The sequence below is a fragment of the Halobacillus sp. A5 genome, assembly GCF_024189315.1.
Taxonomy (GTDB): domain Bacteria; phylum Bacillota; class Bacilli; order Bacillales; family Halobacillaceae; genus Halobacillus_A.
Genome location: NZ_JAIZEO010000003.1, coordinates 57,672 through 114,666, shown reverse-complemented (window position 1 = coordinate 114,666; position 56,995 = coordinate 57,672). Strand labels below are relative to the sequence as shown.

66 protein-coding genes, 3 pseudogenes and 1 other annotated feature (1 of these 70 running past the window's edge) are annotated in these 56,995 nt (G+C 39.8%); of the genes and pseudogenes, 21 read left to right on the top strand and 48 right to left on the bottom strand.

Going from position 1 to position 56,995, the window contains the following annotated elements; genetic code table 11:
- Positions 1–404: 404 nt before the first annotated feature.
- The 3 genes from LF822_RS12415 (at position 405) to LF822_RS12405 (ending at position 2,956) form a co-directional block, all read left to right on the top strand.
- Complete coding sequence (locus LF822_RS12415; protein ID WP_253924389.1) at positions 405–599, top strand: hypothetical protein; 195 nt, start codon at positions 405–407, stop codon at positions 597–599.
- A 203-nt stretch (positions 600–802) separates the two neighbouring features.
- A complete protein-coding gene (locus LF822_RS12410; protein ID WP_253924388.1) occupies positions 803–1,270 on the top strand; it encodes a poly-gamma-glutamate hydrolase family protein in 468 nt (155 codons plus the stop codon).
- Between the two features lie 135 nt (positions 1,271–1,405).
- Positions 1,406–2,956 (top strand): alkaline phosphatase family protein, encoded by a 1,551-nt coding sequence (locus LF822_RS12405; protein WP_253924387.1) that lies wholly within the window; start codon positions 1,406–1,408, stop codon positions 2,954–2,956.
- A gap of 95 nt (positions 2,957–3,051) precedes the next feature.
- On the opposite strand, the gene LF822_RS12400 is transcribed toward LF822_RS12405, so the two are convergent.
- Positions 3,052–3,432: a hypothetical protein gene (locus LF822_RS12400; protein WP_253924386.1), complete on the bottom strand. Its 381-nt coding sequence runs from the start codon at positions 3,430–3,432 to the stop codon at positions 3,052–3,054.
- Positions 3,433–3,614: 182 nt separating this feature from the next.
- On the opposite strand from LF822_RS12400, the gene LF822_RS12395 reads away from it, so the two are divergent.
- The gene (locus LF822_RS12395) at positions 3,615–3,824 is read left to right on the top strand and encodes a KTSC domain-containing protein (protein ID WP_253924385.1); all 210 of its coding nucleotides are present in this window, start codon (positions 3,615–3,617) and stop codon (positions 3,822–3,824) included.
- A gap of 228 nt (positions 3,825–4,052) precedes the next feature.
- Positions 4,053–4,205: an aspartyl-phosphate phosphatase Spo0E family protein gene (locus tag LF822_RS12390; protein ID WP_253924384.1), complete on the top strand. Its 153-nt coding sequence runs from the start codon at positions 4,053–4,055 to the stop codon at positions 4,203–4,205.
- A gap of 134 nt (positions 4,206–4,339) precedes the next feature.
- Here LF822_RS12390 and LF822_RS12385 read toward each other — a convergent pair whose 3' ends face one another.
- A complete protein-coding gene (locus LF822_RS12385) occupies positions 4,340–5,167 on the bottom strand; it encodes an STAS domain-containing protein (protein ID WP_253924383.1) in 828 nt (275 codons plus the stop codon).
- A gap of 317 nt (positions 5,168–5,484) precedes the next feature.
- On the opposite strand from LF822_RS12385, the gene LF822_RS12380 reads away from it, so the two are divergent.
- Entirely contained in the window at positions 5,485–6,099 is a 615-nt protein-coding gene (locus LF822_RS12380) for a hypothetical protein (protein WP_253924382.1), read from the top strand.
- A gap of 160 nt (positions 6,100–6,259) precedes the next feature.
- Here LF822_RS12380 and LF822_RS12375 read toward each other — a convergent pair whose 3' ends face one another.
- From LF822_RS12375 to LF822_RS12320, 12 genes are all read right to left on the bottom strand, one after another.
- The gene (locus LF822_RS12375; protein ID WP_253924381.1) at positions 6,260–6,817 is read right to left on the bottom strand and encodes a DUF4256 domain-containing protein; all 558 of its coding nucleotides are present in this window, start codon (positions 6,815–6,817) and stop codon (positions 6,260–6,262) included.
- A 57-nt stretch (positions 6,818–6,874) separates the two neighbouring features.
- Positions 6,875–7,405, bottom strand: coding sequence for a hypothetical protein (locus tag LF822_RS12370; protein WP_253924380.1), 531 nt, complete (start codon positions 7,403–7,405; stop codon positions 6,875–6,877).
- 170 nt (positions 7,406–7,575) lie between these two features.
- Positions 7,576–7,971 carry a VOC family protein gene (locus tag LF822_RS12365; RefSeq protein ID WP_253924379.1) on the bottom strand — a complete coding sequence of 132 codons (396 nt, stop codon included), beginning with the start codon at positions 7,969–7,971 and terminating at the stop codon, positions 7,576–7,578.
- A 180-nt stretch (positions 7,972–8,151) separates the two neighbouring features.
- A complete protein-coding gene (locus LF822_RS12360; RefSeq protein ID WP_253924378.1) occupies positions 8,152–8,535 on the bottom strand; it encodes a VOC family protein in 384 nt (127 codons plus the stop codon).
- 72 nt (positions 8,536–8,607) lie between these two features.
- A complete protein-coding gene (locus LF822_RS12355; RefSeq protein ID WP_253924377.1) occupies positions 8,608–8,886 on the bottom strand; it encodes an ArsR/SmtB family transcription factor in 279 nt (92 codons plus the stop codon).
- A 166-nt stretch (positions 8,887–9,052) separates the two neighbouring features.
- Positions 9,053–9,610 (bottom strand): dihydrofolate reductase family protein, encoded by a 558-nt coding sequence (locus tag LF822_RS12350; RefSeq protein ID WP_253924376.1) that lies wholly within the window; start codon positions 9,608–9,610, stop codon positions 9,053–9,055.
- Positions 9,611–9,636: 26 nt separating this feature from the next.
- The gene (locus LF822_RS12345) at positions 9,637–10,374 is read right to left on the bottom strand and encodes a LysE family translocator (protein WP_253924375.1); all 738 of its coding nucleotides are present in this window, start codon (positions 10,372–10,374) and stop codon (positions 9,637–9,639) included.
- A 205-nt stretch (positions 10,375–10,579) separates the two neighbouring features.
- Entirely contained in the window at positions 10,580–11,341 is a 762-nt protein-coding gene (locus LF822_RS12340; RefSeq protein ID WP_253924374.1) for a class I SAM-dependent methyltransferase, read from the bottom strand.
- Between the two features lie 230 nt (positions 11,342–11,571).
- Positions 11,572–12,057, bottom strand: a complete 486-nt coding sequence (locus tag LF822_RS12335; protein ID WP_253924373.1) for an SRPBCC family protein — start codon at positions 12,055–12,057, stop codon at positions 11,572–11,574.
- A gap of 314 nt (positions 12,058–12,371) precedes the next feature.
- Entirely contained in the window at positions 12,372–12,662 is a 291-nt protein-coding gene (locus LF822_RS12330; RefSeq protein ID WP_253924372.1) for an RNA polymerase alpha subunit C-terminal domain-containing protein, read from the bottom strand.
- A 56-nt stretch (positions 12,663–12,718) separates the two neighbouring features.
- Positions 12,719–13,048 carry an ArsR/SmtB family transcription factor gene (locus tag LF822_RS12325; RefSeq protein ID WP_253924371.1) on the bottom strand — a complete coding sequence of 110 codons (330 nt, stop codon included), beginning with the start codon at positions 13,046–13,048 and terminating at the stop codon, positions 12,719–12,721.
- Position 13,049: 1 nt separating this feature from the next.
- Positions 13,050–13,481, bottom strand: a complete 432-nt coding sequence (locus LF822_RS12320; protein WP_253924370.1) for an SRPBCC domain-containing protein — start codon at positions 13,479–13,481, stop codon at positions 13,050–13,052.
- A gap of 312 nt (positions 13,482–13,793) precedes the next feature.
- Between LF822_RS12320 and LF822_RS12315 the strand changes: the two genes are divergently transcribed.
- Positions 13,794–15,536 (top strand): ABC transporter ATP-binding protein, encoded by a 1,743-nt coding sequence (locus LF822_RS12315; RefSeq protein ID WP_253924369.1) that lies wholly within the window; start codon positions 13,794–13,796, stop codon positions 15,534–15,536.
- A 97-nt stretch (positions 15,537–15,633) separates the two neighbouring features.
- Here the strand turns inward: LF822_RS12315 and LF822_RS12310 are convergent, their stop codons facing one another.
- Positions 15,634–15,870 (bottom strand): DUF3953 domain-containing protein, encoded by a 237-nt coding sequence (locus LF822_RS12310; protein WP_253924368.1) that lies wholly within the window; start codon positions 15,868–15,870, stop codon positions 15,634–15,636.
- 390 nt (positions 15,871–16,260) lie between these two features.
- Here LF822_RS12310 and LF822_RS12305 point away from each other — a divergent pair, with 390 nt between their 5' ends.
- The 3 genes and pseudogenes from LF822_RS12305 (at position 16,261) to LF822_RS12295 (ending at position 18,126) form a co-directional block, all read left to right on the top strand.
- Positions 16,261–16,476 carry a hypothetical protein gene (locus LF822_RS12305; protein WP_253924367.1) on the top strand — a complete coding sequence of 72 codons (216 nt, stop codon included), beginning with the start codon at positions 16,261–16,263 and terminating at the stop codon, positions 16,474–16,476.
- Between the two features lie 287 nt (positions 16,477–16,763).
- Entirely contained in the window at positions 16,764–16,904 is a 141-nt protein-coding gene (locus LF822_RS12300) for a hypothetical protein (protein ID WP_253924366.1), read from the top strand.
- A gap of 554 nt (positions 16,905–17,458) precedes the next feature.
- Positions 17,459–18,126: pseudogene (locus LF822_RS12295) on the top strand (Type 1 glutamine amidotransferase-like domain-containing protein).
- A 401-nt stretch (positions 18,127–18,527) separates the two neighbouring features.
- Here the strand turns inward: LF822_RS12295 and LF822_RS12290 are convergent.
- From LF822_RS12290 to LF822_RS12260, 7 genes are all read right to left on the bottom strand, one after another.
- The gene (locus LF822_RS12290; RefSeq protein ID WP_253924365.1) at positions 18,528–19,196 is read right to left on the bottom strand and encodes a DNA alkylation repair protein; all 669 of its coding nucleotides are present in this window, start codon (positions 19,194–19,196) and stop codon (positions 18,528–18,530) included.
- Positions 19,197–19,677: 481 nt separating this feature from the next.
- On the bottom strand, positions 19,678–20,130 hold the full coding sequence (locus LF822_RS12285) for a hypothetical protein (protein ID WP_253924364.1): 453 nt from the start codon (positions 20,128–20,130) through the stop codon (positions 19,678–19,680).
- Positions 20,131–20,604: 474 nt separating this feature from the next.
- Entirely contained in the window at positions 20,605–21,174 is a 570-nt protein-coding gene (locus LF822_RS12280; protein WP_253924363.1) for a dienelactone hydrolase family protein, read from the bottom strand.
- Between the two features lie 263 nt (positions 21,175–21,437).
- A complete protein-coding gene (locus LF822_RS12275) occupies positions 21,438–21,779 on the bottom strand; it encodes a hypothetical protein (RefSeq protein ID WP_253924362.1) in 342 nt (113 codons plus the stop codon).
- A gap of 145 nt (positions 21,780–21,924) precedes the next feature.
- Positions 21,925–22,302, bottom strand: coding sequence for a hypothetical protein (locus tag LF822_RS12270; protein WP_253924361.1), 378 nt, complete (start codon positions 22,300–22,302; stop codon positions 21,925–21,927).
- A 160-nt stretch (positions 22,303–22,462) separates the two neighbouring features.
- Positions 22,463–22,696, bottom strand: coding sequence for a hypothetical protein (locus tag LF822_RS12265; RefSeq protein WP_253924360.1), 234 nt, complete (start codon positions 22,694–22,696; stop codon positions 22,463–22,465).
- Between the two features lie 224 nt (positions 22,697–22,920).
- On the bottom strand, positions 22,921–23,103 hold the full coding sequence (locus LF822_RS12260; protein WP_253924359.1) for a PspC domain-containing protein: 183 nt from the start codon (positions 23,101–23,103) through the stop codon (positions 22,921–22,923).
- A 404-nt stretch (positions 23,104–23,507) separates the two neighbouring features.
- Between LF822_RS12260 and LF822_RS12255 the strand changes: the two genes are divergently transcribed.
- Complete coding sequence (locus LF822_RS12255; RefSeq protein WP_253924358.1) at positions 23,508–24,020, top strand: DUF6143 family protein; 513 nt, start codon at positions 23,508–23,510, stop codon at positions 24,018–24,020.
- Between the two features lie 94 nt (positions 24,021–24,114).
- Here LF822_RS12255 and LF822_RS12250 read toward each other — a convergent pair whose 3' ends face one another.
- Together LF822_RS12250 and LF822_RS12245 are read right to left on the bottom strand one after the other, a co-directional pair.
- Complete coding sequence (locus LF822_RS12250; RefSeq protein WP_253924357.1) at positions 24,115–24,570, bottom strand: GNAT family N-acetyltransferase; 456 nt, start codon at positions 24,568–24,570, stop codon at positions 24,115–24,117.
- Positions 24,571–24,681: 111 nt separating this feature from the next.
- Positions 24,682–25,383 carry a class I SAM-dependent methyltransferase gene (locus tag LF822_RS12245; protein ID WP_253924356.1) on the bottom strand — a complete coding sequence of 234 codons (702 nt, stop codon included), beginning with the start codon at positions 25,381–25,383 and terminating at the stop codon, positions 24,682–24,684.
- A gap of 56 nt (positions 25,384–25,439) precedes the next feature.
- Positions 25,440–25,658 (bottom strand) — a binding site (T-box leader).
- A 539-nt stretch (positions 25,659–26,197) separates the two neighbouring features.
- On the opposite strand from LF822_RS12245, the gene LF822_RS23110 reads away from it, so the two are divergent.
- On the top strand, positions 26,198–26,461 hold the full coding sequence (locus LF822_RS23110; RefSeq protein WP_371925906.1) for a hypothetical protein: 264 nt from the start codon (positions 26,198–26,200) through the stop codon (positions 26,459–26,461).
- Between the two features lie 29 nt (positions 26,462–26,490).
- A pseudogene (locus LF822_RS12240) lies at positions 26,491–27,051 on the top strand (IS110 family RNA-guided transposase); the annotation flags it as partial.
- Positions 27,052–27,241: 190 nt separating this feature from the next.
- Here LF822_RS12240 and LF822_RS12235 read toward each other — a convergent pair.
- The 12 genes and pseudogenes from LF822_RS12235 to LF822_RS12180 all read right to left on the bottom strand — a co-directional run bounded on the left by LF822_RS12235 (position 27,242) and on the right by LF822_RS12180 (position 37,608).
- On the bottom strand, positions 27,242–27,988 hold the full coding sequence (locus LF822_RS12235; RefSeq protein WP_253924355.1) for a metallophosphoesterase family protein: 747 nt from the start codon (positions 27,986–27,988) through the stop codon (positions 27,242–27,244).
- Positions 27,989–28,230: 242 nt separating this feature from the next.
- Complete coding sequence (locus LF822_RS12230) at positions 28,231–28,764, bottom strand: DinB family protein (protein ID WP_253924354.1); 534 nt, start codon at positions 28,762–28,764, stop codon at positions 28,231–28,233.
- Positions 28,765–28,947: 183 nt separating this feature from the next.
- The gene (gene ltrA, locus LF822_RS12225) at positions 28,948–30,762 is read right to left on the bottom strand and encodes a group II intron reverse transcriptase/maturase (protein WP_253924353.1); all 1,815 of its coding nucleotides are present in this window, start codon (positions 30,760–30,762) and stop codon (positions 28,948–28,950) included.
- Between the two features lie 1,211 nt (positions 30,763–31,973).
- Positions 31,974–32,447 (bottom strand): GNAT family N-acetyltransferase, encoded by a 474-nt coding sequence (locus LF822_RS12220; protein WP_371925919.1) that lies wholly within the window; start codon positions 32,445–32,447, stop codon positions 31,974–31,976.
- 232 nt (positions 32,448–32,679) lie between these two features.
- Entirely contained in the window at positions 32,680–33,057 is a 378-nt protein-coding gene (locus LF822_RS12215; protein WP_253924351.1) for a hypothetical protein, read from the bottom strand.
- A gap of 132 nt (positions 33,058–33,189) precedes the next feature.
- Positions 33,190–33,450: a hypothetical protein gene (locus tag LF822_RS12210; protein ID WP_253924350.1), complete on the bottom strand. Its 261-nt coding sequence runs from the start codon at positions 33,448–33,450 to the stop codon at positions 33,190–33,192.
- 293 nt (positions 33,451–33,743) lie between these two features.
- Positions 33,744–34,409 carry a Type 1 glutamine amidotransferase-like domain-containing protein gene (locus LF822_RS12205; protein WP_253924349.1) on the bottom strand — a complete coding sequence of 222 codons (666 nt, stop codon included), beginning with the start codon at positions 34,407–34,409 and terminating at the stop codon, positions 33,744–33,746.
- A gap of 145 nt (positions 34,410–34,554) precedes the next feature.
- The gene (locus LF822_RS12200) at positions 34,555–35,022 is read right to left on the bottom strand and encodes a GNAT family N-acetyltransferase (protein WP_253924348.1); all 468 of its coding nucleotides are present in this window, start codon (positions 35,020–35,022) and stop codon (positions 34,555–34,557) included.
- Positions 35,023–35,358: 336 nt separating this feature from the next.
- The gene (locus tag LF822_RS12195; protein WP_253924347.1) at positions 35,359–35,928 is read right to left on the bottom strand and encodes a DJ-1/PfpI family protein; all 570 of its coding nucleotides are present in this window, start codon (positions 35,926–35,928) and stop codon (positions 35,359–35,361) included.
- A 264-nt stretch (positions 35,929–36,192) separates the two neighbouring features.
- A pseudogene (locus LF822_RS12190) lies at positions 36,193–36,999 on the bottom strand (phosphotransferase).
- A 117-nt stretch (positions 37,000–37,116) separates the two neighbouring features.
- The gene (locus tag LF822_RS12185; RefSeq protein ID WP_253924346.1) at positions 37,117–37,419 is read right to left on the bottom strand and encodes a DinB family protein; all 303 of its coding nucleotides are present in this window, start codon (positions 37,417–37,419) and stop codon (positions 37,117–37,119) included.
- A gap of 42 nt (positions 37,420–37,461) precedes the next feature.
- Positions 37,462–37,608, bottom strand: coding sequence for a hypothetical protein (locus LF822_RS12180; protein WP_253924345.1), 147 nt, complete (start codon positions 37,606–37,608; stop codon positions 37,462–37,464).
- 430 nt (positions 37,609–38,038) lie between these two features.
- Between LF822_RS12180 and arr the strand changes: the two genes are divergently transcribed.
- Entirely contained in the window at positions 38,039–38,455 is a 417-nt protein-coding gene (gene arr / locus LF822_RS12175; protein ID WP_253924344.1) for an NAD(+)--rifampin ADP-ribosyltransferase, read from the top strand.
- Positions 38,456–38,718: 263 nt separating this feature from the next.
- Positions 38,719–38,886, top strand: coding sequence for a hypothetical protein (locus tag LF822_RS12170; protein ID WP_253924343.1), 168 nt, complete (start codon positions 38,719–38,721; stop codon positions 38,884–38,886).
- 363 nt (positions 38,887–39,249) lie between these two features.
- Here LF822_RS12170 and LF822_RS12165 read toward each other — a convergent pair whose 3' ends face one another.
- Positions 39,250–40,083: an STAS domain-containing protein gene (locus LF822_RS12165; RefSeq protein ID WP_253924342.1), complete on the bottom strand. Its 834-nt coding sequence runs from the start codon at positions 40,081–40,083 to the stop codon at positions 39,250–39,252.
- A 421-nt stretch (positions 40,084–40,504) separates the two neighbouring features.
- The gene (locus tag LF822_RS12160; RefSeq protein WP_253924341.1) at positions 40,505–41,305 is read right to left on the bottom strand and encodes a DUF2935 domain-containing protein; all 801 of its coding nucleotides are present in this window, start codon (positions 41,303–41,305) and stop codon (positions 40,505–40,507) included.
- 139 nt (positions 41,306–41,444) lie between these two features.
- Between LF822_RS12160 and LF822_RS12155 the strand changes: the two genes are divergently transcribed.
- Positions 41,445–42,638, top strand: a complete 1,194-nt coding sequence (locus LF822_RS12155) for a cation:proton antiporter (RefSeq protein WP_371925905.1) — start codon at positions 41,445–41,447, stop codon at positions 42,636–42,638.
- Positions 42,639–42,945: 307 nt separating this feature from the next.
- Here LF822_RS12155 and LF822_RS12150 read toward each other — a convergent pair whose 3' ends face one another.
- From LF822_RS12150 to LF822_RS12120, 7 genes are all read right to left on the bottom strand, one after another.
- Complete coding sequence (locus tag LF822_RS12150; protein ID WP_253924339.1) at positions 42,946–43,134, bottom strand: hypothetical protein; 189 nt, start codon at positions 43,132–43,134, stop codon at positions 42,946–42,948.
- Between the two features lie 529 nt (positions 43,135–43,663).
- Positions 43,664–43,828, bottom strand: a complete 165-nt coding sequence (locus tag LF822_RS12145) for a hypothetical protein (protein WP_253924338.1) — start codon at positions 43,826–43,828, stop codon at positions 43,664–43,666.
- A 240-nt stretch (positions 43,829–44,068) separates the two neighbouring features.
- A complete protein-coding gene (locus LF822_RS12140; RefSeq protein WP_253924337.1) occupies positions 44,069–45,100 on the bottom strand; it encodes a serine hydrolase domain-containing protein in 1,032 nt (343 codons plus the stop codon).
- A 15-nt stretch (positions 45,101–45,115) separates the two neighbouring features.
- Entirely contained in the window at positions 45,116–45,565 is a 450-nt protein-coding gene (locus LF822_RS12135; protein ID WP_253924336.1) for an SgcJ/EcaC family oxidoreductase, read from the bottom strand.
- 123 nt (positions 45,566–45,688) lie between these two features.
- On the bottom strand, positions 45,689–45,898 hold the full coding sequence (locus LF822_RS12130) for a hypothetical protein (protein WP_253924335.1): 210 nt from the start codon (positions 45,896–45,898) through the stop codon (positions 45,689–45,691).
- 37 nt (positions 45,899–45,935) lie between these two features.
- Positions 45,936–46,184, bottom strand: a complete 249-nt coding sequence (locus LF822_RS12125) for a hypothetical protein (RefSeq protein ID WP_253924334.1) — start codon at positions 46,182–46,184, stop codon at positions 45,936–45,938.
- Positions 46,185–46,517: 333 nt separating this feature from the next.
- Entirely contained in the window at positions 46,518–47,483 is a 966-nt protein-coding gene (locus LF822_RS12120) for a helix-turn-helix transcriptional regulator (RefSeq protein ID WP_253924333.1), read from the bottom strand.
- Between the two features lie 86 nt (positions 47,484–47,569).
- Between LF822_RS12120 and LF822_RS12115 the strand changes: the two genes are divergently transcribed.
- The 5 genes from LF822_RS12115 to LF822_RS12095 all read left to right on the top strand — a co-directional run bounded on the left by LF822_RS12115 (position 47,570) and on the right by LF822_RS12095 (position 53,751).
- A complete protein-coding gene (locus LF822_RS12115; protein WP_253924332.1) occupies positions 47,570–48,439 on the top strand; it encodes an SDR family oxidoreductase in 870 nt (289 codons plus the stop codon).
- 436 nt (positions 48,440–48,875) lie between these two features.
- Positions 48,876–49,535 (top strand): GntR family transcriptional regulator, encoded by a 660-nt coding sequence (locus LF822_RS12110; protein ID WP_253924331.1) that lies wholly within the window; start codon positions 48,876–48,878, stop codon positions 49,533–49,535.
- A gap of 19 nt (positions 49,536–49,554) precedes the next feature.
- Complete coding sequence (gabT, locus tag LF822_RS12105) at positions 49,555–50,913, top strand: 4-aminobutyrate--2-oxoglutarate transaminase (protein WP_253924330.1); 1,359 nt, start codon at positions 49,555–49,557, stop codon at positions 50,911–50,913.
- A 13-nt stretch (positions 50,914–50,926) separates the two neighbouring features.
- The gene (locus LF822_RS12100) at positions 50,927–52,318 is read left to right on the top strand and encodes an APC family permease (protein WP_253924329.1); all 1,392 of its coding nucleotides are present in this window, start codon (positions 50,927–50,929) and stop codon (positions 52,316–52,318) included.
- A 17-nt stretch (positions 52,319–52,335) separates the two neighbouring features.
- Positions 52,336–53,751 (top strand): NAD-dependent succinate-semialdehyde dehydrogenase, encoded by a 1,416-nt coding sequence (locus LF822_RS12095; protein ID WP_253924328.1) that lies wholly within the window; start codon positions 52,336–52,338, stop codon positions 53,749–53,751.
- Between the two features lie 155 nt (positions 53,752–53,906).
- Here LF822_RS12095 and LF822_RS12090 read toward each other — a convergent pair whose 3' ends face one another.
- The 3 genes in view from LF822_RS12090 to LF822_RS12080 are tightly spaced (at most 12 nt apart) and all read right to left on the bottom strand, a layout consistent with a single transcriptional unit that may run on beyond the window.
- Positions 53,907–54,368, bottom strand: a complete 462-nt coding sequence (locus LF822_RS12090) for a RidA family protein (RefSeq protein ID WP_253924327.1) — start codon at positions 54,366–54,368, stop codon at positions 53,907–53,909.
- A gap of 7 nt (positions 54,369–54,375) precedes the next feature.
- Positions 54,376–55,989 carry an N-acyl-D-amino-acid deacylase family protein gene (locus LF822_RS12085; protein WP_253924326.1) on the bottom strand — a complete coding sequence of 538 codons (1,614 nt, stop codon included), beginning with the start codon at positions 55,987–55,989 and terminating at the stop codon, positions 54,376–54,378.
- A gap of 12 nt (positions 55,990–56,001) precedes the next feature.
- Positions 56,002–56,995, bottom strand: the 3' portion of a protein-coding gene (locus tag LF822_RS12080) for an alanine racemase (protein ID WP_253924325.1). Its footprint extends 92 nt past the window's final position; only the last 994 of its 1,086 coding nucleotides appear in the window; its start codon lies off the right edge, out of view — the gene reads right to left on this strand; its stop codon occupies positions 56,002–56,004.

The following is a 56,995-nucleotide window of genomic DNA, read 5'->3' as shown; positions in this document are numbered from 1 at the left end:
TTAAATCTGGTAGAACCCTTCCCCTTCTAGTTATTAAAATGATTACAAAGGCACGATAAATTTCATTTTCTCTAACAGCTTACTATGTCCATAAACTATTGTTATCCTTAAAAGTTCCTCTAAATAAACCAATTTGAACCATTTGAAAACCCTTCCTTTGCACTTATCAAGAGTGTTTTCAGTAAAAGTAATGTAGACTATCGATATGCTGAGGAAGGTTTGAGACCTTTGGCTTGTAAATACGGCTTTTCCTCCCATTCCACATACACAATCCTACGCTCAATCCATCAAACTTTTTTTACTAAGAATTTTCAATAATACGAATAGCTGCAGTATTGGAATATTGTCTATTATAATGAACAAATTCAGTGTTTTAAAATGTCTTTATTAAAGAAGGGATATTTTTGAGAAAAAATCATTTAGATCACCGAGAACGAGTGTGCGCGATATGTAAAAAGAAGAAAACGGTTCATCATTTCATAGGGAGAGGGCAGGATTATTTAAATTGTCAGTCCTGCCGCGCATTCAAGAAAAAGAAACGGGATAAAGCCAGGGAACAGTTTTTAAAAGAAGGAAGAATTCACGTGGACCGCTTATGAGGCGTCCCAGCTTTTCCTCAGAAAGGGGTTGTCATAATGAAACTAATAATAATGGTAATGGCTTTAATTGTGGCGGCCATATGGTTTCAAAATGATTGAAGCAGTGATCATATCAACTCGACAGAAGATGACTGCTCGGGAGACCGCTTCTGCTCTTATGAAGAATTGAAAGAAGAATATGAAGAAGGAAAGGATTATGAAATGTGGCTGGGTTCTCTTATCCTTTTTACGCATTCAAAGGAAGGTTGAGCTCCGATAATTTCAGCAACTTACATATTACGTCCACTCATTTCGATGAGCCGCAGGCCCTCGAGATGGTCGCCCGCGCCGATCATCACATTGCCTTTCACGGGGCGGACGGCAAGGAGCCGGAGACGATGATCGGCGGGTTGAACGTAGAGTTGAGGGACATGGTGAGGCGGCACTTAGAGGATAATGGGTTTACCGTCGCAGATCCTCCTGAACACATTGACGGTGACCATCCCGACAACTATGTCAACCGAACGAAGAATGAGCAAGGTGTGCAACTCGAGATTACGAGAGCGCAGAGAGAAGCTTTTTTTAAAAACGGTGACATCACCTACTCCTCCCGCACCGACTCGTCCAATGAAACAGAAGAGTTCAAAGCATATGTAAAAGCCATCCAGGCAGCGATAAAAGAATATGAATAAGCAACCGTCCTTCGTATAATTACAAATAAACAGGAAAAAATAATCGTGTTGGCTCGTCTCGCCAAAAAATTCATTCTGCCAGGGTTCTTGACCTGGCTGTTTTACTTTAAAGCAGTTAAAGGAGTCAGAGATTTCATGGAATTTTTTCTGTTGATTTTACTTGCGATCGTTTTATTTTCTGTTTATTGGTATATAAGACATAAGCGCAGTACTTCCCCACCCTCTTCACATCCGAACTCTGGCCAGGTGATCGTAATGGTTGTCGACTCTTTGATGGATCAACCATTACGAAAGGCAGTAAAAGAAGATCATGTACCCGCATTAAAATTTTTCATGGATAAGGGCCATTATTTTCCTGAGGTGGTCAGTGCGTATCCAACGATGTCCATGACGATCGATACTACTTTATTAACAGGTACCTACCCGGATGAGCACAGCATTCCCGGGCTGGTCTGGTATGATGAAAAAAATCACCACCTGATCAGCTACGGAAGCGCACGCAAAGAGATTATGATGCTGGGAGTCAGGAACGTATTAGAGAGTGCAATATATGATTTAAATAACAAGCACATCAGCTCAAAGGTCTCAACCATCCACGAAGATCTGTCGCAAATGAACCACAAATCTGCCTCCATCAATGCACTCGTTTACAGGGGGAGCGAAACAAAGCAGCTTAGGAGTCCTAAATACATCACTCTCTTTAATTTCCTGCCGCCTGTGATAAAAACAAAAGGAACTTCATTTTTTTCTTACGGAGCATTAGCCAGGATGAACCCATACAACCGCTACAAGCATGTTTGGCAGTTTTCCGGGTTTAACGATAAATTTAGTGTGGCTGAACTCCTCTATTTAATAAAAAACAATACTCTGCCCAAGTTTACAATTGCTTATTTACCAAGCAATGACAAAAAGGTTCACAAAAAAGGACCGATGACTACAGCAGGAATAAAGAAATTCGATCTTGAGCTGCAAAAAGTTCTAAATGCGTACCAATCATGGGATGAAGCCTTACAAAATAACACGTGGGTAATAATGGGAGACAGCGGGCAGGCGCCAATAGGAAAACAGAAGGACAACCTAATACACTTGCCTTCTCTATTGAGCACTTATAAAATACCTAAATTGTCCACATATGTGGAAACTGATGCTCAAATTGTTCTTGCGCTGAATGAACGCATGGCATATGTCTACGTGCTGGATAAGAATATCCAGTTAAGCTCCGTAGCTGATCAGCTTAAGACGGATGAACGAATTGGGTTTGCCGCCTGGCGTGATGGTGAAGACATTAAAGCAGTCTGCAGCGAAAGAGAAGAGAGCTTAACTTTTCGTAGAGGGGGAAAATACAAGGATAAGTATGGTCAAGCCTGGGATTGGCATGGGGTGCCTGAAGTCTTAGATGTGACCGTTGAAGACAAACATATTGAGTTTGGAAAGTACCCGGATGCTTTCGCACGATTAACGGGATCGCTTTATTCCCATAAAGGTCGTTTTATAATTGTAGATGCAAACCCCGGATTTGAGTTCGCCGTAGAAGGAAGTCCCACGCATAAAGGCGGCGCCTCTCACGGATCCCTGCATGAACAAGATTCACTGATCCCCATGATCGTAACCGGAACAGATTCGCTTCCTGAATCTATGAGGATAGTGGACTTAAAAAAATGGTTTATGCAATTACTTAACGAGTAAGAGGAACTTCCGTTTGGAGTCCATTTGTCTGTAATCATATAAATAAGGAGCTGCCATGAGATGGAGCTCCTTTTTCATCGGCATCAAAGTCACCTTTAATAATAGGGATACGGATAATATGGCTGAGGGTAATAAGGATAGTAAGGATACGGGTAGGGAGCCGCATAAGGTAACAGCGCCAGACCCGCTAAAGAGGCAAACGGAAAAGCTCGGCGCCGAAACCGTCGAAACCTTCTTCTCGGCCGTCCATATCCATCATAAAATTGACGGCTGTCTCCTTCTTCCTCACCTTCCTGCTCCATCACATCTTCACCAACTAATACGCGGACTCGATCCGCATCCACTTCCTCTATAATCCCATCCAGCGTACGGCCATCTTTCATAGCAAGAGTTACATGATAATACTTGTATTTTTTACATTGATCCTGCAAATTCCTGGTGGCTTCCATTGAATCTCCATAGTTCTCTTCATTCATTTCCCACTCACTCCTTTCAAATAAAATGGTATTCATTTAAAAGGAGAAAATTACAGTAATTTTATGACCCAGGCATTCTTGAGCACGGCAAACCAAATACGATGTTCTAACCTCCAAATCTCCTGCATATTGTCAGAAGTGAAGTGTAATTTTCCACGTTTAGGAATAGGAGGTGCCTAGTCATGAATATGATTCCTGTGAAATCGTCTCATTTAAAAGCCGTGGCTTATAATCCCGAGACATGCAAACTAGTGATTCGATTTAAGAATAGCCTGTATGAGTATTCAGGTGTGCCTGACTTCGTTTATGAAGAGCTTCTCTCAGCGGAGTCTATCGATCGCTACCATCATTACTCCATTCAATATTCATACCCCTCTAAACAAATTGAGTAAAGGATAATACTACGGTTACTGTAGAAGTAATCGTAGTTTTTTTACATTAAGCCTGACAGATACATATCACCCATAATATCGTCTTACTTATTAAAAATTCTCACGATGCTGTGATGAATATATTTTAAAATTAGACGTATATACCTAACTTTCAACAATATTCTGGTTTATCCCTCCGATTTAAGTTATGCTATTGTAAACGCCTACATACGTTAAGGTGGTGCAGGATTGAAGGAAGAAGAAACATTAGAACAGCAAATTGAGAAGCTTCGAGAGAAAATGTATAACGCTTACTGTGATAATAAGGAATACAAGGAAATCTTAAGGATTTCGCAGGAATTAGACAAGCTTTTAAATAAGCTTATACACAAGTCTAAATAGATCCGATAACTCCAGACCCAGGCTGATCTCAAATGCTCTTCATTAAAAACGCTGAACTCTTTAATACATAAGAGCTTCAGCGTTTTTTCATCCTGGCGAACGGGTTTCTTCATTATAATGACAAAGCGCTCCAGCTACTCTCCTAAATGAGGCGAGATTTTATTAATGGATTGATGGAGGCTGCTGAAGGTTTCGATGTGCTTCATGTCGATCCCAAGACTGACCATAGACTGCACGATGTCCGGGCGGATTCCACTTAAAATCGCATGGATGCCAGTCAGCTTCAAAGCCTCAATCACTTTAAAGATTTGATGAGCTACCATTGTATCAATAATACTAACGCCTGATAACTCGATAATAATCGTATTCAGTTCAAATTCATTTCCTTTACTCAAGCTGTTATCCATGAGGACTTGAGCGCGTTTTGTATCAATCTCGCCTACAATAGGAATGATGCCGATCCCTTCCGTTACACGTACGAGCGGCACAGAAAGCTCGTCTACAGCAAACTGAGCATTTAGAATAGTATCCTTGAAATCCTCCATGTACGATTGACTGACTAATTTCACGGCGTAATCGACTACATTACTGAATTTGGTTATGATCATATAAAATTCGTCCAGGGAGAACTCCTGCTTCTTACACTCTTCCTTAATCAGTTCTCCTATACTCTCCCTGTAAAAACTGATTTCTTCTAAAGCAATATCTAACGGAAGCATCAAAGAAGCCAGCTTGCCCGATACTTCCTGCCCCCATTTCTCGAGCGCTTGAATCGAATCCTCTTCAACCTGAATGATCGATTGAGCATAAACCTCAATCAGACGAAGACGCCACGGGACCAGCTCATTCAACAGCTGATTTTTTTCATTACTTTCAAGAGGATTGGATTCGGCTAACTCTTCTTTTTGTTGAAGAATTGAAGCTGTGATCGGCTTCAAATGATCTATTGTTGTCATAACCATAATAAATTCTCCTATACCTTCGAAAATTAACTTCATTGTACCCTAGATTGAGGCCTATGTCAGCGAATTTTCCACTTTACAAATGTTAACAAGTCCTGCACATCCCTTTTGAAAATGCACACCCCTCCCTCAGGTTCATCACCTCTCCCGCCCCGCATCCAGCGACTTCTTTTATCAAAAAAGAAAGACTTCCCCTGAAAAACGCTTTCACTTGTTTATCAAAATGATAGTTGGGTATTAACTATACAACGATGCAGCTGCTGCAATTATGAATAAACTTACAACTAACGAAGACGTTACTAGAAAGGAAGGATAGTATGCCTAGTCCACAAACTATTGTTAATCGTCTCACCCACTTAACTGCGGAAGCTTATCATGAGCAAATCGACTCGAAGAACATCCAGAAGCTGCGTCACGATTACGAATGTGCTGTATGGCAAGCCGTCCAGATGTACAGAGAAGTTAATGAAGAAATCAGACCCGAAGTTATCCGTTACAACGAACTCGTATTGAAAATAAAAATGAGCCTCGGGGAAGAAAGCTGCGACACCGTACAGCAGATCCTGAAGCTAGAAGAGAATATAAGAGCCAGCCGCGAGACCCCTGAACAAGAACGCGAGCTGACCAGTTCCACTGAAATCGTCGATCGACTTGTATACTTAACAGCCGAAGCCTACGGCGATCACTCAGATTCCAAAGCTCTGCAGAAGCTGCGTTACGATTATGAATGTGCCTTAGAAGACGCCGTTCAAGTGTACAAGAAATCCTACAATAAAATGTATGAAGAATCGAAGGCTTACAATAAATTCATCAATAAAGTGAAGACCCTTTTCGGTCAAAAAAACTGCGGCCACGTGCAACGGATCCTGACGTGGAATGAAGATTTAAATGAAGGAGTCAGTATCCGCAGAAGTCATGGCTACGTGAAATAAAGAAATCCCCCGGATCAAGGTGCGAACACGTTGATCCAGGGGACTTTTGGCTTCGATGGCCGGGGCGGGGTTTATGAGCGTTTTTGAAAATTTATGGGCGGATTTCTAGTTTTATGGGCGAATGTTTGAAATTATGGGCGAAAACCCGCTAACGAACAATTCAGACCCTCAGCGAGCCGCGGAAACCCCTCGCCGCATAATAGGATTCCGCTCCATTGTGGTACGTAAAGACAGTATCATAGCGGCGGTCACAAAAGATAGCCCCGCCACGCTTTCTAATCGCCTCAGGCGTCTGTACCCAGCTCGAAGTTTTTCGATCAAATTCTCCAAGCTTCTGCAGCTCCCGGTACTGCTCTTCCGTTAATAGTTCAACCCCCATGGCCTCTGCCATATCACAGGCGTTATTTTCGGGTTTGTGTTTTTTCCTTGATTCGAGCGCTTCATGGTCATAACAGACACTTCTGCGACCTTTAGGACTTTCCGCTGAACAATCATAAAATATGTATTCATTTGTTTCTGAATCAAAAGCAGCCACATCGGGTTCACCGCCCGTTTCTTCCATTTCATTAAGCGACCATAGTTTAACAGCCTGATCCTCGACCTTAGCTTGTACTTCTGCCCACTTAAGCTCTTTATGGCGGTCTATATTTTTCTCAAAACGGTCTTTTAACGTGTTGAGTAGTTGTTCTCGTTGTTCTAAAGTCAGCTCTTTTGTCATTTTAACGTCTCCCTTTGTTTAAATAATTAGTAAAAACCAACCATTTTACGAACCGAATTAATAAGTAACCTTTCTATCATCCTTCCAATCTCTTTTCAGTTTTCCATGCATCTTGTGTGCACTTTCAATGAAAAACCAGTTTATAGAATGTGCAGTCTTTGGCATAATTTTATTGTGTCGAGCTCTGATCTCCTCATGTTTCGTATAATGAGGATAAATCACTGTCTCTTTCATTATGTACAGCGGAGGCCCTTTAATTAACCTAATATCCTCGATCTCGTTCCAGTAAATTTTGTTCCCTTTTAGATCAATGACAACGCCCTCTTCATCCCAGTATATACCTTTACCTTGTATTCTTTTTCTCCATAAATAAAATCCATATCCTAAAAACAATGGAGTGAAAATTAACCATAGTACTACGAAGTACAATTGTTCCGATAAACTAACCCCTTTATTTGTGAACAAAGGAATTGCGAAATAAAGTAGTAATCCACCCATAAACATTAACATCAATATAGAATACCAGGGGGTGTGATATTTCTTTGTAAGATTACCAGTTTGCTTGTAACCGCTGACTGAATGCTTCATATGTTATATCACCTTAAGTAAATTATGTTAGTTAATTTCTTAGTTGTAAAACTTCGTGAAATTTGATGATTGAGTCTACCATCATCCTTCAAAAAGAAACAAGCCGATCACCTGGATGACCGCCTTGTTCAACTTTCCCTTCATCATAAGCAGTTTAGACTTTAAACATGCTACTTCGCGTTTTCATCTGGCTGGTGAATACCAAAAATATTCCCTTCAGTATCAATAAAGTATCCCTGCCAGGCCATCCCGGGCAGAGCATATTTCGGCATAGCGACCTTGCCGCCGTTATTCATAATTTTAGATTCAACCGAGTCAAAGTCCTCCACACCCATGGTACAGGTGAAGCCATTTACAGGCTGGTTCATTTCTGGAGGGGCACTTTGCCGCTGCATTAAGGCTCCGTTAATGCCCGGTTCTTTTTCGTCACCCGTCACAGCACCTAAATACGGCATGCCGGCATACTCGCTCCAATCCTCAAATGTCCATCCAAACACTTCTCCGTAAAACGCCCTGGCACGGTCCATGTCATCCACATGAATTTCAAAATGAACTAATCTCCCCATAATAACCTCCTGCTTTCCAATTTTAGACTTTACTCATCAATATATATATTCTACCAACAGTCTAATACTCCTTCTTTATTTTTGTTAAACCTCACTCAGTGACTTTATAAAAAATACAACCCCATCCTAAATACAGGACAGGGTTAACTTAAAGGGGCAGTCGCTGTGCACGTCACGAAGTTACTGCTGCATAATTTGAATAAGATTTCCGCATGTATCGTCGAAAACAGCTATAGTGAGTTCACCCATTTTTTCCGGTTCCATCGTAAACTTCACGCCTCTATCCTTTAATCGATTGTACTCGGCGTGAATATCCGCAACCCCAAACATGGTTACAGGAATGCCTTCAGCAAACAACTTCTTTTGATACTCTTTAGCGGCTGGATGGTTATTGGGTTCTAGTAAAAGCTCAGTACCGTCCTGATCCTCGGGTGAAACAAGCGTGATCCACCTGAATTCCCCTGTAGGTACGTCATGCTTTTTTTCAAATCCTAGTGTTTCTGAATAAAATTCCAGTGCCTTATCTTGATCTTCTACAAATATACTGGTCACAATGATTTTCATATTGTTGTGCCTCCCTTATTATTTGCCTGGTGCTTTGCGGCCCTCTGCTTAGAAGGTCCTCTTTCTATAAAATTACTCCACCCATCCTTTCAGCAAGTCTTTAAGTGGTTCGTTGTTAAAGGTAAGTATTCTGTATTTTCCCTTTCGTCTGGATACGACGAGCCCTGCATCTTCCAATATAGTGAGATGTTTAGCGATTCCCTGCCGTGAAATAGAAAGGTCATGCTTCATAATGAGCCGTGCCGTAAGTTCATACAACGTCTGCTCGCTGCGTTCGGAAAGTTCGTCTAAGATCAGACGTCGAGTTGAGTCGCCAAGTGCTTTGAATATAGCGTCTTTATCCTTGTTCATATTTTAAGTTTAAGCAACTAAATGGTTGCCGTCAATAACAAGAAACTATTTAGTTGCTTATAATATACATAGAATTTCAAAAAAAGAGGCGGCTATTCTTATTGAATACTCGCCGAAGAATTGAAAACTTTCGGTGTTTCTATACTTTCTTAAGAGCTCATTCTCTCTATTTCACCACACGAAAGTGCATACTAGTTCTTTCCCCGATCTCCTTTACCTTCACTTTTTCCAATTCAATCGGAGATTCGCCTATGTGGTCAAATAACTTAAGACCTCCACACAGAAGCACCGGCATGATATCGATCTCCAATTCATCTGCGAGCCCTGCTTTGATGCACTGCTGAATGGTGCTCGCGCCGCCTATGACTGTGACATCTTTATCTCCGGCAGCTTCTCTTGCCTGAGCAATAGCCGTTTCAACACCCTGAGTGACGAAGGTAAAGGTCAGCTGATCCGACTCTTTCGGGTGTTTTTGAGGTTGATTCCCGCAAAGCACAAAAATTGGCACTTGATACTCGTAATTTCCCGCATACAAATCCGGATCATCTGCTATATCATAAGCGTTTCTTCCCATGACCACAGCTCCGGTATTTCGGATGGATTCTTGAAGAACTTCGCTTTCCCGAAGCTCCTCTAAATCCTGATACAGCCGACTTACACTACCTTTCCTGTCGTTGATGTACCCGTCTAGTGACATCGTCATTCCTAAAATAACCTTTGCCATAAAATCTCTCCTTTCAAAAAAATTATTTATCTTTTGTCCGTAGACAGCCAGGCGGCTAAAGCAATCATTACTCCGCCCGTCAGACGGTCCAAATTCCTTTTGACCCTTCCGCTCAGCCCAATGCTTTTAAGCTCTCCTCCCACTGTGGCATATACCGTCGCACAAATGAATTCAATCAATATATAGACAGCGCCTGCAATCAGGATTTGACCTCCAGCATCACCCATGTCAGGAGAGATAAATTGAGGAAGAAAAACAGTAAACAACAATAAGGCTTTAGGGTTAGCTGCTGCCACCATAAACTCCTGCTTCGCATAATACCAGGCATTCAAGGGACCCCTTGTGGATTCATTCCCCTCTACCTGTTCATCATCATACTCGTTCCTACTCGTTAAGATTGTCTTCACCCCAAGCCAGCCTAAATAAATAACGCCAACCCATTTAATAATGGTAAAGACAATGGTGGATGTATGAAGAATAGTATGTAGCCCGAAAGAAACAGCCATCACCATTAAGGCAAAAGCAGTAAACCTTCCTGTGACCGCTATGATTGCTGTTTTTGCCCCTTTTCTCAGTCCGTTTCTCAGAGAAAGGATCTGATTGGCGCCTGGTATGGACGCCATTATAAATGCAGCGGGTATAAGAGCTGCCCATTGAATCCCGACGAAAAGGTTGTTAACTTTGGTGTTTACCAGGTTTAAGGTAATTACAGATAATGTAAACATTAATAGGAAAAGTGATAAATAGATAGATTTCTTTTTCATAGACACTCCTCCTCTTCTTTAAAAGATAACTAAAAATAAAGCCCCATACATAATTACTTAGTCAGGTGTATCATTACTCTGTTGTTTTTACTTTTTAGAAATAAACAAATGAACGCCTTACAGTTAGATCGCAAAATATATCAGACCTGATTAAATGCAGAACTTCCCTGACCATAAAACGCCCTGTTTTTTATTAAATTAAAATTCACTCTTTTATTTTCACGGCTTCAAAAGTTACTATTTGATCCGGAGAGGTCGGATATTCACCAAGGTTATAGTTTGAAGAGATTTCAATATTCTGGAACCCCACATCTCCAAGAATCATTTTAAATTCTTCAATGCCGTACCAGCGAAGCGGAAAACGTTCCAGTTCAGTTTCTATAAGTTTACCATTCCTCCATCTCTCATAACGCCCATGAGAAATCGTATACTGGCGAACGTAATCTACGTCAACTTTTTTATCTTCCAACGTGATCACATCTCCATTCGCACACTCCCAAGACCTTGTAGAAACTTCCCCCACAGGCGCTTCCGTTTGTAAAAATATATCGAGAATGAGCTTTCCTCCGTTACGTAGATGCTTATAAAAGTTCTTCAATGCTTGGATGGAGGTATCTCTTTCGTGCAGCAACAAAAAAGTTCCTGTCGGGATAATAATCGCTTCATATTCCGTCTCCAATGAAAAAGATTCCATTTGGGCATGGAAAAGATTAGGAGTCAGACTTCTTTTTTCGCAATTTTCCCGGCATATTTCCAACATATCTGACGAACTATCAAAACCATCAACATCCATTCCCTCTTCCAAAAGTGGAATAAGAATACGTCCAGTTCCTGTTGCAGGCTCAAGAATAGTTCCATGAACAGAACTTAATCGATCGATGTAAAATTTCACATCCCCGAATGAATGACCCACTGGTTTATCCATATCATATACCTCAGATGATAAACTGCTGTAATATCCTAACAAATCCCCACCCCTTATCAATTGGCTAGACACCCTAAGTGTTATTAATGATATGTCTCAATCCATGAAGACTTACTAAAAATATCTGCGGCAGCATTTGCAGCTCTGAACACAGGCTACCGTCATCAAAAAAGTAATCCCCCCTTGATCTGTCGTCTCGCGGCGGATTACTTTTACCCGATGTACTTTACAAGTTCATCCATTCATAAATATCAAAATTATGCTTATGTCGATTACTTCGACAAATAATCTTCTAATTGCTGGAAGGTGCCTGAAAATCCTTCATAAACCATGGTTTGTGATTCTCCAAATATTTTAATCTCCTCTTCGGCTGCTGATACAGGAGTCACGACATCTGTAATCGTTGTTTTTCCTTCGTCCTCGATAAACGTTAGGGTATTCAGGGTTTCTAAAGGCCATTTTTCATTAAAGGGGGCACGGATAATGTTACCTTCCTCATCAGAAAAGATACTGGTATACACAATTTTCTCTGGTACAATAATTTCATTGTATACAAACTTAACCCACATTGCATCGCCGTCATCTGGTTTCTGGCTGTAATGAAAAACACCACCCGTACGGAAATCTGATTTAGAAACGTTAAACGCCCATCCTTTTGGCCCCCACCAGTTCTGCAAATGTTCTGAGTCGGTGAATGCTTTAAATACCTCTCCACGTGGAGCATTGAAACTATGAGTGATTTTGACTTGAGTTGTCATTTTGTTTCCTCCCAACTTTTTGTCTTCACTTTCTTTTAACCTTAAAGGAAAATTTATCTTTAAAGGAAAAACTCCTGTCAAATCTATCCTCCTCCTCATACTCCAAAATATATATCCCTTTCTTTAGAAAGCAGTCTGCAGATTAAGAGTTATATTGGCTATTTTTAGTGTTAACTATAGCCAATTCTATAGATGAACCTAAGAATATTTATTATGTATTATAGTGTATCCATTAGTCACAGCTGGGGTATTATTTCATTTATCAACTTTTGGGAAATAGAAAAGACAGCAAATAAACGATTAAAGCCGTTTATTTATTCTTTAAATGATAACCCTTCTTCTTCTAATAATTTTCTCATAGTAGGTAAGGAAGACGGTCCAATCCCGTGAATTTGCAGAATTTCTTTTTCAGTGAACGTTGATAGTTGTTTCAAAGTATCAATCTCTTTGTGAATCAACGCATTTCTTGCAGGTGAACTAAGATTCGAAAGGAAGCTGTTTTTAGGCTTATTTTCTTTATCACACGCAGGACAACTTGGACACTCACTACTTTTGTAATACTTATGTCCCTTTTCACAAACCCTTAAACTTTTTTCTGCTGTCAAAGGAATCCCTCCAAGTAAATTTATTAACCATTAGGTCATCATTATTTAATTTTCATTTACGAATCTTCTGCTGTGCGCTTAATCCAATCTAACTTTCTATCCCAATCAGCAGCTAGATTCGCCATCCACTCCGCTGTTGAAGACAGCTGCCGGGTACACACCTTGTACCTGACTTCCCGCCCCACACGATTGCTGGATACGAGCCCTGCCTCTTTTAAGATGGTTAAATGTTTTACCACTGCCTGGCGGGATACCGTTACCGCAGCTGCTAATGTTGTTGCTGTAGCCTGGCCTCTTAAAGCGATTAAATCAAGCAGCTCCCGACGTGTGGGGTCTGCTAAGGCGATCAAGACACTTTCAAAATGACTACTCTCAGAAGCTGCCAATTTATTGCTCCGCCCGCTTTCGCAGTACTTCAGTTTGCATCTCCCAGCCATGAACATTGCCTTTATAGTACTTCCTGCGCTCTTGCTCGGATACAGCAAGGTGTGAAAAGCCACTTTCAACTACTCTAAGTAACGTTCCCTCATCTTGAGAAGTAAGCTTGAACTCGACCAGTGTAGAGTTTTCCCCTTTTGGCTCCTCTCCGGGAAATGAACTCGCCCACCGACATGCCAGGTAGTTTGGCGGCTCTGATTGTTCAATCAACACCGGAAATTGTCCATATTTCGTGTCTGCCACCACTCGTGATCCATCTACTTGAACTTTATCTGGACCTGGTGCATCACCAACCCACCACGCCGGTAGGCTAATTAACTCCCATACCGTTTGGATGGGTGCATTAATGAAAATTTCTCTATTAATTTGATCATTATCCATTATTACTCCTCCTTATATGTGCAACCAAAGTATAGCACGTCTCCACATTAAGAAGCAACCATAGTGTTGCACATTAGAGGACAAAAATCATAGATACGCAGCATTACGTTTTCTTTTTTTGTTTTAACTTGTTCCATCTTCAATTTCACAATGAAATCGTTTACTATTATATTAATCAACGAAAAGGAGGTTGTTTACATGAAAAACATGATCACTTTTACCGTACCAACATATAAGGGTGGAACGCCTTCCTAAACGTTTACGGTCCCCCTTGTATGTGTTTAAGCCAATAACACAATAAAGGGGCAAAATATGAGCTTTCCAGTAAAAAAATTCCTTTCGTATTATAAGCCGTATCTAAACATTTTTCTTGTTGTTTTATTATGTGCGTTGATCACTTCCTCGCTCACTCTATTGTTTCCTTTGCTCGTTCGTTATGTCACGAAAGACGTGTTGGAAGGAAATTTATCCACGGCCTTCGATGAAGTCTTATGGGTCGGTGGTGTCATGTTAATATTAGTGATTTTACAAAACATCGGAAACTATTTTGTCGATTACAAAGGCCACGAAATTGGAGCACGTATGGAAAGTGATATGCGCAGTGAACTCTTTGCTCATATGCAGCGACTATCTTTCAGCTTTTATGATAAGCAGAAAACCGGTCAGTTGATGACACGAATCACCAATGATTTATTGCTGGTTTCCGAGCTGTATCACCATGGTCCAGAAGATTACGTTAAATATTTCGTTCGTTTTCTCGGAGCTTTTGTGATTTTATTTTTTATCAATGCTCCCCTCACCATAGCTGTCTTTTGTTTCTTGCCTGTCCTCGGTTTCTTTTCCTTATACTTTAATAAGAGACTGAACCGTGCTTTGATGAATAATAAGGAGCGAATTGGTGATGTGAATGCTCAGGTGGAAGACAGCCTGGCTGGCATACGAGTGGTCCAATCATTTGCAAATGAAGATGAGGAAATTAGAAAATTCAACAGAGAGAATGCTCGATTTTTAGAAAGCCGAAAAGGAACCTACCAAGCGGAGGCTTACTTTTTTAATGGAACAGAAGCTTTCATTCAACTGATCACCATTACGGTAGTCATTTTTGGTACCATTCAAATCATGAATGCTTCTCTTGATTTGCCTGACTTAATTACGTTTTTGTTGTATATCGGGTTTATGGTTGAACCGATGCAGCGACTCACCCATATGAGTACTCAATTCCAAGAGGGGATTACAGGGTTTCAACGGTTTATGGAAATGATGAACCTCCCACCCTCTATAAAAAATAATGCTCACGCAAAAACAATTACGAGCCTGAGGGGTCACATCGAGTTTAAAGACGTATCTTTTCAATATGATCGATCGTTACCTCCCGTGTTTGAGCAATTATCCTTTAGGGTTTCACCTGGCGAGTACGTAGCCGTTGTAGGTCCTTCAGGAGTCGGGAAGACCACTCTAAGCTCACTTATTCCACGTTTTTATGAGGTTACAGATGGAGGAGTCTATCTCGATGGAAAGGATGTTAAAGATCTTGACTTGTCCTTCTTAAGAAACAGCATCGGGACCGTCCAGCAAGACGTGTATCTTTTTTCAGGCACGGTCTTAGATAATATTCGCTACGGTTACCCTGAAGCGACAGATGAGGATGTCATAAGTGCAGCGAAGCAGGCGAATGCGCATGAATTTATCATGAAGCTGCCTCAAGGATACCAGTCTGAAATAGGTCAACGAGGCGTTCGTTTATCTGGAGGGCAAAAGCAGCGTTTAAGTATCGCTCGCGTATTCTTAAAGAATCCTCCTATACTCATTCTAGACGAAGCTACGAGTGCTTTAGACAATGAAAGTGAGAACATTGTAAAGGAGTCCCTGGAGACATTAGCTGAGGGACGGACCACGTTAGTGATTGCCCACCGGCTATCTACGATACGAAACGCTGAAAGAATTGTGGTGTTATCGAAAGGAAGAATCGTAGAAGAGGGAACCCATGAGACCTTGCTTGAGAGAGAAGGTCCATATTCTCAATTATATTCCAGACAGTTTCAAGTTCAAGTTTAATCCTAAGAGCTCTCCACTACATTGTGGAGAGCTCTTAGGATTATTGGACGTATGATAATACCGAAAAAACTGGCTCTTTGGGGATTCATCTATGGGCTCAGGTAGAAATAAACGCCTGATAAGACACATAGAAAGCAATAATTCCAACGACAACTTGAATGTAACCTATGTATGAATTCTTCTTTTTATTAAACTCATCAATACCCAGAACCACCATATAAGCTTCTAAAAACATCATCGAGTATGGAATGACCTTAATTGGTTCTCCTGTTACTAATCCGTAAACGGCTAGGGAAATCACCAAAACCGACAATATAAGTTTAACAATTTTCAACAAATCACCTCTTTCAGTCCTGGTAATATTGTCCAACACTTATCTAGCAACTTCAATATATTGTTTAACATTACAGGCATTTCTCGGACAAGCTTACAATGGCCAACAATTCACATCTCTCCCTCGTTCCAACATAAAAAAAGGTGCCACTGCCCCCACTACACTAAAGTATTGCCGTAGTAAGGGGCAGGCACCTTTTTATGACGGTTTAGTTTGTAAAAATAATCCTCTTCAAGTGTTTGACATATCAAAAATCATAAGCTTATACTTTCTATATACTATTATATTTATTTCACCATATAATAGCTCAAATGAAAGTACCTGATCCTCGACCTTTTACAGTGGTAAAGAATGGGAGTCAATCATTTCATTTTATTAGGGGGCGTACACATGGCAGAAATATCTTCGATGAAGCAAGCAGTTGAAGTATTACGAAATAAGGGCCTCTCCAACAGAGAGATCCTGAGTAACGTAGATAACAGCCATTTTCCGTTTGATGATGAAGAAATCGTCATGACTTTTATTGATCTACAAATTGAATGTTCCACTGATAAAGACTTTGATCGGTTAGCCGCCTATTTATATGGGTTTGTTTTAGAAGATTAATATTTCCTCCTTGTCGGAAGGTGAATCATTTTTCACCCTGAAAACGGCGCAACTTTTTTATTAAGAAGTTGCGCTTTATTGTGGAGAAAGCAATGACATTTCATAACCGTCCCCGTTTCTGTAACAATGGATTACAAGAAGCTGGGGTATTACAATCTCCACCGTAACATTTAAACATTTCTAAGGATGGTACATAATGAACAATTTTCTATTATTGCTTTTTGTTTTAATTAGTTTAGCAGGCTGCTCTTGAAGAGACTACAAATACTAATAATGAGGATGAGGGATTGAATGAAGAAATAACTATCAATACAGGTGGTGAGAATTACGAACTAGAGCCAGTATATACATGTAATGATAACTGCAATACTGAGGATGTACAAAATCCTCAATATGACATTTATGCTTTCGCAGTTGTTCCTAATTAAATCAATTGATCAAGATTTAGAAAAAGCTCAGACAAAGTAGTCTGAGCTTCAATTGTTCTTTAATTGGAAGAACTCATTAAGATTACTCATTGCTTTCATATCACTTTAAAATATATGGGGTAGCAAAATCATCCCTAACGGTGAGTCTCTTTCTAATTTTATGTTTGAATTTATTTTACAAACCAACTATGCCCGATTTTATCATAAAAGACAAATATAAACTTGCTCCCTAGAAGAAAAGTCTTCTGGCCACGTACTAATTCGGAATAGGTTAGTGAACCCTTTCTTGAAGATTAGCACCTGTTTCTGTAAGAAGTCCGATTAGAGATTTCTCCTCTTGAATCTCAGAACAATAAATAAGATTAAATCCTGATAAGGAGGAAACATGATAAAATGAATAGGGGAATTCAAACATAGAAAAAGTGATTTTTTGCCTGCCTTTCAGTATATGGCAGTTAGTGAATCAACAAAAGAAATGTTTACGTGAAAAAGAACTGGATTCCGGAACCTAAGGAGGAAAAACATATGTTGCATAATTATTTGGAGGATTTGGAATGAAACTTCTGCTAACGTCGGCGGGCGTCTAACTCGAGGATCCACAACGCGCTGGTTGACATGCTGAGCAAGCCGATCGCCGATTCCAACGCTCTGTGCATCCCCACTGCGATGTATGGACACCCCTGGGTTGGTCCCGGCGTCAAAGCCTGGGAGTTCCTGAGCGGGAATTCCGAGAACCCCATGGTTGACCTGGGATGGAAGTCAGTCGGCGTGCTGGAGCTCACAGCGCTGCCAAGCATCGACGAAGAACGCTGGGCACCGCTTGTCCGGGAGACGGACGTCCTGCTAGTCTCAGGCGGAGACGCCCTCTACCTGTACCACTGGATGCAACAATCCGGCCTGGCAGACCTCTTGCCATCACTTAATGCAGTCTATGTAGGAATGAGCGCTGGGAGTATGGTAATGGCCCCGAATATCGGTGAAGAATTCGTAGGCTGGCGTCCGCCCACAAGGGGAGATAAAACGCTGGGTCTTGTCGATTTTGCATTGTTCCCTCACCTAGGTCAACGAGATGTTACCGGACAATACTTTGGCCAATGCAGAAAAGTGGGCCGCCAGCGTCTCAGTGCCAGGGTACGCAATTGACGATCAAACGGCCATCAAAGTGACGGATGGAGCCGTTGAAGTTGTTTCCGAGGGGCACTGGAAGCTGTTCACCCCTTAACACCTAGATAGTCAGTTTATTAAATCGCAATGTTTTAGCCGCACTAAAAAAAGCCTGATTTCTTTCACTTAAAAAATCAGGCTTATTAATATTGAATATTCCTTAACGCTGTAAATCTTCATTTCTCTCGCCTTATCCCTTTTAGCTGTATTATCTCGAAACTAAAAAAGAGGGCAAATCCTTTTGTTCCAGATTCGCCCTCTTTACTTTAAGTATATTGTTTCACAAAGTTAGTACAAATAGATATTATTGAATTACGTAGTATCGTTGTATTTCGCAGCTGAAAAGTTGTTCTTATTTCATTAACTAGCTGCCTCGGTCCAAGCCTGTTACAATTTTATTGTGAGGCTTTGAATTCCTTTATTTTTTGCATTAAACCCTAATAAATTTTTCAGAGGTAACTAATTATTATGTCGTTTGTTAACTTCAATTGTAATGAATTCCGGCAAATAGCTGGGAGTACATCCTTTTGCTACTACTTCTTCTTTGTAAAGACCCGTTTTCTCACCAAGTTTTATACAACGTGCACGATTCTTTTCATCATAAACGCCTATCCAGCCTGCGGTGAAATTCATAGCCCATTGAACTTCGGGTTCTTCCTGCTTAATATTAGCTTCTAATGCAGATAGCAAGTCTGCGGTGTTATCAGGCGGTGTTTGTCCAGTCCATCTCAATCGCCCTTGATAATACCAGAAAGCTCGCCTTTGAAGAGCAGAAGGACTATTTCCCCATGACTCCATCAATGCAATTTTCTTCTTATCTTTGGTGAGCTGATTAGCCATTAACCAATCCATTAAGTTATTTCGCTCATCAAAAGAGTGAGTCTGCATATCCTTATCAAGCTTATTTAGCACATCTTGTGAAAGAAGTGTTTTGTCCATAATTAAGATTGCTAATAGTCTGGGTAAAAACTCTTCGGTTGACCAAAGTTCCATAGCTAGTTCGTGATCTTTTTTAATGTCCTTCGCGATTTTTCGTAAGTCGCCTAGCTTAGTTTTACTATTGATCTGAGCTAGAATGTTTTCTGCTTTTGAGGAGCGTTTTATTTCTGTATCTTTTATTTCATCCATTTTATACAACTCCTTTATTAAAGTACTGTTTTATAATATTTCCTTGACGGGTTATATCAAGAACCTAATTTCGTTATAAGTCTTATTGCAGTGGTTGGCCACCAAAGTTTACCTTTTTTAATATTTTAGCATATATCGTACTAAAGCTTTCAACACCTATACCATCTTTAATATAATAATTACTTTACTTCCTTTTAATTGGATACGAAAAGAGCATTCCTTTTTTAAGAAATGCCCCCATTTGTTGAAACCTCGAAATCAAGATATTATCGAGTCTATATTGAACTGACTCCCCCATTATTAATATTCACTTATTACTTGCTTAGGTTAAATGTTTCAGTATTATCATTCCGCTCTATCACTTCGACCTCAGTTCCCACTGTCAAACTGATTCTGAAAATATTAAAGACCTCAAAAGGGGCCTTTTTAGAAAAAATCACCTGTCCCCATTGGGGAAGATGACAGCCATTTACGAAAGGTATTAAGGGTAAACCTTTAGCTTAACTAATTTTTCGGTAATAAAATATAGCGTGGTAAATCCTCCTATATACATTAAAAAGGTATAAAAAATGTTCCAAGAACTGTGATATGATAATTGTTCCGTGACAAGCATGATGTATTCTAAGGAAGTCATTCCTATTATAAAAAAAGATAGTAGCCGGAATGGCTTGACTTGTTTGTAATGCAATAAATATGTGAACCACGCCCCTACGATAGTGAAAATTCCTAAATCGAGAAAGATTGAGTCTAACAGGACCACTTTGGGCATATGATGAACCTTCCATAAACCGAAATGGATGCCAAGTTGATTGCATACAACAGCAATCAGGGCTGTAATAGGTGCATTGGTGTAAAAAATCTTTGGGGCTTTCTTATACAGGTATATGCCAAACACCCAAGGAAAAATAAAACCTAGAACAATAATAAGCCACATCAGACCACACCCTTTTTTGAACTATTTTAAACAAAATGGGCTGTTTTATACTTTTATATATACTTCCCGGTAAAAAAGTCCCTTCTGAAGGAAACCTCTGAGTACGTATGGATTATATAAAGAAAAGGACAACTCTTTTTTAAGAATCTAACTATGGAAAACTTGAATACGAGACAAACTTAACTAAATCTTTTCAGCTTTTAAGAAAATCTCTAATGACAGAAGCAACAGGAAAACTTAGATAGCTACGAAAATCCACCCAGCTTTCTCTTCATTTTTACTAATACCTCTCTTGCTGCCTTTCATTGCTTAGACCTTCCCTAAAAATAAGTTAAAGGAGCAAACCCTTTTGCTGCAGGTTTGCTCCCTTTCAGGCACTTGCAAGCCATTGTAAGAAGCAAGAAAATCTTTCTTATCGTAAGATGCTTCCCCTACATTGACTTCTATGCTCTTCTGAGATTTTTTTTATTTACACTATGCGAGAAAGTCGAGCACCCGCTTAATCACAAGTTTCGTCGCGTCAGCATCGTAAGTCGGTAAACTGCTATCGGTGAAAAGATGTTCCTTGCCTTCGTACAGAAAAAGTTCAGCCTGATTGGCCGACGCAACAAGCTCACGGGCAGCGTCGATGTCGCCGTCTTCAACGAAAAAAGGATCTGCACTCATGGCGTGGATTTGCACGGGCAAGTCTGCCGGCCACTGAGATTCGAAGGCCGAGGTCGGGAGGCAGGCATGAAAAAACAGTGCGCCTCTGGCGTCTTTACGAGTTTGAGCGAGCTGCTGTGCTGCTGGTACACCGAGTGAAAAACCCGCATAGACGATATCACGTGAAAGCTCGCTGGCTGCCCGAACGCCGCGTGCCCTCACTTCTTTAAACCCGATTTCCTTAACAAATACCAAGCCTTCCTCCAGCGAGGAAAATATGTGGCCGTAAAATAAATCTGGCACGTGAACCTTATGCCCTGCACCTCTAAGTTGATCGGCGATTGCTTCAATCCCCTTTGTTCGACCTAACACATGGTGTAACAACAAAACTTCTGCCATCGTATACCCTCCAATTTAGTGAATGTCATATGTTTAAGTTTCGACAAGAAGTCCTGTTTCACCTGTTAGAACTTTACGATTAAGAAATATCCACCTTAATAACACCCTCTATTGCATAATCCTGCCCCAACCATTATTAAAGGGGACAAATCCGATTGTTTCAGATTCGCCCAAAAATCTTGAAGACTCGGTATCGAGATATTTGGAAGTAATTTTATTACTAACGAATCTGTTAGCGTAAAAAATCATCTAAAATATGTTGTTTAATTTTCCTGCAAAAATTCGAATAGCTCCTGCCTGCTATTAGTTTCATAAACCTTACTTTTTGTATCAAAGACCATAAACGCAGGCATTTCTTTGACTTCATTTAATCTTGCATTTTCTAGTGATGTCTCTTGTACCCAACTTTTCACATTATGTATCCCTTTATTTTGGAGTAGTTCATTTGTAATTTCATCCATCGGCTCAGCAACTATATACAAAGCATAGCTACCTTCATCAGTAGACAACAGATTGGCATACTTTTTATTAGCGTTAGTTTCCTCTTCTGAACATCCGATTAATAAAAAACTAGTCAACGCTAATAAAAAAATAACTTTCTTCATATATTCACCTCCTTAGTTATTCATCTATTTTGACAGTTAGTAAAAAAAAAGACTACTCTTATTAAACACTTGCCCCAGCTTCATTAAGACTCGATATCGAGATGTATTCAGAATTCCTTGTTTATTTTTCACTTCAATACGTACTCTAACTAAACTTGTTTACCATCATAATATCAATAACAACTAAAAGGAAAAATATAAAGGCACAACCATATATATAACGTTTTTTCTCCTTACTCCACCATAGCGCCAAAGTCAAAAGTGCAAAAACAACTATGACCACTTGAATTTTTTGAATTCTATATTGCTTTTGAAATAGGTTAAGGGCTTCTTTAGGTTCACCTTTAAAGGGTTGCTCACTTATTTCCTTCCCATACCAGTTGTAATTAATTACTTGATGTGTTGAAGTTTCCTCCACAAACTCTATTTTCTTAAACCCCAATACAGGGAGTTCAATAGAAAAAGTAAATAGTAAACCACCTATAATAAAAACTAATATTTGTGCCACTGTCTTTCTTTTCAAAAAATCCCTCCTCCTGCTTCAAATTCTTATTTATTTGATAACTTAGGTACAAAACACAATTCTTTTATATTAAGGAATCGCCCCAAATAGCGGAAGACTTGAATTCAAGATATATTACTAATAATGAACTTCCTGTTCTATGGAAGTTCCTCTTAATCCTTTAAAGAGAGAACCAGATAATTAGCGCTACTATTATAACAGAAGTAAAGATGCCTGATTTATATTCTTTTCTTCTGTACATCATTAAATTTAGAATAGAGACAGTAATCAAACCGATGATGACAAGAATAAAAGTGATACTGTTGCTTTTAAAAACATAAGAGTTAATGATAAAAATTAATACTATTAAAGGAATTATTACATACGAGGCTATTCTATCGAATTTCTCAGCCATTTCTACCCTCCTAATATAGTATATTTTACATTTTGAGATATTTTTTTATAATTTTCAATTACATATCTTCATAAATGGTTGCTCTGGCTCTAAAAACTATCCAAATGCTAAGAAAAAGACGATTACTCTTGTTAAGCAATCGTCCCCTTTACGTGAAGACTTGATTTCGAGCTATCTAACATTAAACTTTACCAGAGCCGTTCATTTCAATATTGTCATCCGATTTATATTAATTGTTTCTCTTTTAAAGTCCAGACTAGAAATACATATACCCAAAATGAAACTGATGCAGTAAAGAAGAATATTAACCTCGCGACAAAAGAAGATATTCCAAAAAACTCAGCTATCCCTCCACAAACTCCATATAGAGCCTTATCTGTCGATGATTTCTTTAATCTTTTTGACACTTACATCCCCCTAAAGTTTGGATTAAGATTCTCACAATATTTTTAATAGCTGAAAGCTAAATTTAACTAACTATTCTAGAACTACCGTGAAGACTCGAATCCGAGATACTTTAGAGTTGTTTTTTCAACTAACGCTCGCAATCACTGAAGATTCTCATTTAGACATTCTCACTCACTAATCTCTCTATATTAGTTTTGGGATGTTCTATTAAAGAATCAGCCCATTTTAGTCCCTGGATATCGGTATTTTCCTGCCAATGTAAATGGCGAGTATAGTAGTAATCTATCTTCCCTTTCTATATACAGCTTAGACCCCTGAAAAATATTAATTGGTTTAAAAGCATAATGACTATTCTGAAGTATATATATTGTAAAAAGTAGACTTAGTAGGAGGTAGACCATACATGGAATTAAAGCCAAGAGTAGATATCATAAACCCTGCATTTCAAAGTAGTAAAGGAAGGTTGTTTGCTGGAACTTCTGGGGTGTTAGAGACGAGCGCTAATAAAAATGCATGGGCTCAACTTGTAAATCCGTTAGAATCTAATGTGAATTTATATGTCTCTTTTTTTGCTTTGACAAACTTCTCGACTAAACTAGTGAAGGCAGACTTTGTTGTTAATGCTGACCCACCTGGAATTCCACGTCGATCATCAGACGTGAGTGTTCTGAAACTTGCCTCCAATCATAAGCCTGTAGGAGAAATTCTATTTAACCCTAGTGTATCAGGTTCATTTTCAGGAGGAAGAGTTGTAGGTACCAGAGCGTTAAGTCCCCAAAAGACCGAACTGGGTTTTAGAGTTGACGGTCGATTAATTATAGAACCAGGAACAAACGCAATGTTCTTTTTATGTAGCCGCACTTCTGCTGAATCTCAAATAGAGTTTGAATGGTATGAGAGTAAAGCAATCTTTTAATTTTTACAAACGCTTTTTGTATTCCTCAAAAGCTCCCTATTCTTGAAAACTCGAATTGAAGATAAACCTTAAGAATATAGACATTAAATAAGTTTCATTTAAGTTCAATCCAGAATCTGTTTAAGGTATTTTTCTGCTTGTCTACAAAATCTTTATCCCATATCCCCCCATTATTTATAATCACTTTTTTCGATGCGGTATTACTTGAATGACATACTAAGAGTACTTTATCTAAATTCAGTTCCTTTGCTTTTTCTAAGGCTAATGCAAGGATTTTAAGCTCGATTTCGTTAGACCACCAGTCAACGAAAATAAAGTTAGCACCTGAACCTTCATGTACACCTATAAATCCAAGACCATATCGATTATTTGTCACTGCTGGGAAAGGAAGGGTATCACGAGCAAGTTCCTTTGATGTATCAATTAATTTGTTACTTGGGTAATCACTTAAATAGGAGATCCCATATACTTTTAAGGACCAGCCTCCGTCTTCCCATAACTCGATGAACCGAATCGGTCGTTTATGATAATCGCTTTGAATCTTTATCAACTTAATTCCCTCCCATATTATTTCCTCAAACTAAAGAAATGCCGCCTTTACTAGAAGACTCAGGATCGAGATAATCTGTAGAAAAAGTTGCAATTAATCCTCCAATTTCTACTATTTGGTCCCACCGAAAACCGCAAGTTCCATCCATTTGAAATAACAATCTGCGTGGTTAAATCCAATTTCACGTAGCCAATCAACCTGAAGATCAACTCGTTCAAGAATATTATCATCCTTGTCTGAACGGTTGTAGTATTCCTGAGCAACATCATTTCTGTTTCTTTTGTTATGTGAAGCTAGGTGATCCACGAAAAGTTCGTCATGCAATTTTTCAAGTTCCGGCGTCGCCGATGCTGTATGTTCAATATTTATAAAAATCCCTCCAGGTGCTAGTAACTCATAAATTTCTTGATATAGTTCTCTTTTCTTCTCATGGGGAAGATGGTGAATCGCATAACCGGAAACAATGCAGTCAAGAGACCCTTTCCCTCCGTATTTTTGTATAGACTGACTGAAATCAGCATGAACAATGTCACATCGATCTCTATAGTCATTCATATCATTTCGTGCAGTTTCAACCATGGGTTTGGAATGATCTAATAACACAGCAGAAGCTTCTGGATAAGATTTAAGTAGAACCTCAGCTAAAAAACCGTTCCCACACCCCAAATCCATTATTCTTTTCGGGCTAGACGTAAAATGATTGATGACTTGAAGCATGATCTTGGCCTGTTCAACACCAAAAGGAATAGCTCCCCTCACTTGTTCAAGGTAATGTTGTGTTACATCCTGACGTTGCCAGTTTGTTGTCGACATACGCACCTTTCCCTCCTAAATAATAAGAAATGATAAAATAAAAAACCTATCGTCTATGAAGAGACGATAGGTTTACCTACGTGGTACCACTCTTTTTGATTCGTGTATAAATGATCAACGAACCCACTTTAAACTTGATTACGGAAGTTAACCGTTAAGGCCTATGAAGCCTAACCACTCATGGGTAAGTTGGGGAATCTTATTTACTGCCTTTCACCGACCGACAGTTCTCTGAACAATAACCATTCCTTAATACTCCCAGTCATTGTGTTTATCTGTAAAATTTTCCTTATTTTATTCTATATTTCGAAATCAGTCAATCTGTTTTGCCCTCTGTTTCTTCTAATTAAACTGCTAACTCTCAAATGCGAAGAAGATTTGGATAAGCCCCCGTTACTTTAATAAGTAATAAAAGTTATTGTACTATTTCTTAAAACTGTTGAACTTCTTTTGGTGATTTTAATATGATAACTTGTTTATCTTCAGACAATTGTTCAAGCCTAACTAAAATTTCAGGTCTTTTAGTATTTGGATAATCCCATATCCAATGTGCAGCTATCGCTCCCGTTCGTATTATAAGATTAACCAGTTTATCTGGTTGACCTATTTTTTATAGGTTATTCTTTAAGTAGCCGGGGTAGGACGTTCGCCCCCATGGGACTCTGATCCCGTCCAGAATACTGTCCACCCCCTACTTGTAGAAACATGATTGAGGCTGGTTGGGACCTGGATCCCGAATAACAAGCGAAGCTATGACACTACAAGCTAGGTTAGGGGCTGCCGGCGAATCTAACAAAAGGAGACGTGATAAAATATGGATCCAGTCATTGGCCTGGATATTGCGAAAGGAAAAAGCCAAGTACAAGCCTTTTTACAGAAGAAAGATCCTTACAAGAAGAGTTTTGTTTTCGAGCATAACGTTTTAGGGTTACATGATTTTCATCTCTTTTGGTTAGAGGTGGAAGAGATCACAGATATAAGACGGTCTTTGGATCTCTTTATTCACCGTCATCCTTACGAACGTTACTCCACTATCAAACACCTCAAGGTGTTCGGGAGGAAACGAAGGAAAAAATAGCTGAAGTGATTCTCCAACAAGGAGTAAAACGCTCTTATGGATGGGCATTAGATAAAGCTCATCGGCTCAAAGAGGCAGCAGACCGAGATCCATTCAAGCGTAATTTATATTCGAGTCATGTGGTGAGTTTAACAATGTTTATTCAACTTCTTCTCCAATACCAAAGGCACCTATCGAAGCTACTGAAAGAGATAGATGCCCTGGCTGAAGAATTTAATGAATATGAGATTATCCGATCAATTCCCGGTATTGGTGGAAAGATTGCGGCAACAATCCTATCCGAGATTGGGGAAATTGATCAGTTTAACCACCCTAAAAAGCTCGTTGCATACGCGGGGATTGACCCAAGTGTCCATGAGTCTGGACAGTTTAAAGCATCCATTAACCGAATTACAAAGCGAGGATCGTCCAGCCTTAGAAAAAGTCTATATAACGCAGTTCAATGCGGAATAACCAAGAATCGCAACCCAAAACTAAAAGCTTATTACGATAAGAAACGTGAAGAAGGTAAACCACATAAGGTGGCGATCATTGCTTGTGCAAACAAGCTCATTCACTGGATTTATGCCATATTAAAAAGGCTTATGTGATTTAAAATAAACCAATAAAATACTTTTATAGAAAATACTTCAAATAATTACTAGTGAAGTTTATTTAGTATGTTCATTTTTATTGTACCACGTCTAATTACTCTTTTTTACCCTTACCTATTGACCTTCTATTAGCTGGTATTCTTGAAGGCTTGAATCTTTGACTAACCTAATACCTTATTAAAAAGGCTTAGACATATTGTAAATGCTGTTCTCCATGAAATACCTTTAATATAAAATCTCTAGCGGGCACATCGAACTTTTCATAAGAAAGTAAAAAATCTTTATTGTCATACGGTACTTCAATAAAAGAAACATCTACCTGTTCATTTGATCCGACATGCAATTTAACATATGGTGCAACAGGTTTGTGGCTACAACCTAATGAACTCGGATTAAGATAAAGTCTTTTGTTTGACCTAAAATGATGAACAATATGATGGTGTCCAAAACTGATAACGTCTGCTTCGGAATTTTCATATGTTGCATCAAGTTTTTCAGTTGTGGGTTGATTATCAATAGGTAAAAGCTTATCCTTTTCATTTAAATGATAATGAACAAACAAAAAGTTTTTCCCGTTTATCTTCTCATAATGCATATCGGGCATGCTTAACAATTTAGGGATGAACTTCTTGTCTAATCCAGATGCAATCCATTGATGATGCTCTCTTTCCTCTCCGAAACTTCCTGGTTCTTTCCCATCAATTATGTTTAAAATTGCTTCATCATGATTTCCTTTAACAAAGGTTATATCGTTACGTGAAAACAACAATTCAAGAACATCATTTGTTTCGTGACCGATCCCTATTAAATCACCAAGGCAATAAATATGTTCTATTTGCTTATCTTTATCAATTCTATCTAAAACAGCTTTTAATGCAGCGCTATTCCCATGTATATCAGCGATAATCGCAATATTAGCACCTATTTTTATCACATCCATCTTTTAAGATTAAGTGTTTCATCTTAAACAACTCTGCTCTTCTAGTGAAAAATCGATTGTCCTTATTGAACAATCGCTCCCGATAAAGGAAGACTCGATTTCAAGATATCTTGGATCAGATCCATCCTGGTATGATCTTATCTCTATCATACGTTAATGGGATATGCCTGACTCTTGGTGGGCCACCTCTTTTCCACGCATCTCAGTATCTTATCCGGTTTTAAAGGTTTACCTTGCTATTCTCTATTCATATGGTTGCGAATTAGACGGATTTGACCACGGTGATTTAGTTCATCTTCAAATACATGAAACCAACGAAAATAGTGATTAGCATCATAATCGTGAACAAAGGGAGATACTTCATCTAACCAGTTATCCTCTTTATTTTTAAATAATTCTAATGTCCGCTTTCGCACTAAAATTAGTTTCTCTTTATAGTAGTCAATACCTTTACCAATAATTTCCTCGTGTGACTTCTCACCAAGTTTTAATCCTACATCAAGTTTTTGGCGTTCGTCTTTAGTGGGCTCCCTACCCTCAAAAGTCAAGATTTGATAGACTTCTTCCACACATACGATATGGTATAAAAGACAACCTATTGAGTTTCCTTTTCCATTTATACGATAATCAAGCTCTTCTACTGACAACCCTTCTACAGCATCTAGTGTCGTCTTTCGTGTATAATCCATCATGGATAATAATCTTCCTATGGAGGGAGGGTATTCAGACTTTACATTAATAATAAATCTATGTTCGTCTAATTCTTTCATTTTTTTCACCTTTCATGTTCAAGATACTGCCAGAAAGTTGATTACCTCTTATTAGATAATCGTTAGCAATAGGTAAGCGTTTGAGGTTATCTCCGGCTTTTCCCCTGCTCCACACCGAACGTGCTAGTTTCCCAGCATCCGGCGTTCCATCTAAAGGTATGTACTAAATTATAAGTTCCTATGTTACTCTTCGAGACTGGATGCTTCGATCCCTTCCACCCCACATACCTTTCGGTATTGATTGATCTTATCTAAGATCAATCGATTCTGTGGTAATTGTTTAAGATAAACCTTTATCTTTTCTATATCTTTCATATGGATAAGTCGGTGAATATCCTTATGAAGATTACGGAGATTTTGAAATTGATCCGAACCTCCTTGGTTCCTTGGCACGTAATGATGGCAGTGAACGTCTGATGCATGGAGGTACTCACCTGTAATTTCGCATCTCCCCATCTTCATACTATACCGGCTAATACGATTATCAAGATATTCGATACTTCGTTTCGGTAGAGAAGACTTCATTAAGTGACCGATTTCTTTCTGGATATCAGGGCGGAGACTTTTGTACATCTGTTCTCTTCCTGTCTTTGTATAAAGCGAAAGCTTTGGACTGAAGTTCATCGTATGGAATGTTTTCACATTGCCGATGGGGAACAGATACACACCATTGATATTGAATGTTTTCGTTCCTAAGCTAAAGGTTTTCTTATAAAAAGGCGGTGGCTGAAAAGGATGTTCTAGCTTTCCAACCGGTCGAAGACGGTTCACTAGAAATGGTTTAAGATCGTAAGCAAGACGTGAGAACACAAGATTTACATGAGTCGCTCGCTTAAAGTATTGGTGAAGTCCCAGAACAAAACTATTGTAACGATGAATATTCTCAGCAGAAGGTGAACTTTTCATTCTCCGAATGAGCTTTTTCGCTTCCTGCTTCATTTTCTTTCTTTTAGAAGAAATGACCCCAGTATGAGCCACTCGTTTCTTACCCTTTTTATTCGCACGAATGGTGAACCCTAAGAACTCAGATTCTCGTTTTCTTAAGTTTACAATTTGAGATTTCTCCGGTGAGATGTCCAGTTTCAAACGCTCTTTGAGGTACAGACGTACCGCATGGTACCACCTTTGCGCTGTCTTTCCATCCCGACAAAGAATTTTAAAATCATCAGCATATCGGACCAGGTATCCTTGTTTCAAATTCGTTTGTTTTCTCGCTCGCCTTCTGGCATCATCTGAACTGTAGGCTTTCGTCAGGGGAAATACTTCCCACTGGTCGGCAACCCATTGGTCTAGATCATTTAAAACGACATTAGAAAGAAGAGGGGATAAAATTCCACCTTGTGGCGAACCCTTCTCGGGTACTCCTTCTCCATCAATCTCCGAAGTGATCATTTTTGAGATACAGGCTAGTACCTTACGGTCTTGAATACCGATGTTCCAGAGTTGCTTCTTTAATAGACGATGATTTACGTTATCAAAGAAACTTTTAATATCTACATCAACGACGTAATGAAGTTGACTATGATTAATCAAAAACTGTATCCTTGCCATAGCATGATGAGCAGACTGGAGAGGTCTGAATCCGTAGCTATGTTTGAAGAATTGAGATTCTACAATCGGTTCGAGAACTTGTTTAAAGCATTGTTGGATCACTCGATCCAGGATGCACGGAATCCCAAGGGGTCTCCATTTTCCGTTGTCTTTTTCAATCCATTCTCTGCGAACTTTCTTCGGGCAATAGTTTCTAAGTTTCGTTCGGACTTCGTTTACCAGATCATTTTCGGAGAGCTCTTTCATGTCATCGATAGTTTTCCCATCGGTGCCTGGTGTTTTAGATCCTTTATTGGTTTTGATCATGCGAAAGGCGAGCAGGATGTTTTCTCTCGATATGATGGTTTCATATAGATAAGAAAACGTATGTCCCTGACTCGCTTTTTCATGAAGATCCGTAAAGGTCTCCGTCATATTATAATAATCCCAGTTTCGCAGCGTTGACACTGTGGCATCCCTCCTTTGGAGTGATGTTCCCACGTTCCTACCCGATCGGTGCCATTCACGTTAGGAAAATAATCGTTTCATACTCTAGATTTGGGGCTATTCCTCCACTTCTATTACAGAAGTTTCATCAGTCATTCCCCTACCCTCACAAGGATAAATGCTTTTCAGCATATCTTTATAGCAACCGTTTCGGGTGACAGTCCTTGATTCAACGTTCCTTGCTTTCCAAGTACCATACAACGTAGCTGTCATTACTAGAATTAGGTGCTTCCTGTAAGCCTGTGAGCTGGATACCGCCTTGGTTCGGTATAGCGTCTTTCAGATGGGGCAGTTTTACTCCACACCACTCACGTCATCGTAAGATGACACGTAAGTTTCCTTACGTTCGTAACTTTAGACCCTTACCTTCGGAAGTTCGTCAGTTCCTATCTCAAAGAACGATTCTCACCTTAACTAGGTTTTAGCCGTCAGACATATCCTCAAGCATACCTTTTCTTTGCAAATGGCTTTAGCCTTTGTTCTGCCGCCTTCACCTGTGCTTCATACCAAGAGACCTGTCCGTCTCAACGCATGCAGGAGTATTAACGGGATGGTTTCGGGAAACATGGATCCTTCATTCCCATCCTCCGTTGTACAGTTGAAATTTAATCCAACAGATTCCCTGCCTTTCGCGCTGAAAAGCGCTTATAGCAGAACTTGTCGCGCGCCCCAGTTAGCGAAATACTAGAACTCAAGATAACCCAAGTCAGGGGTGGTTCTTATTCCTCTGTCGAAAGCGCTGAAACCATCCCCTCGCTACTGTTATTATCCCAACCTCCTCCATCATTCTTCAATAACGCTCCATTAGCTTAATATGCAGATTTTTCAATTCCTTATTTTTCTTCCTTTTACGAAGTTTATATTTAAAATTGAAGACCAGACAAATGCAGATACCAGCCCGGCCCAAAAGATAACAAAATTTGAAAACAAGTAACTATTAAAAATATAGTAGTAAGTTTGGTTAATAAACAAACTTATTAAGAAGACGTAAAAGCCAAAAACACACCCTTTTTCCCAATTATCAGTTTCCTTTTCAGACATATTTTTAAAAAATATTCCCACCCTATTTCCTCATTTCTAATTAATTCTTTTAAAAAACTTTGCTGCTCCGCTTGCTAAATATATATATGAATATTTAATATGGCGAGCGCTCAATTAAGCAATTGCCCCCTTTATTGCAATAACAAAAGATCTTTTTTCATAGATACAACATTAATATTTATACCATTCGGTTTATGTACAACTTCTTCCTCGTAAACATCGTAACCTATTGATCTGTATAACTTTAGGTTCTTTGTCGCACTCATACGGACTTTACATCGAATAGACGAGAAACCTTCCTTATTTGCATAATCTTCTATAAATTTTAACATATTTTTGGCTATTCCCTTTCCTTGCTTATCAGGGATTACTGACAAACGGTAAAAATATATGCTTTGGTTATAAATTAAAAAACGCACCATACCAACTGGAACGTTTTCTTGATACGCTATCACCCCTTCTTCCTCTTTTACTAATGCATTAGAGACAGATTGTACTGTTTCTTCTAAAGCACTGGACGGAGGGACCTCATTTTTATATTCCATAAATGCCTTAATCATTAAATCGTGAATAACGGAAGCATCTGTGACACTTGCAAATTTAATAATCACATACTCACTCCTTTGTTCAAACAACTTTCTACTTAATGAATTATTATACGTATTATCTATTTTTCATACAATAAAATTCTAATTATTTCGAAGCTGAGTCTTCAACAAACACTGCTCGCTAGCTAAAAAGCTATTGCTCTTATTGAACAATAGCCCCAGCTTCATTAAGACTCGATATCGAGATGTATTCAGAATTCCTTGTTTATTTTTCACTTCAATACGTACTCTAACTAAACTTGTTTACCATCATAATATCAATAACAACTAAAAGGAAAAATATAAAGGCACAACCATATATATAACGTTTTTTCTCCTTACTCCACCATAGCGCCAAAGCCATGAGTGCAAAAACAACTATGACCACTTGAATTTTTTGAATTCTATCTTGCTTTTGAAATAGGTTAAGGGCTTCTTTAGGTTCACCTTTAAAGGGCTGCTCACTTATTTCCTTCCCATACCAGTTGTAATTAATTACTTGATGAGTTGAAGTATCCTCTACAAGCTCTATTTTCTTGAAACCTAGTACAGGGAGTTCAATAGAAAAAGTAAATAGTAAACCACCTATAATAAAAACTAAAATTTGTGCCACTGTCTTTCTTTTCAAAAAATCCCTCCCCCTGCATCATATTCTTATTTATTTGATAACTTAGGTTTAAAACACAATTCTTTTATATTAAGGAATCGCTCCCGTTTACTTAAGACTCGAATTCAAGGTAATTTAACAGCCCTATAGACTTTATGGTATTCCTCCAATTATGTAATTAATGAAATACCCAGCAAACATTAAGATGAAGAAACTAAAAAGCATAGCAATATTAGATACTATTAGCCAAGAATTTTTAATCAAGCTCGCAAATACAATACCAGCTGGAGCTATAATAAAAGTTAGCATCCATAATGGACTAGAGATTTGAAATACTATATTAGGGACCCAAACAGTTATACAGACCATCAAACTTGATATAGACAGAATTCTAAAAAGTTTCTCCTTATTCATAAAGCCATCCCCCTTCTAGTAACAATATTTTTTTGAATCTCCTTTTAATACTAAAGTGCAACGTAACAAATTCCAATTATTTCAAATCAAACCCAAGAACTCAATGCTCTTGTACAAAAAGGGGCTTACCCTTCCTAAGGATAAGCTCCCTTACTTGAATAAAATTAATTTATGGTCTATATCCCAAACACATACTAAAGAAAAAAGCATATCCGAAAAGAATTGCCATCCCAACTACTAGCGGAAGACTTGATTTCGAGATATTCCAAATTAACATACATTTCGTCTTTGTATTAATGATCATTAGAGTTGTACACAAATTCCAGATCTTTTTTCTTACCATCTTTGAATTCATAGGCTTTTTTGGTGATGACTTGGCAGTATGATTTGGTAACATGAATAGCCCCTCCATCTGAAAGAGCAATGAAAGGAGTGCTTTCATCTTTAGAATACTCACATAATAACTCTTCATCAATCTGATCATAATGGCACCACAAACGATAATTATGTATAAGATTTAAAGGGTTATAGCCACTTATATCTATCTCTTTTGTCGTATGAGTAACATCACTTCCAAAGATGATGGCTCCTGCACTCTGTCCGAAAATAGTGCCTCCACCGTTAAAATACTGTCTTAAAACCTTAGCAAACCCGCTATCTTTTATCGTTTTTAATAGAGTTAACGTACTTCCTCCACTAAAGTAAATAGCTGAAAAGCATTTTAATTCATCTAACGTCTTATGGTTGAGATCTGTCCACATCGTAACCTCCTTAACACCTAGAGGTTCAAATATGTTTTTTATGAAGTCAAGACTCGTATGATGTGGTCTAAAGTCCGCATCACCTGCTAGAGGTATATAAAGTATAGGTTCTTTTTTCTCGATAGTATTAATCATAAACTCATATACTTTAAAATTTTGATTAGAGCTTCCACCACCAGACAAAATCAAATTTCCCATATCCTCCCCCTAATTAATCAACTCTCCCTTACACTTTCCACTATCCATTTTCTACAATAACTTCTAGACTTCCTTCCCTAATTAAAGAAGGGATTACTCGTGTTGAGCAAACGCCCCGAATATAGTCATGTTCTCCGAAAATTTGTTATATGAATATTGAATAGGTAGGCTCATCAAATGTCAAAATATTGTCTTCCGAAAATCCAACTTTTAAATAAAAATTTTTCCCTGCTTCATTTTCTGGATGGACCGTTAAACGCATACGATAACAGGCAGGATGATTTTGTTTGATTTGTCTCATCAATTCTCGAAATGCTTTTAAGCCTAATCCATTTCGTTGAAATCTTTTATCTATGAAAAAATGAAAAATCCAATAATCGTCTGTACTACTAGCCGTATAATGCAAATTGAAAAATCCTACCATCTTTTTATTATAATAAATCCCATATGGCTCAACCATTTTTCCACCAGGTCTTACATATGCTTTAGCAAGTGCAATAGCAACTGGAGGATTAACTGAAGCAACAAATTTCTGTTGTTCTTCGTATACGGATAATTCAAGGGCTTCTCTCCAATTGTCAGAAGTAATTATTTTTAATTCTATATTTGACATCCTATTTGCACCTCAATACATCTTCTGCTTTACTTAATAATAATAGAGCTCCTTCTTGAAGATAAGCCCAGTTTCAATAAGACTTGATTTCGAGATAAATTGAAACACTCTTTAAATAACACACCTGTTAGTTAACTACACATATAATTATCACTTAAAAGAATAATACTTTTACCCTTCATAAATTGCAATTCCTACTACTACTCCCACTAACAGCTTTACTAAGTTCATAGTTTTCCTTCCCACAACTATTCCCCTTTTATCTTAGCTTCGATTTAATTTAACCTCATTAAGTGTTGAAAGCAAGCACTATATTGAGCAATAGCCCCATTTAGTTTAATAGCTAACATAATCCGTTTGATAATCCATTTGGATACGAATTTTTTCTTTTGCCTCATGTCCTGCTAATTTTTCACAAAGATAAAGTCCTAAATCAATGGAGGAACTTACACCCCTTGCAGTGATGACATCACCTTCATCTACAATTCTATCATCGACCACTGTACAATACTTCTTAAGATTTTCAAAAGCACTAGGGTGAGTTGTAGCTGATTTCCCATTTAAGAAACCTGCTGAACCATATAACAAAGAACCAGTACACACAGAAGCCTTTAATTTACATGGTTTTGAAGTTTTTAACCATTCCATAAAAGTCCTATCACCAACCAACCTTCTTGTACCAAATCCCCCAGGAACTATAATCATGTCATATGTATCAAGAGGTTCGTTTACTTTTGTTGGAGTGAAAGTTAGCCCTGTACCATCAACAACTCGTTCAGTAAACGAACAAATTTCCCATTCTAACTCTGGAATAAAATTCATGGTTTTTAATCTTGTAACAGCATCGTAAACTCCCACAAAATCTAATGCAGTTAAATCCTCAAAAATAACAAATGCTACTTTCACTCTATATTCCTCCTCATAATTAAACTTATAATACTCAATTTTCATAAGACATTTATTCCACACTCTTCCATAGTTCAACATAAAATCTATATAATCCTTTATTGTAAAATTGATTTTCTAGAAAAATATCTCGAAGTCAAGTCTTCCATTATCCTGCCCTTATGTGGAATACTTGAATTCAAGATAACGGACCATTTCTGGAATAATGACATTTATCAATTCAAGATATTAGGTAACCTTCCACTTCTAGATCTCTTATTCCAACTATTCTAGCGGTATAACCCACTCTCTTCCATGTTCATTAATGAATTTAATTTCGCTTTCATAATGTTCAAGATGTCCCTCGTCAATCATTCTTTGAAAAGCAGTGTCTCCTTCACTGGCTCTTCTTTTCAAGTATTTACATAACCCTTCTAGCCGCAACAATACCATCTCTAAATAACCTTTTTCCATTCCTTTAATACCGTAGGAATCAAAAAACAACTTAACTCTTCTTTTTATCCTCTCAGCATCATGGGAAGGATTATAATAGACAGCCTTACCTGTTTCTGTATGATAAAGTCTACTTTAAGGAACGCATGTGTAAAGGGTATAAGCGATATCCCAGAGTCTTGGTCCTGGAGCAGCAACATCAAAATCAATAATACCCACTGGCTGTTCATGATTAAAAATAATATTGTATATGGCAAAATCGTTATGACATAAAACCTCTAAGTTATTAGGAGTATTATCAATTGGTTTCCACTCATTTAATGCCGGAAAATCACTAACTGCATCATGATAGAGACGAAGCATATGTGCTATTTCTTTTAAAACATCTTTAGACCACATATATTTTTTCAAAGGATAATTACCAGCTTCTCCTTCAATAAATGATAATACCTCTCTATTTTTTTCATCAACACCTAAAAACCTGGGAGCATAATCAAAACTTTTCCTTTCCAAATGCAGCAATAGTTTATGAATTTTAAAACTATCAGGCTTTAACTCTCGTCGAACAGTATCTTCCAAACGATATACGTTTGAAACATTCCCTCCTGTTAGTTTTTCTTCATTTATGTTGTTTGACATTTAGAACCTCTTCCCTGATTAATAAACAAAGCACGCTTCAAACCAATCCTGCCTCGTGGAAAAAGCATTGTCCATATTGAACAATCGCCCCCTCGTATAATAAGCTAATTTAATTATTTAAAAGCTGCGTTTCCCTGTCCAAGCTCCTTGCATTTTACTAAGAAATACAATTTGCCCAATATGATATGCGTTGTGCAATGCTAAACTCTTCAGCTCAAGCACTAATGATCGTTCACCAGGGATCTGTCTATACAAATCTTCTTGTTCTGATTTTGCTAGTATTTTTTCAAGTTCACGATGAACATGAAAGTATTCTTGTTTGGTTTCCTTCCAATTATCTAACGTCTCAGTGGGTAATCGAAATGTAGATTCATTATTTTCTGCCTGTGGTTCATTCGCTGTTTCACCAAGATATCGCATCAGGAGTCTCTTTTCATAGAAAAGCAAATGACAAACTAATTCCTAGATGGAATTCATTGTCCCGTCAGCTGGTTTCCAAACTGCCTGTTCCAAAGTGATATCCTCCAGCACTTTTTCCAGTGGTGGGAACCAGTCTTCTTCATCCAAGCAGCTTGCCCACTGTTGTAACAAAAGTGTCTTTACATCCATTTTATATTCCCTCCAATTTAGTCCTTTAATATCATACCGAATTCGATGGCACCCCGGCACCAAGCATCACAAATAAATATAAATGTATCTCTTACCAAAATATTTAATGGACTTTTCCATTTCCCTGCACGAATTTTAAAATAAAAAAGGCAACTATTCTTATGGAATAATCGCCCTTGTGCCCTCTTATGCCATTACTTGCTTTTTCAAAAAAATCTGTCCGTTCTATGGAGCGAGTTCGATGCATAGTATCAGCAGGAACCGTAAAAATTGACTGCTAGTAAGAACGAATTTAATAAGTAATTATCGTTTAACTTCTTTCCTCTACTTTCATTATACTACCAATTGTATCTTATTTATAGACTACTCTTTCTATAATTCCTCTTCTATACTATTAGGTACAAATCAAAAAGATGAGAGGTGCAGCTGTATGAATGAAAATAAAGAGGTCTTAGATAATGGTCCTTTCTTTCATGGTACTAAAGCAGAACTAAAAATTGAAGATCTGTTAGAATCTCAACACCTATCAAATTACCAAGCCAAAAAATCCAACTATATATACTTCACGGCAACATTAGATGCTGCTAAATGGGGTGCTGAATTAGCAAAAGCTAAATCAAAAGAAAGAATTTATATTGTGGAACCATTAGGTGATTTTGAAAATGATCCTAACTTAACTGACCAGAAATTCCCCGGAAACCCTACTCGCTCTTATAGATCTAAATCGCCTTTGAGAATCGTGGCTGAATTAAGTTCATGGGAAAGACATTCAGATGAAGAAATAAATCATATGCTTACCTCTTTAAAAAAATTACGCGAACAAGGAAAAGATGTTATATACGATTAATCATTAAAGGAAGTGCTTCCATTACTTGAAGATTCGAATTCAAAGCAATCTTACTTTAAGTACTTGCTTATGGCATGTATAGCATTACTTAAAACAGATACAGATTCTATTGTGTTAATAGTTCAACCTAAAAAAATGATATTAACTTGCTTCAATCACACAAAGAACCTCCTGTGTTATAATTAAGTTAGCGATATTAGTCGAGAGCCCAGCTCTTGGCTTTTTTATTTTTCTACATTATTAAGCCGTAAAGGAGACATAAAATGAATATTTCATTAGCAGCATTCATTCCTCTAATTATAAATATAGCAGCCATAGGTTTTATTGTATGGTTTGCCTTTACTCTTTTAAATGTTCAAAGAGATAGAAACTGGCATCTAAGAGAAATCTCTAAAGGAATTCAAGAAATTGCCCGTAATAAGAACGATTAAGAAATACTGGGAAGGTTTCGCGAAAGTCCTGATACTCAGGTCCCCGCATGATTTGGAGGAGCAGCGATCAATAAAGTTTTTTATTTTGACTGTTATACTGCAACACTCGACCAATGACCTCTAGATAATTGTCTCTAACATCATGGAAAACTTCTGGCGTGGCTGCCATTTATTTTATAACATACTGCTAAGACCTGTCCTCCTTCACTATCATGGGAAGGTGAAGGAGCAATTTATCAAAAGTACAGGATGATTCGAATTGGGGTATTTTCCAGCGTAGCGAACCTTCGGATTTGTGCGGCTGCCATCAAAGGCAAAATTATAAACCAGCTTTATGCAAAATAGGGTGTCACTCTTTTTTATCTAATCTAGTTGAGGGAGAAAATACTTGCTTAACGCTTGTTGCAGGGTAGCTAAGGTTTCGGTTTGATGATTGAATGTGAGCTCGGTATTCAATACTTCTTGTACAATTTCTTTCCTAAAACCAGTTATGACCGTATCGCAGCCCATCATGTTTATGCCGTCAATACTCTTTTTTAAGTCGATGATAGAATCTTGATCCATGATGGCGACTCCGGATAAATCCAGAATCAATGTGGAAATCCTTAATTCAGAAACCTTTGTTAATACTTTTTCTTGAAGGGTTTCTACACGGTTAGTATCCATTGTACCGATTAGAGGAAGAACGGAGATCGATTCATTAATAGGGATAATTGGGACTGAAAGATTTTCCACCAACTGTTGCTGATCCTTAATTAATGCATCCTTATAGGTTGAATAACGTATGAAGAAGGTATTTAAAAAGTCATCTACACGATTGTTAATTTCGGTTTCCAGCCGGAAAAAATCCATCATTTGGTTATTATCGTTTTCCTTATAGTATTTTTCAATAAATAACCACAATGTTCTACGTATAGAATGGACCCATTCTAATTTGAATGATAAATCAATGGAGTGCGCGGCCCAGGCAATCCCCTCTTGTTCAGCGAATTTCTTCAAAGATTCATCTTTCCCATTAATAATATACATAACTAAGTTATGCGCATTGTTAACAAGGTCGATGTTTCCCACGCGCATAATTTCATCAATCTTATCCTGAACATTTACCGCTTCCGATAAAAGAGTTTGTTCAAAGGCCTTACTATTTTCTATAAAGAATTCTTTAAATTGCTTGGAATAACCATAAGACTGTACCATAGGATCCGCCCCTTTAACTTTTTTCACCATAATAATTATAGAGTTTAGAAACAATACACCAACGATTCCCTATTACCAAATCCGGACTTCTTGCACACCATTATAATCCATATCGCTAACTATGCTCTCACTTATGAGGAAGATGGTTATGATATTCTAGTATATTTTTTATAACCTGTGATCTAAATAAATACAATTCTTTGATGCACTTTTTTATATCATATAATTTGTTTAACCATCTATCAATATAGGAGACGAAGTTTGTTATACATCTATTTTATAATATGTAAAATTAAACATAAATACATTACCCTCTCATGTGAAAAAGTGACATAAAAGCCCGAAAATGTAATGGTCATAACAGTCATCATCACTACTTCCCCCGGACTTTTACATCACTGTACTTTTTTACTATCTATCTCTACTCCGTCCTCGGCTTAGTCGGATCACAGGCTGGATATTCGCCTTGCGCAGATTCCGCGATTTTGTATAAATAGTAACATTCTTCCCTGGCCATATGATCAGCCATTAAAGCGGAGAAGGTGCTTAATACCGTTTCGGATAATTCCATCTCCTCCAGTTCCCTCAGGAATCCTTTAAATAGCTGCAGCTCCATGTCTACTTCAGAATTAAACCTCGATAATGCGGGGAAACTATCCAGATTCGTCCGCAAATAGCCTGTTAACTCCACCGCCTTTAGGTAGAATTGTTCGAAGTGTTTCGCAAATAAAGCACTTTTCTCTTTTAATCGTTTTTCAACTCCATCAAGCTCGTCATTAATCGCGCCCGCATGACCGCCGGCATCCGGCAGCCATACCATATGGTGATGCAGCTCGTGGAAGACGGGTGGAGCCTTTCCCTGCGCTAAATAATCGAGCACGAGTAGATACTCTTCCAGTTCGTTCACCATGTGATTGATAAATGTTGGGGATAAGTGAATACCAATCTTACCCTGCAGCTGCCTTTCTAATATGGATAATTTATATTGCCTGAACTGTTTCACGATTTCCTGTATGTTTTTCGTGAACTGCTCCATGTCCCCTGGCTGTCCGTTTCTTACCATATTTAAATACTCATCAAAGGAATTCACGAATGACTTTGCCTGCTGGATCATTTCTCGTTCATCAGGGTATAACGAATCTCTGATAAACCTGGCATGGTCTCCCAGTATCTGCAGCCAAAAGGAATGTTCAAATGTAGCACTATTGTTATAATTCCTCAATACTTTCCCTCCTCGTTTTGACACGCTGTAATAATATATGCACGAGGGAGAGTCCTAAATAACCCCTTGAAGTTTCATAAATGGGTGAATAGGATAATGAACCACTATAGGCTGAAGTCAAGGAATGAAGGGGAGGTCCGTGTTGCATACGACGCATTTTATTTTACTAATATTCATTGGCTATATCGTTTTCACCATAGATAGGAAACAAGAAAACGTTCCCGTCCCTACCATTCTGGTGGTGCTCGGAATCGGGCTTTCCTTGCTTCCTTATTTTGCATCGATTGAAGTGACTAAGGATATGATCTATCACATTTTCCTTCCGCCGCTGCTGTTTTCGTCTGCCTACCGGTTTCCTTCAAAAGGATTTAAGGAAAATGCGGGAATCATCGGTTTCCTTGCTTCAGCAGGGATCATACTTACAGTCATCCTTCTAGGGGCTTCTATATTTGCGCTCAGCGGACCGTTCTTATCATTATCGTTTGTTGGGGCGTTGATGATCGCTGCGATCTTGACCCCGACAGATCCTGTGTCGGTCACTTCGATATTGAAGAATTCGACCGGTAACGAAAAAATCGCCGACGTGGTCGAAGGGGAATCGTTGATTAATGATGGGACGAGTATCGTCATCTTTACGGTTCTTGCCGGGATGCTGACAAATGGAGAATCGTTCGCGCCTCTTTCTTTTTTAGGTGAATTCCTTCTCGTTTCTCTCGGAGGGGCTGTCATAGGTGCGTTAGTCGGATGGCTTCTCAGTAAAGCGGTGCATTTCACCCACAACCGTGAATATCAGGTGATGCTTTCGGTTGTTGTAGCATTTGGTGTGTTTAACCTGGCGGAATACCTGCATGTTTCCGGTGTTCTTGCGACAGTCTTTGCCGGCATCTTGCTTTCCTTTGAATTTGGTCGTACGATTAAGGAAAATGACCTGCGTGATAAGCTCGACGGCTTCTGGAATGTAATTGAGCTGACCGTATTAGCCTTGATCTTTCTATTAATCGGCATTCAATCCGCTCAACATCTTGTATTTGACGGCTGGGGTTTTGCGATCATTATCTTTTTGCTTTCCTTGATTTTACGTTTTCTCATTATTTTCAGCACCACCCAGTTCTTCCCGCATTGGCGGCACAGAATCAACTGGCGGGAATCGATTTTACTCACATGGTCCGGTTTAAAAGGAACGATGTCCATTTACCTCATATTGGATCTGCAGTCCAAAGGAGGCGGAGATGTGGATATGATCCTGTCGCTCGGGTTTGCGGCCGTTTTGATTTCTTTGATTATCCAGAGTCTGGGTATCTATCCGCTGTCTAAAAAATTAATGAATCAATAAGAGTATCAGGCCGTAACCCAGGCATGAAGCTGGACAGAGCATATACTTTAAATGGGAGATGTCTCATGGAACTGTACAGGTTCCATCCCCTAAAACACTCACGGTCCTTTTATTTCTTTTATGGAAAGGAAGGGCCGTGATGTGTTTTAACCTTAACCTTTAACGAGAAAGGCTGCTAGTCTTCCACCTCTACACGAAAGCTGGAATGAATGGTATCGTTAACATAAACCTCCATTATCCACGTCCCAGCATCACGCTCATTAAAGCTCACTCTACCCATACTCAAAGCCTGGCCCGGGACCTCTTCTTATTCGGGATTAGCACTAATAAGACTCTCGCTGAATGTTCGTTCCTCACTAGTTTGCTCATTGACAGCGATCATCTTGTATTTTTCTCCGATCAGCCCCTCGCCCCAGAAGTAAAATTCATATACAGTAACTTCATGGTTTGCTTTAAATTCAATGCTTTCATCCGGTTCGTTAGAAGGATCGAACATCCCAAATCGACCTTACTCCCCAGTCAATTTATAGCCTTTTGCGGTAAATGACGGGCTGAGGTTGTTTTCTATCGATAGTTCCTCTTCAGGGTTTTCCCTGCCAACGATCCATAGGGACAAGCCTAAAAAAAGAATAACAAAGACCACTCCCATCAGTTTAGATGATTTTTTTAAATAATGGATGAGCCCTTCACCCTTTCACGACATTCAGTTTAATTTCTTGTTACCAGGGTACTGTGGTAAAAATATGTTGTTACCTCAAGAATTTTTAGAAAGCATCCTGACACAGCATCTTTCGATCAGTAAACTTCTATTTATAAATTCAAAGAAGCCTAAAATTTACATTCGGGTGGTGAATTCCATGGGATTTATTATCGCTTTACTTGCCATCGCCTCTTCTGCAGGATTTTTGTATTATTGGGGAAAACCAGAAGCCGATTCAAGAAACAAGCATTCAGACGAAGAAAAAAAGACCACGTAATCAGGGAGCCGTTTACATAAGGTTTCCTGTTTACATGGTACTGAACTTTTATTTTGATGATGTTTCTTTTTTTATGTGAGGGGTTGTTGTTGATGCGTCTTTCACCTTGTCCCCTAATTTCGCCGCCTGCTCTTCTGTAATTTCAATTTCCTGTCCCGGCGATACGACTTTTCCGTCTTTTACTAAATAATCATTCGCTTTATATGTCGGCATGAGACCGCCCTCTCCCAATATCAGTTATCAGAAATTGCTTTATAATATATTTAATATACCAGTAGATTCGGGTTTTGCAAGTTTGAAGCTCCCTGTAATATCACATATATTATGCCAATAGGCTGGGCGGTCTGCTTTACGATGCGATCTATCACAAGAAAAATTTTTTGCTCCCGCAGAGCATGTATTCACTGACGAGTCTCCCAAACTATGCCGGAAGTTCCCTGCCCGCTTCAATAATTACAGCAGACCCAGCTCCTCCTCAATCTCCCGCGTCATCTCAAAAGCACCTGATTCCTGATTAGAGGAAAGCACCAGGGTCACCTCATGCCCAGGGTAGAACGAGGAACGAAAGCTCACTCCAGGATCATAACCCATCACGTGGTATTTCGTGATTTTATTACCTTGCTGATTCATCCACACCCCATAACCGTAATGAATACCATCCTTTACAGTCACATGCGGGGTGAGCAACGCAGCAGTCATGTCCTCATTTAAAAGTTGATGGCCAAGCAGGGCACGCCAAAAGGCGATCATATCAGGGGCTGACGTAAACGCGCCGCCATCCGGACCTCCTTTTGCTGGAATGGAATAGATGTTCGTTCTCCAGGTGTGATTCTCTTTGTTGTCGATATAACCGACAGCCGTGTCTTTCGGAAGCTGGTCAAGCGGGAAATACCCTGAGCTCTTCATCCCAGCCTTTTGAAAAATGTCCGCTTCGACATACTCAGTAAAGAGGCGTCCCGTATGCTGTTCAATGATTAAACCTAATAGGATATACCCCGCGTTGTTATAATGGAATCGCTCCCCGGGCTGAAACTTCAACGGGTTCGACTGAAACAACGGCAGAAAATCGTTTGGCGATTTCATTTGATAGACAGGGCGATCCTTCCACAAATCCTCGAAGTCACTCATAACCTCTTCATCAAAATAATCAGGTATTCCTGAAGTATGGGTAAGCAAATGATGAATCGTTACCCCATCGTCAAAATGAGGAAAGTCAATATCAAGACAATCTTTCAATCTTGTGTCCAACGTAAGTACACCTTTTTCGACCAACTGACAGATGGCGACAGCCGTAAATAACTTGCAGCCTGAAGCAATGCCGAAGCGGGTATGCACCGTATTCAGCCGCTCCTCCGCTCTGTCCGCATACCCATAAGCTCTTTCGATTTCCACCCGTTCTTCCCGCTTTAAATAAACTACCCCTGAAAAATGTTCATTCAGGCAGCTGTGGTGGATAGCAGCTTTTTTCATCTCCATTTCCCCCATCGTGACCCTTCCCCTCTATGAAAGCAGCTCTCTTAATTCTTTCGTCATCTGTTCGACTAATTCAGGCCGTCCATGAAACTGAGCCGGCGTATTTTGAAACAGTTCGATTTTCCAGTTGTTATCGATTCTTACTGCGATCAACGTGTGATGGGTATTGACCTCTGCTTTAATATCCGTTTCTCCAGGCGGGATCATGCCTGCAATCGCCCGCAGGACAGCGGCGTTTTCTCCTATGAACCTTACGTTCTTCACCTTGCTTACAAAGGGGGCAGTCGGATGGTCTCTAAAAATCGGACGAAGATGAGAAACGAGGTCTTCAGGTCCTTGCTCAAGACTTCCGTCAAAACCTATGAGCTCTCCTTCCTCAGTAAACAAGCGTGCCATTCCATCTGCATCGCGGTCGTTCCAGGCATCAATCAACTGTTCGTAGATCTTCGCAATATCCTGTACATTATTTTCACTCATGATGGTCCTCCTTTAAAAGCTTCCTTATAATCATCACGTAACTCAGCTGCATTATCCTTCCATTTCACCGGCTCACCGTGCAACTTACTATAACTTCATATTACCAGCAAACCAAGGTGCACTTCATTTATTTCTCCACCACTTCCCTGCAGCCTTATATATCGTAATGAAAAAGATCATCACACCCAGAAGAAGAAGGAGTTCTTCTACAATAGACAGCCCCCAGTCTGCCCCATAACGAGAGACAGTCACGCCTATTATCACACCAGTAATCATAAAGAATTTATCGGTTTTCCGTGAAAAGACTGGTTCAGCACTGTTTTTTCTTTTCAATCGATCTCCCCCTTGCGTCAGCCTTAATGTTCCATTTCTAGTTATCAGAATGATCTCCATTCGAAAAATCATCGTCATGCGAGTCAAAAGTATTATAGTATTTTGCATCCGGTTTACCCAGCACGGTTCCTCTTTTTCTACTATATGTTCTTATAAAATGTATTACTGAATAGCCAATGCCTCCAGCCAAAGCGATATAGATTAAATAGCCCGCTTCATAGAATAAGTATATACCAACTGCCGCTATCGCCATGACCAGCAATAGAACCTCGAATGATTTCAACATAACCCCTCCAATGATTTGAGTAAGAGTTATTATATATACGGTTACTGAAGAAAACCGTTTCATTGAATTCCCTGGCTTATACCGCACGGAAGTGAACATTTCACCACATATATGAACATTCTGAGAGATATATGAACAATTGGATGGGGTTTATGAACATTTCAGCCGATTTATGAACAAGTTCGAGGTTAATATGAACATTTCCTCATTTCACACAAAAAGACAGCCTGTGCTGTCTTTTTTCATATTCTATTTCTAAGCGAATTCTGACATTTGAACAAGTTTTTCTGACATTCACTCCTATTCCACCCTGGGGGTTAACGCCCGACGTGATTACCTGTAAAGTTCAATGATTTCTCTTGCTCTTTCTGTAACTTTATCTATTAAATCCAATGGCGACAGAATTTTGACTTGGTTTCCAAATCCGACTATGAAATTAACAGCTTCCTCTTCAGAGTTGAACGTCAAATTTAGTTCTGTCCATCCATCTTCCGTCATCGTCCCATCATTTGCTGATTGTACGAAACGCCCGGTAAATCTCATGCGTTCATGGGCAAAAGGAGAGACCTTCACATCGACTCGAAACTCAGGCAGGCTTTGCATGAACTGCTGTTTGGATTGTTCCCAGTGGGCCGGTAAATTGAAATCAGGCGGCCGGATAAAATGCTCTTCTGTTCGTTCACACTCTAAGATTCGAGCGTTTTTATAACTGCGGAATTCATCCTGCTTGTTCAAGGCGATCACATACCAGGTGCTCGATTTGGCTACTAGTCCAAGTGGTTTGACGATAGATTCTCTTATGTCTCCATTTGCTTTCTTGTATAAAATAGTTACTTTTTTATTGGTCATCACGGCTTCTTTCATGACTTCAAGTGCAGAATTACTTTCATTTCCAGTATTCCTCCAGGTGGCCATATCCACATATACTCGTTCCCAAAGGTTCACTGCACTTTCTCTTGATGTTTCAGGCAATGATAACAGCAGCTTGTCCTTCAACTGCTTGGAGGAGATATCCATATTCAAGTCATTCAGAATTTTTTCGGCATGAGGCAGGAAGAGTGACAGCATTTCTTTTTCCTTCAACCAGCTCAGCCTCTGCTTCCAGTTATCGACAAGCCTCCATCCGCCTGCCTGCCCCCGCTCAGCATAAACGGGAATACCAGTGGAACTTAATGATTCCATGTCTCTATGGACCGTTCTTTCTGAAACCTCAAGTTCCTCAGCCAATTCTCGAGTCGATACAATTTCCCCATGCTGCAAAAGAAGCAGAATCTTTATTAACCTTTCCGCCTTCATCATCTCACCTCCATGAATTTAATCATGACAGTATGTGTCATATATCTACTATATTATAGGGTTACATGAATAGAAAGGATGGATAAAGTATGAATTTAGAGAATAAAACAGCTCTTGTAGCTGGGGCCACAAGAGGAGCCGGCCGGGCGATGGCCATCAAACTTGGTGAAGCTGGAGCAGTAGTCTACGTGACCGGACGTACAACTAGAGAAGAAACCTCGCCAATGCAGCGGAAAGAAACCATTGAAGAAACAGCTGAATTAGTCAATGAAGCAGGCGGGATCGGAATTCCTGTCAAAGTGGATCATACAGATGAAGAACAAGTAAAAATGTTAGTAAACCAAGTGAAGGAAGAACAAAACGGGCATTTAGACATTCTTGTAAATGATATATGGGGAGGCGATCCCCTGACTGAATGGGGCAAAGACGTGGGTGATCATAGTCTGCAAAAAGGGTTGCAAATGCAGAAACAGGCGGTGCAGGCTCATTTTATAACCTCACATTACGCTGTACCTTTAATGAAGAAAAAGAACAAAGGTTTGATTGTAGAAATCACTGACGGTACCGACTTTAAATATCGAGGGAACTTTTACTATAGTCTAGCGAAGATCTCAAACATTCATATGGCCAAAGCCATAGCCGAAGACTTAAAAGATTACAATATTACTTCGATCGCTTTAACGCCGGGATTCCTCCGTTCCGAAGCCATGCTCGAGCTTTTCGGAGTCACAGAAGAAAACTGGAAGGAAGGAGCCAAAGTCGAGGAACATTTTATTGCATCCGAAACCCCCTTCTATATCGGTGAAGCCCTGAAACATCTGGCTTTGGATCAGGACGTGCACAGGTTTAACGGAAGGACATTAAGCACCTGGGAGCTTTCAGACATTTACGGTTTTAAAGATGTGGATGGCACACAACCGCACTGGGGCAATTATTATAAAAAGCATGTGGAGAAATAAATAAAACTACAGCTGGATTATTGGCTGCCGGCGTGAGGCCGGCAGCTTTTTATAATGGGAGATTTATGAACATTTCACTGTATATATGAACATTCTAAGCGATATATGAACAACTGGATGGGGCTTATGAACAATTCAGCCGATTTGTGAACAAGTTCGTGGAAAATATGAACATTCATTATTTATCCCAATACAAATACTCATCATCTGTCGTTACCCCAAAATTTGTTTAGGATAAAAAAATTTGAACTTCCTCTTCATAAACTCAATACTCGCAAAAAACTCCGCTTTCTAAAGGCTCTTATTCTTTCAATGAACTCCTTTAAATAAAATTTTTTCTGAAATTAACTAGATTTTTCTTGTCAAAAAAGTTAGAATATTATTTAAATTATAAATTGTATACAATTATTGTACACAAAATTAGAAAGGATAGCTTATGGTTAACCAAAAAAATAACGAAGAACTAGCTTTTGAAAAAGTTAAACGAGCCATTATGTTAAAGAAGTTAAACCCAGGACAGAGGGTGACAGAGGATTGGGTAAGTAAGGAATTACAAATGAGCCGGACTCCTATTAGGGCAGCATTTAAAAGGTTAGAGAGTGCAGGTCTTATTAAACTAGTACCTAATAAAGGAGCGATTGTTTACAGCCCCTCTGACAAAGAGTTAGAAGATGTTTTTAACCTGCGAGTCGTTCTTGAGAAGTATGCTGCACAATTAGCATTACCTAAGATAGGTTCACAGGATATAAGTGAGTTGGACGAGCTGCTGAAGAAGGAGATTCAAGCTTATAAGAATAAGGATTTTGAAGAGTTTATGAGAGTAAATGGGCAGGTACACATGTTTGCAGCTCATATTGCCGGCAACCATTTCTTATTAAAAGAAATTGAAATGCTTAATCAATGGTCTGATGGTTATCTCATTTTAAGAGATGAATTCTATTCCACCCCATTTGAGGAAGTGAAGTCTATCCCGGAGCACGATAGGATAGCTAATCAATTTAGAAAAGGAAATCTTAATGAGCTTTGTGATGCTATTGAAGATCATTTGCTTTCTACTTTAAAAGATCTGTCAAAGAGAGCATCAATTTTCAACTAATCAAAAGGAGAGATTACTCATGTCAAACCATGCATTAGTCACTAAGAAGTTACCAGGACCCCTTTCAAAAGACCTGCTGGAACGACGTCATAATATTGTTCCTGATGCTGTTAGTTACGGGATTCCTACATTTGCAGAGGAAGCAGAAGGGGCAAAAATCAGGGATGTCGATGGTAATGAGTTTATCGATTTTGCCGGAGCCATCGGAACAATTAATGTCGGGCACTGCCACCCGAAAGTAAAAGAAGCCCTTCACGATCAGGTAGATAAATATATTCATACAGGTTTTAATGTAATGATGTATGAACCCTATATCGCACTAGCTGAAAAGCTTGCTGAACTGTCACCAGGTACCCATGATAAAAAGGTGCTGCTTCAAAACAGTGGAGCTGAAGCAGTAGAAAACGCAGTTAAAATTGCTCGTAAATATACAGGACGACAGGGTATTGTCACTTTTGAAAACGCGTTTCATGGTCGCACATTAATGACTATGTCGATGACGAGTAAAGTAAAGCCTTATAAATTTGAATTTGGTCCGTTTGCGCCTGAGACCTACAAAGCTCCTTTCCCGTACACTTACCGCCGGCCAAAGGGTATGAGTGAGGAAGAGTATGTGGATTACCTCATTGAACAATTCAATGACTTCCTTATTAAAGAGGTGGCACCAGAAACCATCGCCGCTGTAGTCATGGAGCCTATTCAAGGAGAAGGTGGATTTATAGTACCTGAGCCGCGATTTGTTCATGCAGTTAAAGCTTTGTGCGAAAAACACGGCATATTGTTTGTATCTGATGAAATCCAAACAGGCTTTGGACGGACGGGACATTATTTTGCCTCTGACCATTATGATTTGGTGCCGGATTTAATAACCGTTTCAAAGTCACTAGGCGCAGGAATGCCGATCAGCGGAGTCATTGGAAGAAAGGAAATTATGGATGCTGCCAATCCAGGTGAACTCGGAGGTACATACAGTGGCAATCCGTTAAGCTGCAGGGCTGCTCTGGCAGCGATAGAAATTATTGAAGAAGAAGATCTGAACCAACGTGCTAATATGATTGGCCAGAAGGTGAAAGATACCTTCAATTCGCTGAAAGAAGAAGTGGATTGTATAGGAGAGGTTAGAGGACTTGGAGCCATGATAGCAGTAGAAATTGTAAGGGACAGGGATAAGAAAACGCCTGATAAAGCTTCTACATCAGAAATGCTGGCTCATGCTCAACAAAACGGATTACTTGTGTTAGGTGCAGGCGTGTACGGCAATGTTATTCGCTTTTTAATGCCTTTAGTGATTACAGAGGAAGAATTAGAGGAAGGATTGGCCATTATGAAAGATGCTGTTCGTAAGGTTTGGGAAGAAAAGTCAAAATATTCAGTGTAAAAGGGGTTTTTTGATGAATGAAGAGAAGAAATTAAAAAAAGTTCTATCTAACTTCGATTTACTTTTCTTAGCTTTAGGAGCTATGCTTGGCTGGGGCTGGGTGGTTCTTTCGGGCTCGTGGATTACTTCAGCCGGTTCATTTGGTGCAGTTGTTGCATTTATAATCGGCGGCATGCTGGTTATATTTGTAGGGCTGAACTATGCAGAGCTTGCCTCTGCGATGCCAAAGGTAGGCGGTGAACATGCTTATGTTCACCGGGCCCTTGGGAATAACATGTCTTTTGTAGCTTCATGGGCCATTACCTTAGGTTATATTTCCGTTGCTACATTTGAGGCCGTAGCTCTTCCAACAGTCATTAACTTCCTTATGCCAGATTACGAGGCAGGATATTTATGGACAGTAGCTGGCTTTGATGTCCATCTAAACTGGGTGTTGATTGGATCAGTAGGTGCTCTCATCATCACAGTTATTAATTACATAGGTGTAAAGCAAGCAGCCGCTATGCAAACATTTCTTACACTTATGATTGTTGGTGTTGGTTTACTGCTGATTTTTGGCGCTGGCTTAAATGGAGATCCCTCGAACCTCTCCCCTTTCTTTATTGAGGGTTCAGGAGGAATCATGGCTGTGTTAGTAATGGTGCCGTTTTTATTTGTCGGTTTTGACGTGATCCCTCAGGTCGCTGAAGAGGCTAATCTTCCTAAGAAGCAAATTGGAAAACTTCTTATTTTTTCTGTGTTGGCCGCTGTTATCTTTTACTTAGCGATTGCATTAGGTGTCGGACTGGGGTTAAATCAATCGCAGCTGGCATCAACTGAACTGGCGACGGCTGACGCGATGGCGAGTCTATTTGGTTCTCAGTTTTTTGCACAGTTATTAATTGTGGGAGGAGTGGCAGGAATTATCACAAGCTGGAATTCCTTCATCATTGGCGGGAGCCGGGTGCTGTATGCGATGGCTGAATCAAGGATGATACCTGCCTGGTTTGGTAAAATTCATCCCAAGTACCATACGCCGTCTAATTCCATATTATTTATAGGCATTCTATCTATGCTGGCTCCTCTGCTGGGAGAATCAGCTCTAATCTGGATTGTAGATGCAGGAGGGCTGGGGATTGTGGCGGCTTACTTCCTGGTAGCTTTGTCATTTATCGTCTTAAGAAAGAAAGAGCCCGATATGGAACGTCCTTTTCGCGCAGCAAAATCACCCATATTCGGGTACTTAGCCATTATATTAAGCTTTGGATTTATTTTGCTATACATGCCGAGTATGCCGGCCGCACTCCTCTGGCCATATGAATGGATTATGGTGGCTGGTTGGACTTTATTGGGGGTATTCTTCTTCATTAATATGCGAAGAGGTGTTTATGAAGAAAAGAGTGCCGATAAAAAAGAAGCGTTATAAAAAGGAGAAAAGAGAAGATGGATATGATTATAAACGGTCGACCTCATCGTACGGAAACTACCTTTGATGTACTAAATCCTTTAAACCAACAAAGGATTGACTCTGTCCCAGCAGCAGAAGAAAAAGATGCAAAACTGTCTGTCGATGCAGCGTTCAACTCTTTTCAGGAGTGGAAGAACACCTCTGCTAGTGAGCGGGCAGATTTTCTTTGGCGCTGGTACGAATTAATCGATTCACACAAAGAAGAACTTGCCGAAACTATGACAAAAGAACAAGGAAAACCTTTAAAAGAAGCTTTAGGCGAGATCAATTACGCCAATCAATACATTTCCTGGTATGCCGAAGAAGCCAAGAGAATTTACGGAGAAACGATTCCGGCTTCTACACAAAATAAGAGAATTCTTATTCAAAAACACCCTGTAGGAGTAATTGCAGCCATTACTCCATGGAACTTCCCAGCAGCTATGATTACACGTAAAGTGGCACCTGCGATTGCTGCGGGGTGCTCTGTATTAATCAAACCAGCAGAACAGACTCCCTTAACCGCACTACGATTAGTAGAACTCGCCTACGAAGCAGGCGCTCCCGATGGATTAATCAATATCGTTACTGGTGATGCAGAAACAATCAGCAATGTATGGATGGCCGATTCTCGAGTGAGAAAGCTTTCATTTACCGGCTCAACCGAAGTAGGCAAGTTACTCATGAAGAAATCCGCTGATACCATGAAACGAATCTCACTGGAACTGGGAGGACAAGCCCCTTTTGTCGTTTTTGAGGATGCCGACTTAGACAAAGCAGTAGATGGGGCAATCGCCTCTAAGTTCCGTAATGCCGGGCAGACCTGCATTTGTTCTAACCGCTTCTACGTCCATGCTTCGATAGCAGAGGCTTTTACAGAAAAGTTAATAAAAGCGGTTAAGAAGTTAGAGGTAGGCGATGGTCTGGACCCTGATACAGACATTGGCCCCTTAATTGATAAGAGTGCTCATGAAAAAGTAACTCGCCATATTAATGAAGCGATTGAAAATGGAGCAAAAGCAGTGGCTGGAGGACAAGGGTATGAAACGAACAAAGGATACTTTATCGAACCTACCATATTAACGGATGTCAGTGATTCTATGCTTTGCATGAGAGAAGAAACATTCGGCCCCGTTTTACCTGTTTCCACATTCACCGATGAAGAAACAGCCATTCAAAAAGCGAACGATACACCATTTGGGTTAGCCGCATACTTATTTACAGAAAACCTTAATAAGGCTCTTCTCTTCTCCGAAAAGCTTGATTATGGAATTGTCGGCTTAAACGATGGGTCGCCGTCTGCGGCTCAAGCCCCGTTTGGCGGTTTTAAGGAGAGTGGAATGGGCAGAGAAGGCGGACACCACGGAATTCAAGAATATTTAGAAACCAAATATATTTCAATTGGCCTATAACGACTTGTGAATAAATTTATGAACATTTCACTGCATATATGAACATTCTAAGCGATATATGAACAACTGGATCGGGCTTATGAACAAGTTCGTGGAAAATATGAACATTTCCTCATTTCACACAAAAAGACAGCCTCAGCTGTCTTTTTCCATTTCTATTCTATTTCCACAATCATTTCAATCTCAACAGGTGTATTAAACGGCAATTCATTCGAGGCAATTGCCGAGCGGGCGTGCTCTCCTTTTTCTCCAAAAATCTCTTCCAACAATTCAGACGCTCCATTGATCACATAAGGCTGTTCGACAAAGCCGGGGGCTGAGTTCACAAAGGCCAGCAGCTTGACCACCTGCTTGATTCGGCTTAAATCGCCGATCTCTGCCTGCAGCACAGCCAGGCAGTTGATCATCGTCTGGCGTGCGGCTTCGTAGCCTTGTTCGACGGTCAGGTCACTTCCAAGTTTTCCTTCATAGAGAAGGGTGCCGTTGATGCGGCAGTCCTGGCCGGAGGTGTACACCAGGTTTCCGACTGTTTTAGCGGGAACGTAAACAGCGCCTGGCTTTGGGGCGTCAGGAATGTGAATACCTAATTCGTTGATTTTTTCTTTAACGTTTATCATTTTTCGATCACCTCGTAAGAATAGATTGTGATGCGGAGTTAATAAAGCAGCCGCATTTCTGTGACGTATGTTGTTTTTCCTGCGTTGTCAGTTTTCCGTTGACAAATACATATTCAATGCCTTCGGGATAATTCTCCGGGTCGGCGTAGGTGGCTCTATCTTCGATTTCATCAAAGTCAAAGATCACCAGGTCGGCTGCGTACCCTTCGGTTAAAAGGCCGCGTTTACCCAGTCCAAACCTCTTAGCTGGAAAGGAGGTCATCTTTCTGACGGCATCTTCAATGGTAAGGATGTGGTCCTGCTTCACATATTTGGAGAAGACTCTAGGAAACGTGCCGTACAGACGCGGGTGTGGTTTGCCGGTATAGCACGTTAAACTGTCCGATGCGATTAAAGCATTCTGGTATTGCATCACGTGCTTTACGTCCTGTTCATCCATATGGAAAAAGACGATCCCTATATTTCCGTTTTCTTCGATTAATAGATCGAAGGCCTGGTCGACTGGATCTTTGCCATTTTCTTTACTGATCGAAGCCACGGATCTTCCTTCGTAACTCTTAAGGTGAGGAGAATGGATGGAGGATATAATAACACTCTCCCACCCTGTCGATGCGACCAGATTATCCCACTCTTCCTGTTCCTGGCTGAGTTCCTGTTTTATTTTCCTTCTACTATGAGGATCTTTTAATCTTTCGAATACAGAACTCAGCCCTCCTTCTAATGCCCATGGAGGCAGCAGTGTGGTCAGCATCGTCGAACCCGCGGAATACGGATAGACGTCACAGGTGACATCCATTCCTCTACTTCTCGCTTTCTCTATTAATTCCATCGCTTCCTGGACCTTGCCCCAGTTTCTTCTGCCTGCAGCTTTTAAGTGACTGACATGAAGGGGGACGTTTGCTTGATCGGCAATCCAAATGACTTCTTTCACCGAAGGGATTAAATTATTGCCTTCTCCCCGGATGTGGGTGGAAAAGAGACCGTTATACTTCGCAACCACCTCGCATAACTCCGCGAGCTCTTCTTTCGTAGAATAGCTTCCGGGAGAATATAACAGCCCGATCGAAAGACCGATGGCCCCGGCTTTCATACCTTGTTCAAGAATGTATTTCATCTCTTCCATTTCTTCTTTCGCAGGTGGTCGGTTCTCAAAACCCATCACCGCAATTCGCAATGAGCCATGAGCGACATAGGAAGCCACGTTTTCAGAGATCAGGCTTTGATCTAATTCATTGAAGTAATCACTGATCGTCTGCCATTTCCAATCTTTATTGGCTTTGCCCAGCACCGGCTCGACGTAACTCTGCAAATCCTGCTTGTATAGTGGATTAACCGGAACCGGGGCTAACCCGCAGTTTCCTACGACTTCTGTCGTGACTCCCTGCTGCAGCTTGATCTCACTTTCCGGGAAATCAAGAAGCATTAAGTCGGAGTGGCAGTGGCCGTCGATAAACCCCGGCGCAACGATTCTGCCACTGGCATCGATGATTTCTTTCGTATCCTCTGCCCGATCGTTGCCGACGTAAGCGATTTTTCCATCTTTCATGCCGACATTTCCGTAAAACCATGGATTTCCTGTGCCATCTACGATTCTGCCATTGGTAATAAACGCATCGAACATGTGCTGGCCTCCTTACTGAAGCATTCCTCTGGCTTCGACCTTGATCTTCTCGTATTCGTTGTTCTCTTTTTTCAAATATACATAGTTATGAAGGTTGATCGTGCTGCAGATGTGGTTAGGGATTACTTTCACCTGTTCGCCGATTTTCAAATCATTCGATAAAATGACTCCATGCTCTTCATTCATGCGGGCAAATTCCGCTTCTGGATGACCTTGTATGGCGCCAAATCCTTTTAAGTTGAGCGGGGCATGATTAGGCTGCACGTCTGTGGCAAACGTTTTACTTCCTCCGTCGATGACTGCACGCTCCTCAGACGGACGGCTGACGACGGTAGTCACTACCTGGGCTGCACAATCCTCCCATGCACTGACACCCAGCTTTACCTGCATCGCATCGTTAAAGACGTACGTTCCCGGGCGGATTTCAGTGATGCCGGCCACGGATGCGACGGAAGCGGCAGTTGGCGACGAGCCTACGCTGATGTCTTCGAGTTTAATTCCGCTCTTATCCAGCTGAGCGGCCAGCTCTGTCATAAGCTCCCCTTCCTCTACTCCTGCTTTATCAGTATCTGTTGTCGCTTCTCCTTTATAAACGGGTCCTTTAAACGTAAAGATGCCTTGTAAATTCAATGCATCCAGCTGCGTGATTTGTTCAGCTAAACGAGCCGCATGCTGCAGATCGACGCCTGTCCGAGCTAACCCTGTGTCAATTTCCAGGCGCACGTTTAAGGTTTGCCCGTGTTTCTGTGCACATGTATTCAGCACACCGGCTCCTTCTATGCTGTCTACTCCTACAATTAATTGAGACAGCTTTTGATTAAGAGCACAGATTTTCTCTGCTTTAGCCTCGCTCACCACAGGATAAGCAATGAAGATGTCATCAACTCCATACTCGGCCATCACTTCAGCTTCAGAAATTTTGGCCACGGTGATTCCTACCGCTCCTTCTGCTAATTGTAATTTAGCGATACGGGGAATTTTGTGCGTTTTAATGTGCGGCCTTAAA

Bases quoted from the DNA above. Each gene is read 5' to 3' on its own strand.
- LF822_RS12405 (WP_253924387.1), top strand. From the start codon at position 1,406: ATGGAATTTTTTCTGTTGATTTTACTTGCGATCGTTTTATTTTCTGTT.
- LF822_RS12400 (WP_253924386.1), bottom strand. From the start codon at position 3,432: ATGAATGAAGAGAACTATGGAGATTCAATGGAAGCCACCAGGAATTTG.
- LF822_RS12395 (WP_253924385.1), top strand. From the start codon at position 3,615: ATGAATATGATTCCTGTGAAATCGTCTCATTTAAAAGCCGTGGCTTAT.
- LF822_RS12385 (WP_253924383.1), bottom strand. From the start codon at position 5,167: ATGGTTATGACAACAATAGATCATTTGAAGCCGATCACAGCTTCAATT.
- LF822_RS12380 (WP_253924382.1), top strand. From the start codon at position 5,485: ATGCCTAGTCCACAAACTATTGTTAATCGTCTCACCCACTTAACTGCG.
- LF822_RS12375 (WP_253924381.1), bottom strand. From the start codon at position 6,817: ATGACAAAAGAGCTGACTTTAGAACAACGAGAACAACTACTCAACACG.
- LF822_RS12370 (WP_253924380.1), bottom strand. From the start codon at position 7,405: ATGAAGCATTCAGTCAGCGGTTACAAGCAAACTGGTAATCTTACAAAG.
- LF822_RS12365 (WP_253924379.1), bottom strand. From the start codon at position 7,971: ATGGGGAGATTAGTTCATTTTGAAATTCATGTGGATGACATGGACCGT.
- LF822_RS12360 (WP_253924378.1), bottom strand. From the start codon at position 8,535: ATGAAAATCATTGTGACCAGTATATTTGTAGAAGATCAAGATAAGGCA.
- LF822_RS12355 (WP_253924377.1), bottom strand. From the start codon at position 8,886: ATGAACAAGGATAAAGACGCTATATTCAAAGCACTTGGCGACTCAACT.
- LF822_RS12350 (WP_253924376.1), bottom strand. From the start codon at position 9,610: ATGGCAAAGGTTATTTTAGGAATGACGATGTCACTAGACGGGTACATC.
- LF822_RS12345 (WP_253924375.1), bottom strand. From the start codon at position 10,374: ATGAAAAAGAAATCTATCTATTTATCACTTTTCCTATTAATGTTTACA.
- LF822_RS12335 (WP_253924373.1), bottom strand. From the start codon at position 12,057: ATGACAACTCAAGTCAAAATCACTCATAGTTTCAATGCTCCACGTGGA.
- LF822_RS12320 (WP_253924370.1), bottom strand. From the start codon at position 13,481: ATGGATAATGATCAAATTAATAGAGAAATTTTCATTAATGCACCCATC.
- LF822_RS12315 (WP_253924369.1), top strand. From the start codon at position 13,794: ATGAGCTTTCCAGTAAAAAAATTCCTTTCGTATTATAAGCCGTATCTA.
- LF822_RS12305 (WP_253924367.1), top strand. From the start codon at position 16,261: ATGGCAGAAATATCTTCGATGAAGCAAGCAGTTGAAGTATTACGAAAT.
- LF822_RS12290 (WP_253924365.1), bottom strand. From the start codon at position 19,196: ATGGATGAAATAAAAGATACAGAAATAAAACGCTCCTCAAAAGCAGAA.
- LF822_RS12285 (WP_253924364.1), bottom strand. From the start codon at position 20,130: ATGTGGCTTATTATTGTTCTAGGTTTTATTTTTCCTTGGGTGTTTGGC.
- LF822_RS12280 (WP_253924363.1), bottom strand. From the start codon at position 21,174: ATGGCAGAAGTTTTGTTGTTACACCATGTGTTAGGTCGAACAAAGGGG.
- LF822_RS12275 (WP_253924362.1), bottom strand. From the start codon at position 21,779: ATGAAGAAAGTTATTTTTTTATTAGCGTTGACTAGTTTTTTATTAATC.
- LF822_RS12265 (WP_253924360.1), bottom strand. From the start codon at position 22,696: ATGGCTGAGAAATTCGATAGAATAGCCTCGTATGTAATAATTCCTTTA.
- LF822_RS12255 (WP_253924358.1), top strand. From the start codon at position 23,508: ATGGAATTAAAGCCAAGAGTAGATATCATAAACCCTGCATTTCAAAGT.
- LF822_RS12245 (WP_253924356.1), bottom strand. From the start codon at position 25,383: ATGTCGACAACAAACTGGCAACGTCAGGATGTAACACAACATTACCTT.
- LF822_RS23110 (WP_371925906.1), top strand. From the start codon at position 26,198: ATGGATCCAGTCATTGGCCTGGATATTGCGAAAGGAAAAAGCCAAGTA.
- LF822_RS12230 (WP_253924354.1), bottom strand. From the start codon at position 28,764: ATGAAAGAATTAGACGAACATAGATTTATTATTAATGTAAAGTCTGAA.
- LF822_RS12210 (WP_253924350.1), bottom strand. From the start codon at position 33,450: ATGAATAAGGAGAAACTTTTTAGAATTCTGTCTATATCAAGTTTGATG.
- LF822_RS12205 (WP_253924349.1), bottom strand. From the start codon at position 34,409: ATGGGAAATTTGATTTTGTCTGGTGGTGGAAGCTCTAATCAAAATTTT.
- LF822_RS12200 (WP_253924348.1), bottom strand. From the start codon at position 35,022: ATGTCAAATATAGAATTAAAAATAATTACTTCTGACAATTGGAGAGAA.
- LF822_RS12185 (WP_253924346.1), bottom strand. From the start codon at position 37,419: ATGCGATATCTTGGTGAAACAGCGAATGAACCACAGGCAGAAAATAAT.
- LF822_RS12180 (WP_253924345.1), bottom strand. From the start codon at position 37,608: ATGGATGTAAAGACACTTTTGTTACAACAGTGGGCAAGCTGCTTGGAT.
- arr (WP_253924344.1), top strand. From the start codon at position 38,039: ATGAATGAAAATAAAGAGGTCTTAGATAATGGTCCTTTCTTTCATGGT.
- LF822_RS12170 (WP_253924343.1), top strand. From the start codon at position 38,719: ATGAATATTTCATTAGCAGCATTCATTCCTCTAATTATAAATATAGCA.
- LF822_RS12165 (WP_253924342.1), bottom strand. From the start codon at position 40,083: ATGGTACAGTCTTATGGTTATTCCAAGCAATTTAAAGAATTCTTTATA.
- LF822_RS12150 (WP_253924339.1), bottom strand. From the start codon at position 43,134: ATGTTCGATCCTTCTAACGAACCGGATGAAAGCATTGAATTTAAAGCA.
- LF822_RS12145 (WP_253924338.1), bottom strand. From the start codon at position 43,828: ATGCCGACATATAAAGCGAATGATTATTTAGTAAAAGACGGAAAAGTC.
- LF822_RS12140 (WP_253924337.1), bottom strand. From the start codon at position 45,100: ATGGGGGAAATGGAGATGAAAAAAGCTGCTATCCACCACAGCTGCCTG.
- LF822_RS12135 (WP_253924336.1), bottom strand. From the start codon at position 45,565: ATGAGTGAAAATAATGTACAGGATATTGCGAAGATCTACGAACAGTTG.
- LF822_RS12125 (WP_253924334.1), bottom strand. From the start codon at position 46,184: ATGTTGAAATCATTCGAGGTTCTATTGCTGGTCATGGCGATAGCGGCA.
- LF822_RS12120 (WP_253924333.1), bottom strand. From the start codon at position 47,483: ATGATGAAGGCGGAAAGGTTAATAAAGATTCTGCTTCTTTTGCAGCAT.
- LF822_RS12115 (WP_253924332.1), top strand. From the start codon at position 47,570: ATGAATTTAGAGAATAAAACAGCTCTTGTAGCTGGGGCCACAAGAGGA.
- LF822_RS12110 (WP_253924331.1), top strand. From the start codon at position 48,876: ATGGTTAACCAAAAAAATAACGAAGAACTAGCTTTTGAAAAAGTTAAA.
- gabT (WP_253924330.1), top strand. From the start codon at position 49,555: ATGTCAAACCATGCATTAGTCACTAAGAAGTTACCAGGACCCCTTTCA.
- LF822_RS12100 (WP_253924329.1), top strand. From the start codon at position 50,927: ATGAATGAAGAGAAGAAATTAAAAAAAGTTCTATCTAACTTCGATTTA.
- LF822_RS12095 (WP_253924328.1), top strand. From the start codon at position 52,336: ATGGATATGATTATAAACGGTCGACCTCATCGTACGGAAACTACCTTT.
- LF822_RS12090 (WP_253924327.1), bottom strand. From the start codon at position 54,368: ATGATAAACGTTAAAGAAAAAATCAACGAATTAGGTATTCACATTCCT.
- LF822_RS12085 (WP_253924326.1), bottom strand. From the start codon at position 55,989: ATGTTCGATGCGTTTATTACCAATGGCAGAATCGTAGATGGCACAGGA.